Source organism: Streptomyces asiaticus (assembly GCF_018138715.1).
GTDB classification, from domain to species: Bacteria; Actinomycetota; Actinomycetes; order Streptomycetales; family Streptomycetaceae; genus Streptomyces; species Streptomyces asiaticus.
Genome location: NZ_JAGSHX010000006.1, coordinates 7,369,396 through 7,427,066 on the forward strand (window position 1 = coordinate 7,369,396; position 57,671 = coordinate 7,427,066).

The 57,671-nt window shown below is 66.6% G+C and carries 44 protein-coding genes, 6 pseudogenes and 1 CRISPR repeat array (2 of these 51 only partly in view); of the genes and pseudogenes, 30 read left to right on the forward strand and 20 right to left on the reverse strand.

Annotation, left to right across the window (positions count from 1 at the left end; all coding sequences use genetic code 11):
- The 3 genes from KHP12_RS39315 to KHP12_RS39325 form a co-directional block, all read left to right on the forward strand.
- A protein-coding gene (locus tag KHP12_RS39315) for a helix-turn-helix domain-containing protein (protein WP_167442614.1) crosses the window boundary here: on the forward strand, positions 1–431 show its final stretch. 1,030 nt of this gene lie to the left of the window's left edge; the window shows 431 of its 1,461 coding nt (coding positions 1,031–1,461); its start codon lies off the left edge, out of view; the stop codon is at positions 429–431.
- Positions 432–496: 65 nt separating this feature from the next.
- Entirely contained in the window at positions 497–1,495 is a 999-nt protein-coding gene (locus KHP12_RS39320; RefSeq protein WP_086883552.1) for an asparaginase, read from the forward strand.
- Between the two features lie 35 nt (positions 1,496–1,530).
- Positions 1,531–1,998: a PPC domain-containing DNA-binding protein gene (locus tag KHP12_RS39325; RefSeq protein WP_086883525.1), complete on the forward strand. Its 468-nt coding sequence runs from the start codon at positions 1,531–1,533 to the stop codon at positions 1,996–1,998.
- A gap of 353 nt (positions 1,999–2,351) precedes the next feature.
- Here the strand turns inward: KHP12_RS39325 and KHP12_RS39330 are convergent, their stop codons facing one another.
- Complete coding sequence (locus tag KHP12_RS39330) at positions 2,352–2,576, reverse strand: hypothetical protein (protein WP_143678175.1); 225 nt, start codon at positions 2,574–2,576, stop codon at positions 2,352–2,354.
- A 384-nt stretch (positions 2,577–2,960) separates the two neighbouring features.
- Between KHP12_RS39330 and KHP12_RS39335 the strand changes: the two genes are divergently transcribed.
- Positions 2,961–3,731 (forward strand): transposase family protein, encoded by a 771-nt coding sequence (locus KHP12_RS39335; protein WP_086883524.1) that lies wholly within the window; start codon positions 2,961–2,963, stop codon positions 3,729–3,731.
- Positions 3,732–4,008: 277 nt separating this feature from the next.
- Here KHP12_RS39335 and KHP12_RS53555 read toward each other — a convergent pair whose 3' ends face one another.
- From KHP12_RS53555 to KHP12_RS39355, 4 genes and pseudogenes are all read right to left on the reverse strand, one after another.
- A complete protein-coding gene (locus KHP12_RS53555; RefSeq protein WP_211834236.1) occupies positions 4,009–4,260 on the reverse strand; it encodes a hypothetical protein in 252 nt (83 codons plus the stop codon).
- The gene (locus tag KHP12_RS39345; RefSeq protein ID WP_167442590.1) at positions 4,245–7,646 is read right to left on the reverse strand and encodes an NB-ARC domain-containing protein; all 3,402 of its coding nucleotides are present in this window, start codon (positions 7,644–7,646) and stop codon (positions 4,245–4,247) included. Before KHP12_RS39345 ends, KHP12_RS53555 begins: the two co-directional genes overlap by 16 nt.
- 545 nt (positions 7,647–8,191) lie before the next feature.
- A pseudogene (locus tag KHP12_RS39350) lies at positions 8,192–9,074 on the reverse strand (IS5 family transposase).
- Between the two features lie 52 nt (positions 9,075–9,126).
- Positions 9,127–9,654 (reverse strand): DapH/DapD/GlmU-related protein, encoded by a 528-nt coding sequence (locus KHP12_RS39355; RefSeq protein ID WP_086883134.1) that lies wholly within the window; start codon positions 9,652–9,654, stop codon positions 9,127–9,129.
- A gap of 114 nt (positions 9,655–9,768) precedes the next feature.
- Between KHP12_RS39355 and KHP12_RS39360 the strand changes: the two genes are divergently transcribed.
- From KHP12_RS39360 to tyrS, 7 genes are all read left to right on the forward strand, one after another.
- Positions 9,769–10,698 carry a LysR family transcriptional regulator gene (locus tag KHP12_RS39360; RefSeq protein ID WP_086883133.1) on the forward strand — a complete coding sequence of 310 codons (930 nt, stop codon included), beginning with the start codon at positions 9,769–9,771 and terminating at the stop codon, positions 10,696–10,698.
- 700 nt (positions 10,699–11,398) lie between these two features.
- A complete protein-coding gene (locus KHP12_RS39365) occupies positions 11,399–11,998 on the forward strand; it encodes a DUF4254 domain-containing protein (RefSeq protein ID WP_086883132.1) in 600 nt (199 codons plus the stop codon).
- 43 nt (positions 11,999–12,041) lie between these two features.
- Positions 12,042–13,724, forward strand: coding sequence for a pyridoxal phosphate-dependent decarboxylase family protein (locus KHP12_RS39370; protein WP_086883131.1), 1,683 nt, complete (start codon positions 12,042–12,044; stop codon positions 13,722–13,724).
- Positions 13,721–14,782 carry a glycosyltransferase family 9 protein gene (locus KHP12_RS39375; protein WP_107471804.1) on the forward strand — a complete coding sequence of 354 codons (1,062 nt, stop codon included), beginning with the start codon at positions 13,721–13,723 and terminating at the stop codon, positions 14,780–14,782. Before KHP12_RS39370 ends, KHP12_RS39375 begins: the two co-directional genes overlap by 4 nt.
- Positions 14,779–15,732 carry a phosphotransferase family protein gene (locus tag KHP12_RS39380; protein WP_167442589.1) on the forward strand — a complete coding sequence of 318 codons (954 nt, stop codon included), beginning with the start codon at positions 14,779–14,781 and terminating at the stop codon, positions 15,730–15,732. The genes KHP12_RS39375 and KHP12_RS39380 overlap by 4 nt, the downstream gene beginning before the upstream one ends.
- A 4-nt stretch (positions 15,733–15,736) precedes the next feature.
- The gene (locus KHP12_RS39385; protein WP_167442588.1) at positions 15,737–16,879 is read left to right on the forward strand and encodes a glycosyltransferase; all 1,143 of its coding nucleotides are present in this window, start codon (positions 15,737–15,739) and stop codon (positions 16,877–16,879) included.
- 138 nt (positions 16,880–17,017) lie between these two features.
- Positions 17,018–18,286 carry a tyrosine--tRNA ligase gene (gene tyrS / locus KHP12_RS39390; RefSeq protein ID WP_086883128.1) on the forward strand — a complete coding sequence of 423 codons (1,269 nt, stop codon included), beginning with the start codon at positions 17,018–17,020 and terminating at the stop codon, positions 18,284–18,286.
- A gap of 90 nt (positions 18,287–18,376) precedes the next feature.
- Here the strand turns inward: tyrS and KHP12_RS39395 are convergent, their stop codons facing one another.
- The 7 genes from KHP12_RS39395 to KHP12_RS39425 form a co-directional block, all read right to left on the reverse strand.
- Positions 18,377–19,036, reverse strand: coding sequence for an HAD family hydrolase (locus KHP12_RS39395; RefSeq protein ID WP_086883136.1), 660 nt, complete (start codon positions 19,034–19,036; stop codon positions 18,377–18,379).
- 211 nt (positions 19,037–19,247) lie between these two features.
- Positions 19,248–19,655, reverse strand: coding sequence for a hypothetical protein (locus tag KHP12_RS39400; protein ID WP_143678129.1), 408 nt, complete (start codon positions 19,653–19,655; stop codon positions 19,248–19,250).
- A 541-nt stretch (positions 19,656–20,196) separates the two neighbouring features.
- Entirely contained in the window at positions 20,197–21,162 is a 966-nt protein-coding gene (locus KHP12_RS39405) for a hypothetical protein (protein WP_086883126.1), read from the reverse strand.
- A gap of 706 nt (positions 21,163–21,868) precedes the next feature.
- The gene (locus KHP12_RS39410; protein ID WP_086883125.1) at positions 21,869–22,573 is read right to left on the reverse strand and encodes a glycosyltransferase; all 705 of its coding nucleotides are present in this window, start codon (positions 22,571–22,573) and stop codon (positions 21,869–21,871) included.
- 672 nt (positions 22,574–23,245) lie between these two features.
- Entirely contained in the window at positions 23,246–24,775 is a 1,530-nt protein-coding gene (locus tag KHP12_RS39415) for an amino acid permease (protein ID WP_308016987.1), read from the reverse strand.
- Between the two features lie 43 nt (positions 24,776–24,818).
- Entirely contained in the window at positions 24,819–25,763 is a 945-nt protein-coding gene (locus tag KHP12_RS39420; protein ID WP_246643242.1) for a hypothetical protein, read from the reverse strand.
- Between the two features lie 474 nt (positions 25,764–26,237).
- Entirely contained in the window at positions 26,238–27,197 is a 960-nt protein-coding gene (locus tag KHP12_RS39425) for an SAM-dependent methyltransferase (protein WP_372455327.1), read from the reverse strand.
- Positions 27,198–27,613: 416 nt separating this feature from the next.
- Between KHP12_RS39425 and KHP12_RS39430 the strand changes: the two genes are divergently transcribed.
- On the forward strand, positions 27,614–28,795 hold the full coding sequence (locus tag KHP12_RS39430; protein WP_211834237.1) for a helix-turn-helix domain-containing protein: 1,182 nt from the start codon (positions 27,614–27,616) through the stop codon (positions 28,793–28,795).
- Between the two features lie 19 nt (positions 28,796–28,814).
- Here the strand turns inward: KHP12_RS39430 and KHP12_RS39435 are convergent, their stop codons facing one another.
- A complete protein-coding gene (locus tag KHP12_RS39435) occupies positions 28,815–29,552 on the reverse strand; it encodes an HAD family hydrolase (protein ID WP_211834238.1) in 738 nt (245 codons plus the stop codon).
- A gap of 595 nt (positions 29,553–30,147) precedes the next feature.
- On the opposite strand from KHP12_RS39435, the gene KHP12_RS39440 reads away from it, so the two are divergent.
- Positions 30,148–30,801 carry a hypothetical protein gene (locus KHP12_RS39440; protein ID WP_211834239.1) on the forward strand — a complete coding sequence of 218 codons (654 nt, stop codon included), beginning with the start codon at positions 30,148–30,150 and terminating at the stop codon, positions 30,799–30,801.
- Positions 30,802–30,810: 9 nt separating this feature from the next.
- Here KHP12_RS39440 and KHP12_RS39445 read toward each other — a convergent pair whose 3' ends face one another.
- Positions 30,811–31,194 (reverse strand): hypothetical protein, encoded by a 384-nt coding sequence (locus KHP12_RS39445; protein ID WP_211834240.1) that lies wholly within the window; start codon positions 31,192–31,194, stop codon positions 30,811–30,813.
- A 364-nt stretch (positions 31,195–31,558) separates the two neighbouring features.
- The gene (locus tag KHP12_RS39450; RefSeq protein WP_211834241.1) at positions 31,559–32,092 is read right to left on the reverse strand and encodes a DinB family protein; all 534 of its coding nucleotides are present in this window, start codon (positions 32,090–32,092) and stop codon (positions 31,559–31,561) included.
- Between the two features lie 60 nt (positions 32,093–32,152).
- On the opposite strand from KHP12_RS39450, the pseudogene KHP12_RS39455 reads away from it, so the two are divergent.
- A pseudogene (locus KHP12_RS39455) lies at positions 32,153–32,524 on the forward strand (helix-turn-helix domain-containing protein); the annotation flags it as partial.
- 5 nt (positions 32,525–32,529) lie between these two features.
- On the opposite strand, the gene KHP12_RS39460 reads toward KHP12_RS39455, so the two are convergent.
- A complete protein-coding gene (locus KHP12_RS39460; RefSeq protein ID WP_211834242.1) occupies positions 32,530–33,792 on the reverse strand; it encodes an IS110 family RNA-guided transposase in 1,263 nt (420 codons plus the stop codon).
- A gap of 403 nt (positions 33,793–34,195) precedes the next feature.
- On the opposite strand from KHP12_RS39460, the pseudogene KHP12_RS39465 reads away from it, so the two are divergent.
- A pseudogene (locus KHP12_RS39465) lies at positions 34,196–34,594 on the forward strand (transposase); the annotation flags it as partial.
- Positions 34,595–34,648: 54 nt separating this feature from the next.
- Positions 34,649–35,044 (forward strand): annotated as a pseudogene (locus KHP12_RS39470) (transposase family protein); the annotation flags it as partial.
- Positions 35,045–35,151: 107 nt separating this feature from the next.
- On the opposite strand, the gene KHP12_RS39475 reads toward KHP12_RS39470, so the two are convergent.
- Together KHP12_RS39475 and KHP12_RS39480 are read right to left on the reverse strand one after the other, a co-directional pair.
- Positions 35,152–36,093 (reverse strand): NADP-dependent oxidoreductase, encoded by a 942-nt coding sequence (locus KHP12_RS39475; RefSeq protein WP_246643245.1) that lies wholly within the window; start codon positions 36,091–36,093, stop codon positions 35,152–35,154.
- Between the two features lie 106 nt (positions 36,094–36,199).
- Complete coding sequence (locus tag KHP12_RS39480; protein WP_211834243.1) at positions 36,200–36,595, reverse strand: MerR family transcriptional regulator; 396 nt, start codon at positions 36,593–36,595, stop codon at positions 36,200–36,202.
- A gap of 155 nt (positions 36,596–36,750) precedes the next feature.
- Between KHP12_RS39480 and KHP12_RS39485 the strand changes: the two are divergent.
- From KHP12_RS39485 to KHP12_RS39545, 13 genes and pseudogenes are all read left to right on the forward strand, one after another.
- Positions 36,751–37,242 (forward strand): annotated as a pseudogene (locus KHP12_RS39485) (transposase); the annotation flags it as partial.
- 627 nt (positions 37,243–37,869) lie between these two features.
- A complete protein-coding gene (locus tag KHP12_RS39490) occupies positions 37,870–38,232 on the forward strand; it encodes a hypothetical protein (RefSeq protein WP_211834244.1) in 363 nt (120 codons plus the stop codon).
- A gap of 353 nt (positions 38,233–38,585) precedes the next feature.
- The gene (locus KHP12_RS39495) at positions 38,586–39,272 is read left to right on the forward strand and encodes a hypothetical protein (protein ID WP_246643246.1); all 687 of its coding nucleotides are present in this window, start codon (positions 38,586–38,588) and stop codon (positions 39,270–39,272) included.
- A 241-nt stretch (positions 39,273–39,513) separates the two neighbouring features.
- Positions 39,514–40,104: a hypothetical protein gene (locus KHP12_RS39500; RefSeq protein WP_211834245.1), complete on the forward strand. Its 591-nt coding sequence runs from the start codon at positions 39,514–39,516 to the stop codon at positions 40,102–40,104.
- Positions 40,101–40,955, forward strand: a complete 855-nt coding sequence (locus KHP12_RS39505; RefSeq protein ID WP_211834246.1) for a CpaE/TadZ family protein — start codon at positions 40,101–40,103, stop codon at positions 40,953–40,955. Before KHP12_RS39500 ends, KHP12_RS39505 begins: the two co-directional genes overlap by 4 nt.
- 118 nt (positions 40,956–41,073) lie before the next feature.
- The gene (locus tag KHP12_RS39510; protein ID WP_308016988.1) at positions 41,074–42,390 is read left to right on the forward strand and encodes a TadA family conjugal transfer-associated ATPase; all 1,317 of its coding nucleotides are present in this window, start codon (positions 41,074–41,076) and stop codon (positions 42,388–42,390) included.
- Positions 42,387–43,265 (forward strand): type II secretion system F family protein, encoded by an 879-nt coding sequence (locus tag KHP12_RS39515; RefSeq protein ID WP_211834248.1) that lies wholly within the window; start codon positions 42,387–42,389, stop codon positions 43,263–43,265. Before KHP12_RS39510 ends, KHP12_RS39515 begins: the two co-directional genes overlap by 4 nt.
- 206 nt (positions 43,266–43,471) lie before the next feature.
- Entirely contained in the window at positions 43,472–44,158 is a 687-nt protein-coding gene (locus tag KHP12_RS39520) for a type II secretion system F family protein (protein ID WP_246643247.1), read from the forward strand.
- Between the two features lie 26 nt (positions 44,159–44,184).
- On the forward strand, positions 44,185–44,379 hold the full coding sequence (locus tag KHP12_RS39525; protein WP_211834249.1) for a hypothetical protein: 195 nt from the start codon (positions 44,185–44,187) through the stop codon (positions 44,377–44,379).
- A gap of 87 nt (positions 44,380–44,466) precedes the next feature.
- Entirely contained in the window at positions 44,467–44,865 is a 399-nt protein-coding gene (locus KHP12_RS39530; RefSeq protein ID WP_211834250.1) for a TadE/TadG family type IV pilus assembly protein, read from the forward strand.
- A 47-nt stretch (positions 44,866–44,912) separates the two neighbouring features.
- Positions 44,913–45,374, forward strand: coding sequence for a TadE/TadG family type IV pilus assembly protein (locus tag KHP12_RS39535; RefSeq protein ID WP_211834251.1), 462 nt, complete (start codon positions 44,913–44,915; stop codon positions 45,372–45,374).
- 62 nt (positions 45,375–45,436) lie between these two features.
- Complete coding sequence (locus KHP12_RS39540) at positions 45,437–45,820, forward strand: hypothetical protein (protein ID WP_308289526.1); 384 nt, start codon at positions 45,437–45,439, stop codon at positions 45,818–45,820.
- A gap of 11 nt (positions 45,821–45,831) precedes the next feature.
- Positions 45,832–48,759: a hypothetical protein gene (locus KHP12_RS39545; RefSeq protein WP_211834253.1), complete on the forward strand. Its 2,928-nt coding sequence runs from the start codon at positions 45,832–45,834 to the stop codon at positions 48,757–48,759.
- Positions 48,760–49,319: 560 nt separating this feature from the next.
- A CRISPR array of direct repeats spans positions 49,320–50,262; the repeat unit is 29 nt; unit sequence CTGCTCCCCGCACCCGCGGGGATGGTCCC.
- 334 nt (positions 50,263–50,596) lie between these two features.
- On the opposite strand, the gene KHP12_RS39550 is transcribed toward KHP12_RS39545, so the two are convergent.
- Positions 50,597–50,944 (reverse strand): winged helix-turn-helix transcriptional regulator, encoded by a 348-nt coding sequence (locus tag KHP12_RS39550; RefSeq protein WP_162002054.1) that lies wholly within the window; start codon positions 50,942–50,944, stop codon positions 50,597–50,599.
- Positions 50,945–51,510: 566 nt separating this feature from the next.
- A complete protein-coding gene (locus tag KHP12_RS39555) occupies positions 51,511–51,888 on the reverse strand; it encodes a hypothetical protein (RefSeq protein ID WP_211834254.1) in 378 nt (125 codons plus the stop codon).
- 48 nt (positions 51,889–51,936) lie between these two features.
- On the opposite strand from KHP12_RS39555, the pseudogene KHP12_RS39560 reads away from it, so the two are divergent.
- Positions 51,937–57,671, forward strand: a pseudogene (locus KHP12_RS39560) (amino acid adenylation domain-containing protein) (its annotated part continues 9,739 nt past the right edge of the window); the annotation flags it as partial.

Consider the following 57,671-nt stretch of genomic DNA (forward strand, 5'->3'; position numbering starts at 1 on the left):
CCTACAACGTGACGACCTGGCTGACCGATGAACTCGACCTCCAGCAGACAGAGGGCTTCGCACTCGTACCCGGTCACAGGGCAGCTATCGCGACCTGGGTACGCGCGGACTCCCATCCGCAGACTGCGCTGACGGCGGGGGCCCATACATTACGCACGTTCGCGGACGTTATCGGTCATGCCCAGGCCCACGCGATCAACGCCGGGGCAAGCCCGGGGCAACGTCTGGCAGCGACCGCGGACTACCTCGGCCTGGACCGCGCATGGTTAGCACGCCGCTGCGCACAGCTCGCGGCGGAGGGCGTCACCGCTCTTGCCCGGCCCCGCAGCCGTCACCTCAGTCTTGACGCCTTGAACGTCGCCTGCACGTACGTGGCCACCGAGCTGCGGTCCGAAGCCGAGTCCGGTGCCCTCCACGAGGTGACCCGTTAGCCTGCACGGGACGATCTCTGCGCGTAAGGCCCACTCGGACCGAACCGACATGGCAGATGGGGACGATGGTGGACGCGGTAAAGACAGTGGCGGTCTACTCCTTGGGCGGGACCATCGCCATGACCACGGATCCGGCCACCGGCGGTGTCGTACCGGCCCTTTCCGCCTTCGACCTCCTTGCCGCCATCCCCGGCCTGAGGGATCACGGCATCGACCTGCACGTGCACGACTTCCGGCGGTTGCCCGGTGCCTCACTCACCTTCGACGATCTAACAGACCTTGGCGCGGCCATCGACAAGACCCTGTCCGGAGGCGACGTCGACGGGATCGTGATCACGCAAGGGACCGACACCATCGAGGAATCCGCGTTCTTCCTCGACATCCATCATGGTCACGAGCAGCCGGTCATCGTCACTGGCGCCATGCGCAATCCCATCATGGCCGGGCCCGATGGACCCGCCAACCTGTACGCGGCCGTCCTTGCTGCCGCCGACCCGCAGCTGCGCGGCGCTGGCGTGCTGGTCGTCCTGAACGACGAGATCCATACGGCACACCATGTCCGTAAGTCCCACACCACCAGTCCCGCCGCCTTCACGTCGCCCGGCGCAGGCCCCGTCGGCCGGGTCGCCGAAAACCGCGTACGGCTGGCTGCCACGCTGCCCCGCCGATCCGATCCCCTGGCACTGCCGAATCATGACGCGCGCGTAGGCCTGTACACGGTCAGCCTCGGCGACGACGGCACGCTCCTCAATGCGTGGGACGGCCGATGCGATGGGCTCGTCGTCGCCGCTTTCGGCGTTGGGCACGTCCCTCAGCGACTCGTTGAGAGCCTCGAACGGCTCGCCGCGCGAATCCCCGTGGTTCTCGCCTCGCGCATCGGCAACGGCCCCGTCCTGACCGGAACGTACGGCTTCCCTGGCTCGGAGAAGGACCTGATTAATCGGGGACTCATCCCCGCCGACCACCTCGGCCCCTACCAGGCACGCCTTCTGCTCCAGGCGCTGCTCGCCCAAGACGCGGACCGCGAGACGATCACCAAGAAGTTCACCGTCTTCGAGCGCTGACCCACATACGTCAGCCCGGCCCCGAGAGGACTCACATGCGCGCCCACGAACTAACCACCGGCCGGACGTTTGGTGTCACCTTCGACCACGGCGAGGACTTCTTCGAGGCGCTCTCCACGTTCTGCCGTGACCACGGGGTTCGGCAGGGCTACATTCCCTCGTTCATCGGCGCGTTTGCCGAAGCCGAAATTGTCGGCGCCTGCGAGAAGCTTGAAGACCCGGACGCTCCGGTCTGGGCCCAGACCCATGTCACCAACGTCGAGGCATTTGGCGCTGGGACGATCGCCCACGATCTGGAGACGGGAAGCATCCTGCCGCACATCCATGTTTCCGCTGGGCTGAAGGCGCAATCGGCCGACGGCCGCACCAGCCACCTCCTGAGCGCCAAGGTCCAGTTTCTCAGCGAGCTTCTCATCATCGAAGTCGTCTCCCCGAACATGACTCGGCCGCGGAACCACGCTCTGTACGACGTACCGCTGCTTACCTTCGGCGCGCCGGAGTAAGACCCTCGTGGGCGAACACGGGATGACGGTGCAGTTGCGGAGCCCACCACCCCCTAGATCTTGGACGGGGCCAGCCCGTTCCCATCGCGATGGTGATCTGCTTGCAGGTCATCGACGGCTGTCCGTGGTGGCAGGCATCGGCCAGCATCGACAGGATTTTGATAGTCGGCCGCCAGTGTCCCCGGGCGGCGGTCTCCACCGCGGGACGATCATTCCGGGCCTGGCTGGCTCCACGGCCGACGTCGCCGCGGTGTTCTCGACTGGCGACGCCACAGCAACCGGCACAGCCTGCCGCTCGGACTCGGCATCGTGCCGTCCGGCCAGGACCCGGCCCACCTAATGCTGGGCGATGACTAACTCCTGCCAAGTTCGTCTCGCGCCTTGTTCAATTCGTCCAGCAGACGGCCGACCTGCTCGCGCAGCACCTCCACCTGCTGCCGGGCAGCGTGTTCCTCGGCTTCCAGCAACCCCATCACCGACGGCATCAGCCGCCCCTCCACGATGGCGACGACACGACGCATCATCCCTGCCGCATCACCACGGAGTTCATACCTGACCTGCGGAAGCCAACCGATCACGCTCGAAGGAACAGTGGGTGAAGGAGCACATCTCGTCGATCGCTGCAAGCTTGGCGAGTGGGTTGCTAGCTCCTGCCTCTTGTGGGAGCTGCCGGGCCGCATCCCGCCCCCAGGTCGCGACCTGCTCCCCGCACCCGCGGGGATGGTCCCCCACGAAGACGAAGAAGTACGAGTCCGCCAGCCTGCTCCCCGCACCCGCTGTGACTGAGCACGCGAGTTGGCCAGTCTGAGCACCCCCTGGTCTATCCGTGCAGGGTGTCGGTTTCGATGCCGGTCAGGTCGGCCGGCATCCCACAGGCGCGACGGTGGTGTCGACGAGGTGATTCCGTACCGCCTTTCCCTAAAGGGTGTTGCAGAAGGCCGTGATCAGGGCATATCCGTTGTATGGCTGGGGTGTTGAGGGCCGAGCGGGTGTGGGTGGAGACGTTCGCCGGGTTGCGGGTCGATCAGTTCGGCCGGCTGCTGAAAGCCGTCCGGGAACGTGGTGGCGAGGGCTGCGGCTGGGGCCGTCCGTGGCGGCTGCCGCTGGCCGAGCGGGTGCTGCTGGTGGCCGTGTACTACCGCACGAACCTCACCATGCGGCAGCTCGCCCCGCTGTTCGGCGTCTCACCGGCGACGGTGTGCCGGGTGATCCAGCGGCTCGGTCCGCTGCTCGCGCTGGAGCCGGCCCGGGCCTCCGCCGAGGCCGCCGACCGGCTGTGGATCGTGGACGGCACCCTTGTCCCGGTCCGTGACCGGAAGATCGGCGCGTCCTCGCGTAACTACCGGTTCTCGGCGAACGTGCAGGTCATCATCGATGCGGAGACCCGCCTGGTGGTGGCCGCGGCCCGGCCGGTGCCGGGCACGACAGCGGATGCGAAGGCTTGGCGGGACTCCGGCCTGACCGAGCACTGTAAGGGCGTGACGGTCCTCGGAGACGGCGCCTACATCAACACCGGGCTGATCGTCCCGCACCGCAAACGCCCCGGACGGCCGCTACTGAGGGGCGAGGAAGAGGACAACGCGCAGCATCGCAAGGTCCGCGCCCGCATCGAGCACACCTTCTCTCGCATGAAGAACTACAAGGTCCTCCGCGACTGCCGGCAGCGCGGCGACGGCCTTCACCACGCCGTCCAGGCCGTCGCCCGCATGCACAACCTCGCCCTCGCCGCGTGATCACATACGCCCGAACACCACTCCGACCTGCGCGATCACGACCTTCTGCAACACTCTTTAGGCGTGCCGCGCAGGGCGAAGAAGCGTGGTCCCCACAGTTGTCTTCCGCGCACGGCAAGGTCGAGTACCGCTCGGACGGCGGTTCAGGCGCCGACGTGCCTGCCTTGGACAAGGAGGGCGCCGAGTGGTGCCGCGCGTAGCCGTGCGCCGACGGCTCGTAGACGGACGAGCGGCCGTGACGGGGTGAGGGAGTCCAGAGCGCCGCCGGGACAGACCATCACCTCGCCGCCGTGCTGCCGAGAGTGCGCAGGCGGCGGCCGAGTTCGAGGCCGAAGTACATCTGTTCCAGTTGGACCGTCCGTGGGGTGCGCTTCGGTCGGTAGTCCCACCAGGACAGCAGGTCCTCCAGCGCTCCCTGCGGCCGTAGTTGGTGCGCGGGTCGACTACCGTACGGTAGTCGGCGTACCAGCACCCCGATGCTGCTCGCCGCCCGCCCCGCCGACAGCGTGATTTTCAGCCGTCGTTCCACCCCGCGCTACGGGGATGGAACCCATAGAAGTACAAGCCGCGCTCACCTCCCACTGCCAGGCCGGTAGGGGTCCAGGTGCAGGCATTGAGGTGACTGTCGGTCCTCATTATGGTGACAACCTTCCCCGAGGTTCTGTTCCAGATCCGAATGGTCCCATCCTCGCTGGCTGTGGCGAGCCAGGCTCCATCGGGGGCGATAGCCAGGGCACTGACAATGCCGACGTGTTTCAGGACTTTGATAGTGGCCCAGTTGAATGTATCCCAGATCCGCAACTCTGATTCTGTGGAATAGAAGTATTTCCGATTAGCGGTGGCGAGCCACGTTCCGTCCGGTGCGATTGCCACTGCACTAGTTCGAAAGGTGCGCTCGAGGGATTTCACAGCCTTCCCGGTTGATCGGTCCCAGATTTGGACACCGGCATTAGTGGCGGCGACAACCCACGCCCCCTCCGGCTCGATCACTACCGAAGTTACCGATCCTGTGTGCCGCAGGATCTTGGCTCCGCTACGCTCCCAGATTCGTAAAGCAGGGCCTTTTCCGCCGCTGGCGCCCCAGGTTGTGTCTGGCGCGATCGCCACTGACATTACCCCTCCGGTGTGATCAGCTGGCCCGCTAAATGGAGCGCCAATGCCATGGTGTGTGTTCAGGTCCAAGAACCGTCGGGAGTTGTCAAGGTCCAATACGACGTTCGGGTGCCAAATTCGCAGAATGCCATCGTCACCCCCGGAGAGGATCTCTCTACTATTGGATGTGATGGCCAACGCTCTCACCGGTCCGGTGTGACCTGCGCAGGTGGTGGGCTCAGGCGTATCTGTCGGCCAGAGCCGAATATTTCGGTCATTATGTGCGGTGACCAGCCATCTGCCACGAGGTTCGATCGCTACGGCATTGACCCCACCGGCACTGTCGGTTGCGGTTGTGGGGCGGCCTGTGGTCAGGTCCCAGAGCCGGACCGTTTCTTCGTCGGCGGTAGCAAGCCACGTAAAGTCCGGAGAGATTGCCACGGCGGAAACCGGATCCTCGTGCCTGAAAGTGGCGTTGAGGTCGCCGGTAGATCGATCCCAGATTTGGACCGTGTGGTCGCCGCTGATTGTGGCGAGCCACGCTCCTTGTGGTGCGATTGCGAGAGTCTTTACCTGGTCAGGATGTCTGGAAAGTGTCTCGGTGGTGCCAGAGGGTCGGTCGCAGATGTGCACGATCCCGTCCTCGCTGGCCGCGGCGAGCCAGGTTCCGTCCGGCGCGATGGCCATTGCGCGAATCCAGCCCGTCTGCCCCGGGAGTTTGATTGTGGTGTGCGTGTTGGTGCCTTTGTCCCACAGTTGCACCGCTTTACCAAGACCTGCGGCGGCCAGCCAGGTTCCGTCGGGCGCGATTGCCATGGCAGTAACCGCAGTCGTGCCTTTGAGCGTGGTCGTGAGAGCACCGGTGGCTCGATCCCAGATCCGCACCTTCCGACTATTTCCGGCAGTGGCGAGCCAGGCTCCATCCGGAGCGATAGCCATCGTTCGAACTATACCCGCGCCGTTGAGGGTGGCTGAGAGAGCGCCCGTAGCGCGATCCCAGATCCGCACCTTTCCGCGAAACCCCCCAGCGGTGGCAAGCCAGGTTCCGTCCGGCGCAAGCGCTAGCGCCCTTACCAAACCCGGTTGGAGGGTGGCAGTCATGGCGCCGGAAGATCGATCCCAAATATGCAACGCATTTCTTATGCGGCTGATGGTGACAAGCCAAGTGCCGTCAGGAGCGACTTGAACGGAATTTACTGCGCCAACACCAGTGAGCGTCCGAAGGGGTGCAGGGTCTGGGATATCGGGGGGTGCCCAGCGATTAAGCAACGTTGGATAACTTGATTGGATCTGTCGGGCCTGAACCTGGTCCTGCCAGCCCACCAGGGGTTCGAGGCGGCTGTGCAGGATCGTGCTTAGTGCGTGTGCAGGCTCCGTCGGCCCCAGGAGGTGGGCAGCGCGAGCAAGGTCGTTGGCCCGTTCGTCAGTAATAGTGGCGCCAATCCTTCTCAAGTCCCTCCAGGGAGCGGCAGCCCCTCGGTGGTGCAACCGCGCTTCGACCCAGCGAAGGTCCATGGCAAGTGCTTTTGCCTCCGTCGCGCAGCCCGCTGCGAGCAAGTGGTCAATGAGATGATCGAGTAGATAGCCAATGGTCACCTCCCACCATGCGACCTGCGGCCGGGGCGCCGACGGCGTGAGTGCGGTGGCAGGAGCAAGATTGGCCTTGACAGAGTTCACGAGAGCGGCGTTAAGCACAGTCAAGCGATGGGAGCCGAGCTCACTTCGCAAGTACTGCCGGATGACGTCGTGCAGGCTGATCTGACTCCCTCCTGCGGCGCTCAGGGTCAGCAAAGACAGACCATTCAATGTGCGACACAAGTCCCGCGATTGTGTTGCGGTGAGCCCGCCAGTGACTGCCCATAGCTGAGATACAAGGGGTACGGGGATCGCCTCATGCTCGGCGAAGACCCCGAGTTCGACGAATCGTTCACTACCCCCGGCTGGGAGGAGCCTGGTCGCGGCCTCCAGAGTCGCCCGTACCGCCTTCTTGCGCTGCTTTGGGTCGTCGAGGTCCAGCACCGCTGACGGGTCGTCTACCCCGACAGGTCCCTGCTCCTGCAGCCGCTGAAGAGTGTCAGCTGCGGCAGAAGCAGGGTCTGCTCCGGCATCCACCTCTGCCATGATCAGCCGGTTAGTCATGCGCAACAGCAAGGGCCAGAGCCCGGTTGCCCTGAGGAGATCTTGCGTCACCGCCTCGGGCACGGGCGGCAACTCCCACGTGAGCACCCGCCGTGCTTGGAGTGGGGACATCTCGTCGACGTGGACCCGTTTGGCTCCCGACGGGAGGAGTGCGGGGATGCGCGTAGTGACCAGACGCACACAGCGCGCGCCTCCGACGAGGAAAGGCTCAAGCTGCTCCTGCTCCCAGACGTCGTCAAGGACTAGCAGGGTGCGGCGGCGCTGATTCAGCAGTCTCCCCAGGTGGGCCCCAGCAAGAGCCGGATCATCGAAAGTCGCAGTGTCTCCAGTTACAAACCGGGTGACTTCGCCGATCTTTGCCGCGATCGCCGCGCGGCCGCGCACCTCCCGACCTACGGTGATGATGTACACCCTGCCCCGGAAACGTCGCTGCACACCGCGGTTGGCACACACCAACTCGGCCAACGTTGTCTTTCCGAAGCCACCGGCGCCTTCCAACGCCGTGGTAATGCCCACTGCGCGGCGCCGCCGCGAGATCACGGCGAAGACGACCCGGTAGGCCTCCGCTCGATCGATCACCCAGCCGGGCACGATCGGAGGGGACGGCGGTGGAGGATCATCGGCTCCTGCCCTGGCGCGCTCTTCCAGTCGCCCCAGAACCAGGGACAGCAGCAGGCCCAGCACGCTCAGCAAACCAAGCGAAGGCCAGGGATGCTGGCGCAGCACGTCTAGTGCACCGGGCCAACGACTCCTTGATGACGCCTCATTAGCGGCTAGGCCGCCCAGGACAGCCACGATGCTCGCTGTAGCCGCCAGGGTGACGACTGCTCCCCTGTGTAGTCTCCCTGCCCTCACACGGATCCTCGTTGCACTGGCGAGCCAACGACTGCGTCGGGGAGCTCGTCCGTCTGCTCCATAGCACCCTCTGCTTATCACTCACAGTGAAGCGTTCGTGACCGCGACACCGCAGGCGAGGCCGCATGTAGCTCGTGTGACGCATTGGTGCTGAGACCGCTCGGTCCGCTCTGCACCCAACGGGACACCCTCGGGGAGAGGCTGAGCTGAGTACGGAGGTGGCCAGCTGGAGCGCTCAATGGCCAAGTGGAGCGCTCAGTCACACCCGCGGGGATGGTCCCGGAAGACGTGCTGACAACCTCGAAGTCGAACTCTGCTCCCCGCACCCGCGGGGATGGTCCCCAGCCGTTCGAAGCGGCGCTAAGGCGTGTCCGTTAAATGCGAATCCAGACCAGCACTGCGGCGAGGACTGCGGCCGAGCGGTAGACGATCGCGAGCTTGTCGAACCTCGTAGCCAGGCCCCGCCACTGCTTGAGCAGGGCGAAGGACAGCTCGACCACGTTGCGGTTCTTGTAGGCCACCGGATCGAACTTCGACGGACGTCCGCCTGCTGAACCGCGGCGGTGACGGTGCTCCTGCTGGTCACGCCGTTCAGGAATGACCGCGGTGATCCCGCGAGCCTTGAGAACCGCTCGGATCGCGCGGGAGGAATAGGCCTTGTCCCCGAGCAGCATGGTCGGGGTCGTGCGCGGGTGGCCTGCTCCGGTCCTGGGGACTCGCAGGTCGCCCAGCAGCAACGGCAGGGACTGGCCGTCGTGCGCCTGCCCGGGCGTCACGACGACGGCCAGCGGTCGGCCCTGACCATCCACGGCGTGGTGGATCTTCGTGGTCATCCCGCCGCGGGAACGGCCGATAGCGTGCCCGGCGGGCTCTTGGTGGGCGTCAAGGCCCTGCCCTCGGGCTGCGGCCCGGCGCTTCTCGGGGCGGCGGGTGTTGGTGGGCCCGGGTGATGGTGAAGTCCACCACCACCCGCCAGCCGATCAGCCCGCCGTCGTCCGCGCGGGCGAGCATGACGCCGAGCACGCGGTCCCAAGTCCCGTCGGCGGCCCAGCGGCGGTGGCGGGCCCACACGGTCTTCCAGGAGCCGAACCTGGCTGGTAGGTCTCGTCAAGGAATACCGGTGCGGTACCGAAAGACGATCGCCTCCACAATGCGGCGGTGATCGGCCCACGGCCTGCCACGGCGACCGGTACTGGAGGGCAGCAGAGGTTGGATGCGGTCCCACTGCCGGTCGGTAAGCCGGGCGTGACGGGGCATCAGGATCAGACCGCCGAGGTGCTGCGCGCCCGGGCCAGCAGCCCGGCCGGGCTCAGTCGATGTTCTTGATCACCCGGGCGGGCACTCCCGCGACCACGGTGCCGGCAGGGACATCACGAGTGACCACCGCACCGGCAGCGACCACCGCACCGGCACCGATGGTCACCCCCTGCGTGATCACGGCAGCCGTCCCGATCCAGACGTCGTCCTCGATGACGATCGGGGCGAAGGAGAGGTACTCGCGGCGCTCGGCCAGGGGCAGTGGATGGCCTCCGGTGATGAGGCTGACCTTCGGGGCGATCATGACGCCGTTCCCGATACGGATGCCTCCCTTGTCCATGAAGGTGCATCCCTGGTTGACGAAGACGTTCTCCCCGAACGTCGTGCTCAGCCCGTGCTCGGTAAAGAACGGCGGGTAGATCATCACCGATTCCGGCAGCGGGCCACCGAACACAACAGAGAGTAGTTCCGCGCGGCCTTCGCTGTCGCTGAACGGAAGCACGTTCAGTCGAGACGTCGCATCGGTCACTTCCACGATCCGCTCCGCGTGACGCGTGAACTCAGGCGTATGGACATACATGACCTGCTCTGTGCGGGTAGACATGCGCTGATCTCACCACCACGCAGAACAGTCGATCAAACAACCCTGCACCACACCAGACACAACCAATGGTTGTGAAAGTAGAGTGGACGCGTGGATGTTGAGGTGCTGCGGACGTTCGTGGCCGTCGCTGAGACCGGCCAGTTCCAGGCTGCGGCCGACGAGTTGGGGGTCAGCCAGCAGGCGGTCTCCAAGCGGATCGCGGCCCTGGAGCGGCACATCGAGGTCACGCTGCTGGTGCGGACCTCCCGAGGCTCTCGGCTGAGCCTGGACGGGCAGGTCTTCCTGCCGCACGCCAAGAAGGTCCTGGTGGCCATCGCGCAGGCTGAGCAGGCCGTGCGCCCCGGAAGCCGTCCCTTGCGCGTCGATGTCCTCAATCGGCGCATCTCCCCGGCCCAGGCCGTCTACCGGTTTTACCGCTCCCACCCCGAGGTGGACCTCGACGCGATCACTCTGAGCACGGAGAACGCCGCCCAGGCTGCCCAGGCGGTGCTCGAAGGGACCGTCGACGCGTCCTTCCGTGCCCTGCCGGCAGATCAGGTCCCGGCCGGGATCAGCGCCGAACGACTCCTGGACGCACCCCTAGAGCTTCTGGTCGGTCCCGGCCACCCGCTGGCTGACGCGTCCTGGGTCAGTCCTGCGGACCTGGCCGTCCACCGCATCTGGATCCCCGGGATCAGGCCGAGCACGGAGTGGGCGGCGTTCTATCAGGCGCTGTCCGAGGCCTTCGGCCTGAGCATCGACGCGCTCGGCCCCAAGTTCGGTGACGAGGCCCTGATGGACGCGCTGGCCGACTCGGCCTCGCTGGCCACCCTGGTGGGCAGCGGGGACCGGTACCTGTGGACACAGACCCACGACCTACGGCGTATCCCGTTGCATGACCCGACCCCGGTCTACCCGCACGTACTGCTGTTCCGCAGCGGAGACCAGCACCCCGTGCTGACCGCGCTACGCGAGCATCTGCGCACCGCAGGTCCGCGCGCCCCGCACGACGTGTGGGCACCGGGATGGGTAGACCGCTGATCAGACAACCGAATTAGCAGACACGGCCTAGTGGAGCTGCTCTGCTCCCCGCACCGGCGGGGATGGTCCCGGCCGGTGGCACTCGGGGCACTTCGGGCTCGACTGCTCCCCGCCCCGCGGGGATGGTCCCGGTCGCCCAACCGCTCTGTCCCGAACAGTCGAGTGGGGCAGTGGGTGCGAGGAGAATCTGTTGGCCAGCGTAACGCTGCGGGAGCGCGATGAATCCAGCCACTGGACAAGTGCCCTGTCGCCAAACACTGCGGATGGGGCCGTCGAAGTACCCGATTCGAGCTATGCAGAGGGGCGGGATGCCAGCTGCTGAAGGGAGGACTGGCCGGATGATTTTGGCTATCAACGTCGCAGTTCTGCTTGCGGTGATCAACGTTATGCGACTGTGTCGACGCACACTGGCTCGGAGCCAGGTCGCTGATGCGACAGATGGCATCAGCCGCTGGTGCAAGATGGCCCGTGGTCACCGGCTCTCCCTGAACTGTTAGCGTGCCACGAGATCAACTTAGGGGCAGGGGCGGACCTGGACGGATGTCAAGCGGCCACTTTGGCCGTTGAGTCAGGGGCATCATGGCCTAGCGATCGTGGAGTAACGCGCCCCTCTCGGACACCCTCCGGCCGTGCTCAAGGCTGTCTTCGATGACGGTCGACAGAGGCAGCCTCCCGAGATACCGAAGGGGGATCACCATTGATGACTGAGACACGTGCAGGACTGGGTAAGGACACGGATGAGTTGGAGGGCGACCCGCGCACTCCGATGACGGCGGTTGCATCTTGCCTCGACGTGGCAGGCGGGCAAGGTGGCTGGTGCGAGGACGCTCTCGCTGGGATTCCGCTTCCTGACTCGCCGGAGTTGTCGCCGGCTTTGGACCGGCTGCACGCAGTCAACAGTCGGCAGTGGGACGCCGAGGATCGGGTGCGACAAGCTGGCGACGGGGAGATTCCGGCCATCAAGCGGGAGATCGACGCTCTCAACGGCAATCGCCATGCACTCATCGAGCAGGTCGATCGAATCTTGGATGCGGCGTGGAGCGCGAATGAGGGCGTGCCTCCCCTCACGGAGTCGATCGGCTCAGCGCTTGACCGACTCTCAGTGCAGACGCTTCGGATCATGCACATCGAGCGACTCGTCGGGCGGGATGCTGGTACGGCAGAGCGAGTGGCGATTCTGCGTCACCAGTACGACGATCTAGTGTGGTCTATCGCGGTCGCTTGCGAAGATCTTGTGTCCGGCCGTCGACGCACGCCCCGGCCTGAGCGCATGAAGCTCTACGGGAAGTCAGCACGATGAGCGCGGTCACGTTGCTCCTCCGAAGCGCCAGGATCGATCTGCGATGACGATTGACTCCTTCGGGGACGGAGATGAGTTTGAGCGCTGGCGCAGCGGCCTGTTCCTACGTCCCGACGGGACCAATGCCGATGCGCTTGTCGGGCTCCTCCGCCGCGCCCTCGATGAGACGCTGAGCCATCAGGGCGAGGGGCCCGTGTATCCGCGCACCGACCAGGAGGGTAGGCGCTCCCCCATGGGTGACGGACGGCTGCCGGAAAGCCCTGTCACGGCGGAGACGGCGCTCAGCCAATTGCGCTGGTGGCTCGCTGGGTCGGTCAAAGTTCATCACCAGATGTTCGCCAAGAACATCGTTCCGCCACCGTCGTTCGTCAACCTCGCAGCGTTGTGCGCGGTGTCGTTGTTCATGCCTAACGGCGTCACTGGGGAGGACGCCGCGGAGACCCTTTCCGCTGAGTTGTCCTCCGCCCAGGCGTTGGCACGGTTGGCGGGGTACGAGCCGGAGCGGGCAGGCGGCCTGTTCACGTTCGGCGGCACTGCGACCAACCTGTATGCCATCAACGTCGGCATTTCCAAGGCACAGCCCGACCACGCCGAGCGTGGGATCGAGCCCGGGATGGCCGTCGTCGGGTCCTGGTCGGCGCACTACTCGCAGAAATCCGCGTGTGCGTGGCTGGGGATCGGCACTCGAAACTACATATCCGCTGCGTCGCTACCCGACCAGACCACGGACCTGGAGTCGATGGAAGCGGCCTGCCGCGACGTGCTGGCACGCGGTCACCGGCTTGCATGCATCATCGGTGCGGGCGGGACGACTTCCAACATGGCTGTCGACGACTTCGGTGAGATCGCTACGATGCGGGATCGGCTGGCCGCCGAATATGGGTTGGATTACACGCCCCATGTGCACGCAGATACAGTCATCGGGTGGGCATACCTCTGCTTCATCGATTATGACTTGCATAAGAATCCCCTCGGCTTCAGCCCCCAGGTGGTGGCCAAGCTGTCACGTCTTGTGGAGCGTCTGAGAACGGTGCGGCACGCCGACTCGTTCGGAACGGACTTCCACAAGACCGGTTTCGCGCCCTATACGTCGAGCATGATCGTCATGCGAGATGGTCGGGACTTCTCGCGGCTGCGCCGCGACGGCGGAGCCATGACCCCGTTGTTCCATGACAAGGATGCCTACAACCCCGGAACCTTCACGTTGGAGACGTCCAGGTCGGCAGCGAACATGGTGGCGACCTGGGTTGGCTTGCAGACTCTCGGCAAGCAGGGGATGCGGCAACTGCTCGGCCACGCGCTTGAAACGGCAGAAGCGCTCCGGCGCCACATCAATGCCTTGGCAGGTCGCGACGCGACAGCTATCAACAGACATTCGTACGGCCCGGACGTGTTCGTGCGCTGTTATCCGCCGGACGACCCCGCCGCTACCGAGGAGGAGTTCGACGACACCAGCTCCGTCCGCCGGGTAAACCAGTACATCTCTGACCTATTCGCGTGGCTATCGACTCAACGGGTGCCGGACGCTGAACAAATCGCAGTGAGCAAGACCTCCGCTGCCTTCTATACACCGGCTGGCGAGCCGGTCGTCGCTCTCCGGGTGTACTCCCTCAATCCGTACTTCTCCGATGCTCACGCCAGAGAGCTGGTCGTACGCCTGCTGAGGGGCAAGCGACAGTTCGATGCTACGTACATGCGTGCAGATGCGTGCGAGGAGGCTCAATGAAGCGACCGTCGCTGTGTGGCCGAGAAGAGCTGCCGACGCGCTTCGCAGCCGCCGACCTTCCTGTCCGTGACTGTGTCGAGTTGGTCGCTGGCCTGGCCTCCTATGCCCGGACGCATGGACTGGCCCGAGTCGAGGTGAGCGGGCCGTCTGCAATGCGTGAGCTCATCGAGGAGTTCGGCTTTGGCGAGGTGCGGTTTGTCGAATTCCACCGGCAGCCCGCGGTGGACATTGAGGCGGCCCCTCGGACTTGGCGTTGCGGCCAACGAGGGCTGCGCTGCCTGAGTGACCAGCTCGTCGACGCGGCAAAGGTCGCGTCGCGGGTGGACACACCGCCGTCAACACTCGCTGGGGGAACTGTGATGCGGTTTGCCCGGCATAACCGCCTCGGCGACGCACTGGGCATCGTGACCGGCCTTGAGCACTACTGCCGCGACAACGCCGTGGCATCAGTTGCCGTATCCGGTTCGCCCGTCCTTGCCGAAGTAGTGGAGGTGTTCGCGTGCGAGCGGGTGAGCTATGCCCCTTCGCCCAGCGAGTCGATCAACGGCGACGCGATCTTCGCCCGATCGTCATGGAGCATCCCCTGGCTTGACCGGTTCAACCACGCCGTCACCGACACCTTTGGAGGGCGAGCCCGCCACCGAGTGCCGCCGCTGCCTCTCCGCCAGGCACCGACGCCCCGTGGCCAAGAGAATGTGGTGTATTGCCAGCTCGATGCGCGTTCCGGCACTGCGCCATCGCGACACTCGGCTCGGCGGCTCCTGAACCAGGTATCGGCGCACGGTGAAGTGCGGGTCCTCGGCGGCCCCGACACCCAGACCTACCTCGGCGAGGACCTGATCTACGTCCGGGCCGACCTTCCCGAAATGGTTGCCCGCCTGCTGTCATGCCGTCTCTTCGTGGGGTGCGACAGCGGCCTGGGCCATCTCGCGGGTTGCCTCGGTGTGCCTGGTCTGATCGTCAGCACCGACGACTTCGAGACGACCTGGTCATTCTTTCGAGGCTATGCCAGCCTCAATGTCATCCCGCTCGAGGCAGCAGAGGTGCTCCTGCCGTGAAGCCGCCGACAGAGCAGGCAGTCTTGCGGGCGGCCAGTCGATGCCTGAACCAAGAGGCCGTGACCGCGAACCGAATCCCGATGGGCCGCAGTCACTTCGTGTTCACGGTGCAGCTGGTGTCCGGTGAGCGCGTGATTGCGCGGATCACGCGTCACGACCGTGCTGAGTGCTTCGCCGGCTTCGCGTATTGGCGGCGCCAGCTGGCACGGGTGGGAGTGCCCGTTCCCCGCGTGCTGCACATGGACCTGAGCGGGACAGCGCTGCCCTGGCCGATCATGTTCCTTGAGCAAGCCCCAGGAACCGATCTCTGCAACGTCTACGTGGGCCTTACGGATGCCGAGAAGCGAAGCATTGCCGACGACCTGCTCGATATCCAACACCGCACGCGCGGTCTCCCGCCCGGTCCCGGGTACGGCGGTATCGCCAGTTACGGTGACCTTCGGTGCCACCCGCGCTGGTCGGACGTGCTGTGGGAGTACTTCACCGGAGCCGTCGATCAGCTTGCGCCCCTGCAACAGGAGGTCCCGGCCATTGGACAAATTCGCAGAACCATCCACGAGCTACATCCCGAATTCGATGGCATCGCCCCGTTGCCCTACTTGATCGACGCCACCCACCAGAACGTGTTGGTGGAAGACGGGAGAGTCACGGCGATCGTCGACCTGGACGAGGTCGGATTCGGTGACTCTCTGTACCCGCTCGGTGTCGCTCGTGCTGGACTTCTGGCTCGTGGACCGGAGGCCGACTGTATTGAGCAGGTTGCAGTGCCGCTGTGCGTCGCTCCGAATCGGCGTCGTGTATTCGACCTGTATTCAGCGATTGCATGCCTCAAAATGCTCGCCCCCAGTCCCCTCAGCGTCGCTGGCCCGCCCTCTGCCGGCAGCCAGATCGCCGTCCGGCTTCGGAGCTTGCTCGATGCCTTTGCCGCTGCCGCGGCCCACAAGGAGTAACGTCATGGCCGGTATCGTCTTTGTGAGTATCGACGACTTCACCCGCGAGGGCTTTACCAATGGTCTGTTCTTGCAGGTGCGCGAACTACTAAAGCGCGTCATAACCCGAGGGCACCCGGCCAGCCTCGCCTGTATCGCGCAGAGCAGGAACCCCGGAGTCGGACGCAGAACTCGAACCATCCAGGGTTGCACTGTCCACGAAACCTTCATCGGTGCTCCGGAGGTAGCCAGTGCGTACCGGCGGGCTCTTCAAGATATTTTGAACGACTTGGACCCCGACGTGATCCTGCTCAACTCGTGTGCGGTTCGGCTCAATGAAGCGCATCACGCGGTGCTGGACGAGAGCCTTGCGAGCGGTCGGCAGGTAGCCGTGCTCGTGACCGACCAGCTCTACCCCACAAGCAGGAACCACCCTGAAGATGAGGTGCGGAGCTACTACAGCCTGATGCGGCAGACCAGCGTGCACGCGGTCAGCGAGACCATCGCCGACGCCTTCCATGGCGAAACCGGTGTGCCAGCGCAGGTTCTCCCTAATCTCCTACCCGAGCGACGAGTCGTCCCGGCATCTTCGGGGGCAGAAAGTCGATCCCTGACATTGATCAATCACCACCCGATCAAGGGCCGACGTGTCTGGGACGCGCTCATTCGGCAGCGCCCCAGCGATGCCTACCTGGCCGTGGAAACCTGGCCCGATGTCCCGGCGTATGTGCCGCCCTCACCGAGGGTCGAAGTGGCCGCATTCACCCCGGATCCCACCACGATCTACAACCGCACCAGAATTCTGCTGGTGCCTTCGCTGGGCCCGGAAGGTCTCGCACGAGTCACGCTTGAAGCAATGGAGTCAGGAGTGCCTGTCATAGCTCACCGGATAGGCAGCCTGCCCGAACTCGGGAACGCCGCGATGTTTATCGCCCCGCCACCGATCGCCGGCTACGAGCTCGATGGCAATGTGCTGTATCCCATGGTTTCCCAGAATGACGTCGAGCGGGCCGCGCAAGATCTCGGGCAGGCGATCGACGCTCTTGATCATGATCCGGCACTTCGGGCCCGATTCGTGACCAACGGCAGAGCACTCGTGCGTGACTACCGTGATCACAGCGAGGCTGTTTCCGGCCGGCTGCTCGACGCATGGTTCGGGACTGTGTGACTCAGGACACTCAGATGTGGGGTGATCTTGGCTTTTCCGCCGTATGCGATGCCGCTGACCAGCACAAACGCGGAAGCTCCCGCCGGACGACTAGACTGGCCGCCGCACTGTAGGCGCGACTCAAGGAGACACGGGACCGTGACGGCCATCGTCGACGAGCTCACGTGGCGCGGGCTGATCGCCCATGCCACTGACGAGGACGCATTGCGCAAGGCTCTCGCGGACGGCCCTGTCACGTTCTATTGCGGCTTCGACCCGACCGCGGCCAGCCTGCACGTCGGCCACCTGGTGCAGGTGCTCACCCTCCGCCGACTCCAGCAGGCCGGGCACCGACCGCTGGCGCTCGTGGGCGGCGCGACCGGCCACATCGGCGATCCTCGGCCGACCGCCGAGCGCACCCTGAACGACCCGGAGACGATCGCCGAGTGGGTGACCCGGCTGCGGGCGCAGATCGAGCCGTACCTCTCCTTCGAGGGCGACAACGCGGCGACCATGGTCAACAACCTGGACTGGACCGGGGGCATGACCGTGATCGAGTTCCTGCGGGATATCGGCAAGCACTTCCGGGTGAACAAGATGCTCACCAAGGACTCGGTCGCCCAGCGCCTGGCCTCCGACCAGGGCATCAGCTTTACGGAGTTCAGCTACCAGTTGCTTCAGGGGATGGACTTCCTGGAGCTGTACCGGCGGTATGGCTGCACCCTCCAGACGGGGGGAAGCGACCAGTGGGGCAACCTCACAGCCGGTCTGGACCTGATTCACCGCCTGGAGCCGCACGCCGAGGTGCACGCGCTGGCCACGCCACTGATGACGAAGGCGGACGGCACCAAGTTCGGCAAGACCGAGACGGGCACGCTTTGGCTCGACCCGGAGATGACCACGCCGTACGCGTTCTACCAGTTCTGGCTGAACACGGACGACCGGGATATCTCGCGCTACATGCGCATCCTCTCCTTCAAGTCCCGCGAGGAGCTGGAGGAGCTGGAGAAGGTGACTGAGGAGCGGCCGCAAGCCCGTACCGCGCAGCGCGCCCTTGCCGAGGAGCTGACCACGTTGGTGCACGGTGCCGACGAGTGCGCCGCTGTGATCGCAGCGTCAAAGGCGCTGTTCGGGCAGGGCGAGCTGACCGAACTCGACGAGGCAACGCTGGCCGCCGCGATCTCCGAGCTCCCGAACGCCAAGGTGAGCGAGCTCGGCCAGGTCACCGACATGTTCGCTGAGGTCGGCCTGGCGCCGAGCAAGTCGGCCGCCCGCCGCACCGTGAAGGAGGGCGGCGCCTACGTGAACAACGTCAAGGTGACTGCCGAGGATGCCGTGGTCACGGCCAACGAGCTCCTTCGCGGACGCTGGCTGGTACTGCGCAGGGGCAAGAAGAATCTGGCGGCCATCGAGGTCACCGGAGCCTGAAGCAGACCGGGAGACGGCAGCTCAGCCGTGAGCCGGGGGAGTGCCTCCGGCTCACAGAGCCAAGCGGCGGGAGCAAGGCGCTGCTGACGTTCAGTGGATAGTGGTGGCCAGCAGCTTGGGCAGGTCGCGCATCTCGTCGAACAGCGTGGTGCCTGGTCCTTCCAGCCGCGAGGCCGGCGTGAGGCCGCCGCAGTAGCCGAAAGTCCGCATACCGGCGGCACGGGCTGCCTGAACTCCGTACGCACTGTCCTCGATCACCACGCACCGCCCGGGTTCTACACCCATGGATCGCGCAGCGTGCAGGAAGAGGTCGGGGGCAGGCTTGCCTCGGGCGACATCGGCTGCGCTGAAGATGCGCCCCTCGAAGTGGTCTCTCAGACCGGCGATCTCCAGGTTTCTCCTGAGGCTCGCGTGACCAGTGTTCGATGCAACGCAAACGGCCACCGCAAGGCTGTTCAGGGCTTCTGCGACGCCATCGACAGCGGTCAAGTCAGCTTCGAGGGCCTCCTGGTAGAGATGCTCGTATTGCCGCAGCCAGTTCTTCTCCAGGCGGCGTCCAAGCCGTTCCTCCACGGCAGCCGTGTAGACCTCGGTGGAGGAGCCGACGAACTTCTCGATGATCTCCTCCTCGGTGAACGCGCACCCCAGGTCAGCCGTGATCATCGCGTCTACTTTGACGCATATCCGCTCGCTGTCCACCAGTACGCCATCACAATCGAAGATCGCCAGATCGACAGGACTCCGCGTCATGGTCGGCAGTGTAGACCTGCGGTAACCAACCCCCGTGCCGCGTATGGTCGTCGTCGGGTTCGCCACTTCTTCAATGTCTGCCATTGGTAGCGCTCGACCGACTGGCTGGCAGCGGGCGGTATCGCGCACGTGGTCCTCGCGTCCGGCAAAGCCGCCGTGATGGTCACCGCACGCCAGAGTAGCTTCGTCGCTGGCTGGGGCGGGGGGTACTTCATTGCGCTGGGCTGGGGACGGTGGAGGCGTGGCTGCCGAAGGCGAGGGTGGCCAGCGTCAAGGTGCGCAATTGGCTGGAGGTGGCGGTCCAGGCTGTCCACTGGTGCGCGAAGGGTTCTTCCGCGACGGGAAGACTGGCGTCGGGGGCCGCGCGGTGGGCGAGTGTGCGCAAGGTGAGGTCGTGGCGGGGATAGAGAGCGAAATCACCCAGGTAGTCGGCTGCTGCTACGGCGGCGGTCCAACTGTCGACTTTGTGAATGCCGCTCAGTGCGGTGACCAGAGCGTGGCCCCGGAGTCGTCTCCAAGCGGTGGCATGGAGCAGGTAAGCATGGGCGGCCGATCGTAGGCTTGCCTGGAGGGTGGCGATTTTGGCCCTGTGGAAGGCGTGGTCGGGCAGGCCGAGCATCCTCTTCGGGGTAGGGGCGAGGTGGAGGGCTCCGTATGGGCTCTCGAAGACAGGCCCATAGAGGGTGCACCAACGGTGGTAGAGCCTGCGACTGGTGCCGGGAGGGAGCTGTCGCTGTCGCAGTATCGCGACGCACAGGGCATCCCATAGCGAGGGGTTCGAGATGCGCACGATTGTTCCTAATGGGGCCAGCGCATCGGCGAGCTGGTGTGGCACGGCCGGGGGAAGCTGGTTGTGATGGGTGTACGTGAGGTCGGGGAGGCTTCCGTCGCCGGCCATGGGCATGAAGTCAAGGGCTTGCCCGTCCCAGGAGGCTAGCCAGGTGCCGCCCTGTTCGTTGGACAGCAGCCGGTAGCAGCGGGACTCGGTGTCGGTCCAGCCAGGGTGGTCGGTGCACAAGCTCGCGTGAGCCAAGGCGTTCCCATCTGATGGTGATGGCGGGATACAGAGATGTGTGGAGCGGGGGCTCGTGTGCCGAGGGGCCCGAGCTGAGATGGGGCGTGGCAAACCCCCGGACGGTGTGGGTGCTTGAGAGGGCCGGTCAGGCCGCGAGTGCCAGCTGCCAGGTGCGATTGAGGATCTGGATGAACTCCTCGGTCTTCACCGTCGCCACCAGGACGTCGTGGTCGGACCAGTCCACGTCGATGACCTTGACGTCTGTGATCGCTGGGAGGAGGGGTTTGCTGGCGTAGATGCGGTCGACGCGCTGTCGGCCTCCCTGCCAGTCCACGCCGCAGGTGGGGGCCAGGGCCTGGTGCCGGGCGGCGCCGTTGGTGCGAACGGCATGCCGGGCGACGTCTTCCAGGCCCGCGGTCCGCAGGATCCGATCCGGATCACTGTCCGCGATACGGCGTCCGTGGGCATCCAGCATGCTGCGGTGGGCTATGTGCTGCTCGTCATCGATCTCGTTCCAGTCCGGCAGCTGGACGTGATCCAGACCTGGTTCGGGGTAGGAGTTCCAGTCTCCGCCGCCGATCATGTACACCGGTGTCTTCCGGCGGTCGCGATCGTAGGCGCGTGAGGCGCCTGGGACTGTGGCGGCTTTGTCGTTGAGCGTGGTCCACCGCTCCGCTTCCAGGCGGCGTCTGGTCGGGGAGCTGTAGCTGGCGTGTACGGAGGAGGCGATGAACGGCACCGCGCAGTCGTCGATTTTCAGCGAGAGAGTGGTGGGCGGTTGGTTCCATACCGCTTTGTCGCGCCATTCGCCGACGCAGCGGAACCGCGACTGGTCAACGAATATGCCGGTGAGCTGCTTGGTCTTCCCCTTCTTGGGGCCGATCCAGCCGCGCAGGCCAAGGGCGTCTTCGTCCTCGTAGAGGAGCTTGCGGTTGTTGGCGAGGGCTTTGTCGCATTCCTGCCGCAGCAGGATGCCGGGGCCGATGTCCGTGATGGTGGCGTGCATGGCCCGGCGGCGACCGGGGTCTCCCACGCCGTTGCCCTCGAAGTTGGAGCTGACGATGAGGAAGGTGTCGTTGCCACTGTCCTCGGCGGATGTCGTTACGGGCATGACCAGTGGTTCTCCTGAAGAGGATGACGGGGGCGGGTCAGATGAGTCCCTTGCGTAGCGCGAAGGCCACGGCGTGGGGGATCGGTTGCGCAGGTGGTGCCGGGCGATGAAGGCATGCAGCACGTTCTTGATCGCGGTTCTGAAAAGCTCAGCTTGAGCGCGATCTCCGGGGTGTCGTAGCCCTCGGCGACCAGCCGCAGGACATCGATTTCTCTCTCGGCCACTCGCCCGATCCCCAGACTCTGCTCACTTCCGTGGAGTTGGCCGAGCACGTGGAGCAGGCGTGTTTGGAGGTCCGGCGGGAGGTGGCCGTCTCCTGTGGCCACGGTCTGGATGATGCGGACGAGCCGATCGCTGTCGACGCTCGCGGCGCCACATGATCCCGGCGGTCCCGCATTCGGCGGCCAGCGCCAGTTGATGGTCCAGCAGACGGGAGACCAACAGGACGAGCCGCGATGAGCCGCCGTGCTGGGCGGTGCGGAGCAGCTGGTACCCGGCCGGATCGGAGATGTCCGCTGCCACCACGGTCACGGCTGGATCGTCGGCACCGTCGTCCAGGCGTATCTCCGGCCGCGGGCGCAGCAGACTGATCACCCCGGCTTCGGAGAGGGGGTCATCGGCGCGCACCTGGACAGTGATGCGGTCGGTCATCCTTGGGGATCCATTGACATAGCGGGACGGGTGGATTGGGGCGGTTCGGTGTTGCTCAGGGCAGGGCGGAGCAGAAGAGCTGTGCGACGCGGGCAGGCCGGAGGTCCTGGGCGCGGCGGTAGGCGGCCTGGCAGGCCGCGTGGTAGGCAGCAGGGTCGGCGAGCAGTCCGTCGGTGAGGAACAGCAACGCGTTCGGCCCGTGCATGACGTCGGCGAGCAGCCGGCGGGGACCGTGCTGGAGGGGCTGGAGAAGGTCGGACAGGATGCCGGTGTTGTAGGCGATGACCGGTGTGCCTTGGCTGAGGGCTTCCAGAGCGGTCATGCTGCTGGTGGGGCGGCGGCACGGGATGATCACTGCGGCAGCGTCGGCCAGCCAGTTGGCTACTTCTGCCCAGCCGGGCACAGGTTCCAAGGTGATGTTCGGTGCCCGGTCGGCGAGTATCTGGCACTGCTGCTGCAAGGTCCGCCCACCGCGTGGGTCGTCGGGCCCGGGCGGAGCGAGGGCGACCTCCACATGCCGATGCCATGCTCTGACAGCTGCGATCAGCTCGAGGACACCCACATCCTGGCCGGCCGGGGCCAGCACCCGCACCGGGGCTTCAGCCTTCCGTGCAACCGGGGCTGGGACGCCGGGATTGTGGAGTGGGGCGTTGGGGACGACGCGCCATCTACGGGTGGGCCAGGCCGCGGTGGCGGCCTGTCGCAGGACGGCGTCGCAGGAGGTGATGACGGTGTCCGCATACGCCAGAGCCGGTGGCATGTCCTGCTCCTGCGGGAGCGCAGGCACCACAAGCACACGCTGGACGCCGTAAGGAAGATCAATTGGCACGCGACCCAGACCCCACAAAGCACCTACGGACACGACGGTGTCGACTCGGCGTCGGACGATCAGGTCGCTCAGGGACCGCTGGACTTTTGTCTCAGTGGTGATGACGGCCTCACGCAGTGCCTGTGAAGTGCAGGGCAGGGCGAGGGGCAGGTCGAACTGCTCGACGGGGACGCCGGGCAGTCCGGTGCCGTCATGCTGTTCGGTGGCCGTGGCGATGGCCACCTGGTGCCCGGCCGCCGCCAGTGCGGTGGCGAGTGAAGAGATGGATCGATCTGTTCCAGTTACTGCGTCTATGCGCCAGGATGCACGGACGAGGAGGATGGAGCGTCGCTGCGTGTGGTGCTGTGTGGTCATGGCAGGGCCCTTTGGGGAGTCCAGGACTGAGTGAGAGGCAGTTGGTAAGGCGGCGATACCGAGTGCGCCAGATCATGGGTGGAGGGCCGATGCAGCCACAGTGGGCAGTGCCGCCGGGCGTCAGTGCCTCGGCAGTGTCAGCGTCACTGGGTCTTCCTCACCGACATCTCTTACGGTGGAGGCTCTCGCCCCGTCTCCGTATGCCGGATGCCCGCGAGCAGCTGCGGGCCGCCACTTTCTGCCTCTGGTCTATGGGCGAGGGACTTCCTCTCCGCGGGTACGTTCGCGATGCGGGCTGAAATTGCGTGGGTGGGCAGGGTTGAGGAACCACGTGCGGGCCGAGACGAGCCACCAGGTGCCGCAGAAGGCCATGACGATGCCGACTGCGATCGGCGCGTAGTTGAAGGTATCCGCGGTAACCGGTGAGCTCTGCGGCAGCATGAACAGCACCGTGATCACCAGGACCCAGGCGACGGCGATCGTGCCGACGATGGTTGACCAGGAGCCAAGGTGCCAGGGCCCCCGCTCGAACCGGCTCCCCTGCCGCAGCCGGAGGAAGGTGGGGATGACGTAGGCGAGGTAGAGGCCGATGGTGGCGATGGAGGTGACCGCGGCGTAGGCGGTGCTGTTCCACAGGTAGGGCAGGCCGAGGACGAAGGCGCCGCCGGTGGCGAGCCAGACGGCATTGGTGGGAGTCCGGCTGGCCGGGTTGAGTCTGTGCCACGTCGTGGAGAAGGGCAGGGCTCCGTCGCGGGAGAAGGCGTAGATCATCCGGGAGTTCGCGGTGACGGATGCCATGCCGCAGAAGAGCTGGGCGACGATGACGATGAGCAGCATCCACTTGCCGGCCGCCGAGCCGAGGGCGTCCATGAGGATCTGCGCCGGGGGCACTCCCGTGTCCGATTCGAGGGCACCGGTGTAGGACTGGATGGCGTAGGTGAAACCGAAGAGGAGGACCAATCCGGCCGCGAGGGAGACGAGGATCGAGCGGACGATGCCCTTGGGCCCGGCGATGGAGGCGTCGATGGTCTCCTCGGTCATGTGGGCAGAGGCGTCGTAGCCGGTGAAGGTGTACTGCGCCATCAGCAGCCCGATGAGCACCACGTAGCCGCTGGAGGTGAAGCCGGTGTTGTTGACGAACTCGCCGAAGACGAACCGGGTCGACTGGTGGTGGTCAGGGATGAGCACCAGGGCACCGCAGATAACAGCGACGCCGAGGATGTGCCACCAGATGGAGGCTTCGTTGAGGAGGGCGACAATGCGCACACCGAAGGTGTTCAGGACGCCGTGGAGGGCCAGGATGGCGCCGAACAGCGTGATGGTGTGACCCGGCGTGGCGTCGTATCCGAATTGGAGATCGAGTAAGGCATTGAGGAAGTTGGCGGCACCGAAGTCGATGCCGGCAGTGACCGCGATCTGGCCGAGGGTGTTGAACCAGCCGGTGAACCACGCCCACGCTGCCGCGGAGCGCTTGGGGGCCATGCGGTGCGCCCAGAAGTACAGGCCTGCGCTGGTGGGGTAGGAGGAGCAGACCTCGGCCATCGACAGGCCGACGAAGAGCGTCATCAGGCCGACGAACAGCCAGCCCCACATGATCACTGCGGGTCCACCGGTGTTCATGCCGTAGCCGTAGAGCGTCATGCAGCCGGACAGGATGGAGATGATCGTGAAGCTGACGCCGAAGTTGGCGCGGCCGGACATCGAGCGGGACAGCGTCTGCTGGTAGCCGAGCTGCTTGAGGCGTTCCTCGTCGGAGACACGGGAGACATCAAGAGGCACAGGTATTCCGCCCTTCTTACGTCGGTCGGGTGGTTGTGGGTGCTCAGCGGTGTCGGCGCCGCGGTGGGCTGTAGGCCCAGGCACGGTGCCGCAGGAACAGTTCGCGGGCCTGACCGCAGTAGGACCAGGGAACGTCCGTGGCGTACGGGCCGATGGCGTCGAACACCTCCAGGGCCTCAATGTGGCGGTTCGCGAACGACAGGGCGTGGGCGAGGTAGTTGGCGTCATCGGCGAAACACGCATGGGGGCTCGGCGCGCGATAGCGCCACCAGCGCTCCAGCACGCGATTGATATGCGGACAGTCGATCCAGGGATGGATCGTCAGGCCGTAGGACCTCTGGTCCTGCTCCTGGCGGGCCCGGTGTGTTTCCGCCAGGACGACGAGTGGCAAGACCGCCAGGGGCAACCCATTGGGGGCAGCGGATGCCTGCTCCTCGGCCCACCAGGCCGCCTCTCCCGGCCCGCCGTGATAGCGAGGGAACAGGTAGGTGACCACCTCATGATGGGCTTCGCGGTTCCAGGGGTCACGCTGCTTGATCTCCTCCCACACATGGCTGAGTGCCTTCCGGTCGGGAGCGTGGGTGCGCAGCAGCGCGAGCATGACCACCAGCGGTGCCACATCCTGCGGCCACACCTTGAGAGCGGCGCGGCAGGTGGACCAGGCATCCTCCATCAGTGCCCGGCCGGCACTGCGTCCGGCGATCATCGCGCGCAGGGCCTGCACGTTCGCGAGGAGAGCGAGGGCGTGATGGGAGCGCGGCTCGGCCTTCGCCCAGGTGTCGGCGAACCTGAGCCGCACCCCCACCTCGGCGAGGACCTGGAGACGGAAGATCCGGCGGTCCCAGTCCGCGCCCGTCGCGGCCAGCAGATCCCGGGCGCCTTCCCAACGCCCCATCGCCGCGTCGTCCACCACGGACCGCAACGCTGCGTCGTCACGAGCCGGATGCTGGTTGAGGGCCGCGCTCTGCGCCTGTCCACGCCGCGCCATCACTCGGCCCGCCAGACCATCCGCGGTTCGCCGTGCCAGAAGCTAAAGGACACGTACAGGACCTCGCCCTCGGGGCAGGTCAGTGAGAGCTGACGTATCCGTACCAGCTTCCTGGCCTCGGCAACCATCGCCCGTCGCGTGGGCACCTTCACAGCGAATCCTCCCGCTTATGAGCGTGAGTTATGGTCGCTAGGCGATAGTGCAAAAAAACCGCAGACGCGGCGGCCACAATGAAGGCCGAGTACCAGAAGAGGGAGAGGAAGGCCATCAGAACCTCGAACGCAACGGATAGGGAGAGGGTTGAGAAGGCCGTCGGGACGCTGCGGGGCTTCGGGACGGGGGAGCCGAAGACCCTAATTCGCAGATCGCCCCGACGGCCGGTCCAGATACTTGTGCAGTGGCGTCATGCTGAGCAAGCGAGGTGCGGTGGATGTCAGGTGTTAAGTGAGTCCTCGGACGGTCAGAAGGAAGGTTTCACAGATGATTCCGCCGGTCTGGAAGTTGTTCCCGCCTAGGGTTGCTCATTTGAGGTAGGTCCCGTGGCCCGTTCGTGGTGACCTTTTGACCGATTCCGCCGTACAGCCATACGCGCTTGAGTTCCTCGTCGTCGACCGCGTCGTCGGGATTCCAAAGTGGAACCTGCACTAGCCCAGGCTCGATCAGAGTGAACCCCGAGAACAGGGCCTCGATTTCTTGATGCGAACGCATCGTGACGCCAGCGGTAGCCTGGTACTCGTCATACACGGCCGCACCGAGAGCAGCCTTGTCACCCTGAAGGTCATCCGTGGCATGCGACAGGGCCAGGAAACTTCCGAGGGGCAATCCATTTCTGAGGGTGGCGATAATGTTGGCGACGTCCTCCTCGTCCGCGACGAAATGCACGATCGCAGACAGCACGAGCGCGATGGGTTGCCCCCAGTCAAAGATGTCCTGTGACCGCGCCATGCGGATGATTCCTTGCGGGTCCCGCAGATCACCCAAAGCATAGTCGACCTGATTAGGGTTGTTGCCCACAAGTAGCGCTTGCGCGTAGGTGAGTACGATCGGATCGTTGTCGATGTAGAGGACCCGAGCATCACTGGCTACTGATTGTGCTACCTGGTGGAGATTGGGTTCGGTGGGGAGACCGGTTCCCAGATCGAGAAACTGGCGGACCCCCATCTCTGCCAGATGACACACCGCCCGTCTCATCCACGCGCGGTTGGCTCGCGCGCAATCGACGGCCTCCGGTACTCGCCGGACTACTTCCTCCGCTGCAATTCGGTCGACGTGGTAATGGTTCTTCCCGCCGAGAAAGTAGTCGTACATCCGTGCCGGGTGCGGCCTATCGGTGCGCACCTCCGTAGCGGCCCAGCCGACCTCGCCCCAAACCCGGCTCCCCAAATGGCCTGCCACTGCGGACGGCTGGTCAGGATCCTGCGCGTTCGAACCCACAACGGACGGTACTCTCCTGGTTCGGGGTTCGTCAGGACAGCTAGTCATGAGAAGTGGCTCCATGTTGTTCAGCGGCATGGGATGCACTGTGAAGTCGGCGGGCCGGACCAGCCGAGGTACCCGGCTGTAACCGGCGCAGCGCTCAGCCGTAAGGAGGAGCAACCGGTCGCCGGTCACGAGGCCCAACTCAACGATGAGGCTCAAGTCGCCCATTGCGTATGAGCGTTTATGACAGAGTCGGCTAAGGTCAGTAGCAGCCACGCAAGGACGAGGCAGGGATGGACATGCGCGGGGCCAGCTCCCGGAGCTGCTCGGGGTGCGGCACAGACCTCAGCCGCTACAACCCATCTGGGCTGTGCGCCAGTTGTAGGCGGTCGTCGCCCAAGCTGTCTGCGAACTTCTGGGCCAGTGATGCCATGCGCGAAGCCCTGGGCCGGTGGGACGTTGGTGCTCTGGTCCTCGCCTATCGGAGACATACGGGCGTTTCACAATCTGCTGTCGCTGCCCTTGTCAGCATCGACCAGGCAGAGGTAAGCCGTCTGGAGCGGGGCCGTAAGACAGTCCGTGACCGGCGGCAGGTGATGACCTGGACACGGGCTCTGGGTGTACCTGACGCCATGGTCCCGGATCTCCCGATTGGCGAGGCGATCAAGGGACCGGAATCGGTAATCGCGTCCCTGGCGGGGCCACATGCATATGCGATTAATGCGCCGGCCCCTTCATCCAATCTAGAGGATCTAGACCTTCTTGTCATAAAACTACAGCAGCGGGACCACCAATTTGGAGGGGACGCACTCATTGTGGAGGCTGAGCGCCGACTGCATGAAATTGTGGCGATGCTTTCAGCTGGAGATACAGCGCATGAGAAACCTCTCCAAAATGCTGTGGCTCAACTGGCGCAGATGGCGGGCTGGTTAGCATTGGATGCTGGCCGTCCAGCTGAATCCCGTAAGAATCTCACCACGGCTCTGTACGCTGCCCACATAAGCGAGAACCCCGGTCTCGCCAGCAGCGTTCTCGGGTACATGAGTCTGACAGCTCTCTACCATGGGAGTCCTGTCGAGGCGCTCGCCTTGGCTCGAACTGCCCATGATTCGAGTCCTGTTACGGGACGAACGGGTGCAATGCTCGCCACTCGCATGGCTCGTGCTCTCGCTGAGAACGGCCAAAAGGCCGAGACGCGAGCAATGCTCCATGCTGCGGAACGCGCTTTCGAGCGCACAGGGACGCAGTCTGATTCACCTGTGTGGCTGGCCTATTTCGATGAAGGGGAACTACTGGCGCAACAAGGAACCTGTTTGATGAAGACCGGTGCTCTCGAAGAAGCGCGTGCTTGCTTGGGCAGTGCCGTTGAGTACCTACGCGCGAGCGAGACACAGAATCTTCGCGACCAGGTGCACTACCTGGTCCGACTGGCAGATATCGGGTTAATGGCTGGGGACCTCGACGAATCCTGTGCCCAGGCATCAAGGGCTCTCATTCTAAATAAGCAGATTTCATCGACTCGAATGTCGAAGAACATCACCGATTTCATGGCCAGGCTGCGGCCACACAGATCCGCGCGGCCCGTTCAACAGTTGTTTGACCAGGTCCCATAGCCAGGGTTAACTCGCTAAGCTATGTCAGCGTCCCGCTGGCTTCACCGGTGTTGGCACCCAGGACTGCATCAAGTACCGCTCGGGTGTCTGCAAGGTCAGGAAGTACTGTGTCTGCTCCTCCGTGGTGAAGTTCATCAGCCGACACCGACCCGGTCGCTACAGCGACGACCCGCGCATCTCCCGCCTTGGCGGTCGCGATGTCCATCAAAGTGTCGCCCACTATCACAGTCTCGGCAGCGGAAAAGTGCCGACCGTAGTGCAGCTGGGCGCGTTTCCAGGCGCAAGGCAGCAGTGCGACCCGCTCCTGAGCGTCATCCCCGTAGGCTCCAGCGTCTAGGTCGAGATGCTCAGCCAGCCCGAAGACGCTCAGCTTAAGCTCAGCGAGAATTCGCATGTTCCCGGTGAGTACTGACTGCCGAACGCCGGGCACCTGGCTCAAGGCGTCGAGCACCTCTGGAACCCCTGGCAGAACGTGACCGCGGGCGGCTAGTAGGTCTGCTCGTGCTTTGAGCTCCTCAGCGACAGCCGTGATGAAGGTGGTGAGGTTGCCCTGGTCTGGATCGATGTCGTGCAGACGGAGAGTCTCCGAGGCGATGAGCAGATCCGTTTTACCTGTCATGTCGGCCATACGTGACATGGGGCGCCCCGTCACTCGGGCGAAGGCGCTGCTGTAGGCGTCACGGCTCACTCCGCCGCCATCGAGCAAGGTGTGATCGATATCCCAGAGGATCAGGCGTGTGCACTCGTCGAACTGCATACCGCCACCCATGCGTTGTTGGCCACCAGGTCAAGTGAAGGCTACCCATGCCGTCCAGCACGCATGGAGACGCCCGCATCGACGAGGTCCGAGCTCAGAGCCTTCCCTGCCGCCACGCCGACCCTGTAGCCGTCAAGGCTGTCGAATCGGCCCTTGCCCGGGACCCGCCGCCTCCCCTCCAGGGCCGGCGCTTGGGACGGCTGAGACGTCAACTGCTGGAGCGGTCTGCTTGGAAGGGCAGGCGCTCAAGGCGTTGTGCCGTGTAGGAGGCCGTATAACCAGCGAAGAGGTGATACAGGAGGGAAGAGAACTCTTCTCGCACCGCGCCGTGCACTGCGCTCGATAGGCTGTGGTCACCTGGCCTCCTCTCATCCGAAGTAAGCGGCCACATGGGGCACGGCTTGCAGGCTCGCTGAGACGATGTGGGATGCACGAGGCGCGCATGGCTGTGGAGGGACATGTGACAGCGGGAACGGGTACATCAATGCCGCAACAGGGTGGAAATTCGCAGGGCGAAAATCGCTCCTCATCGAGTCAGCTGGTCCAGCCCTCGGCACCCCCGCCGCTTCGAGACCGTACACATTGGGCAACCATCGTGATCCTGCCGCTAGTCGGCTTGCTGGCTGGCTTGGTGATCCAGGATGGATGGGGCTGGGTACGGGACAAAGTTGCGGGCCCAGCCGAAGTGAAGCCGTACACGGGTGGTCCTGAGGGATGCATTCCCATCTACAGCGATCAATCCCTGGCGGATGTGAAGAAAGACCCTGACGGTGCGCTAAAGGGTGGGGTGGCGATCAGCAACAGCCGCCGTGACCCCGCAGAGCTGCCCATCACTCTGCAATCCGCGGCAAATCAAGCCATCGTCGTTACCGGCGTGAAGATCCAGGTGCTGTCGAACAAGAAGTTGCCCCGACGAGGCCTGATCATCGATCCGGATGGATGCGGTGGGCTGCTGTTTCCACGGACCTTCGCCGTAGATCTCACTCGCGCACCGATAACGGCTACTCCAGTTCCTCCGGACACCGGGAAAAACCCAGTTGACTTCCCTTTCAAGGTCTCCGCGAATGATCCAGAACAGCTGACTCTGCGGCTCGACCCCGGAAACCGGGATATTCGCTTCACTGTTGAGGTCAACTGGGTTACCGATGGGGAACCGGGAAAGAAGATCCTCGATAATGGCGGCAACGGCTACCGGGTCATGGGCCGCAGCAACCTTCCGTCGTATCAGCGTGGAAAGCTCTACCAGTGATCCGCTCCGTCAGAGCACGTACATGACGCTGTTGAGGCTGACCCATGGCGGGGTGGCGCCGGACTGGGCGACGAGCGCGACCCTGCCGTTGCTGCGGAAGTCGACTTTCAGGGATAGGACGTTGCTGTTGGCGGCCGAGCACGCCACGAGCACGGTGCGTAGCGTTCCGGGCCGGGCGACCGTGGGCAGAGCGGCGGTGAGGAATTCGCCGTCCGAACGGGGGCGCAGCCTCGGTAGGGTGACGTTCATGCCGCCGCGCCACTGGACGAACCGTGCGCCGATGAGGTCGATGATGCGGTACGCGATGTTGCCATTGCTGTTGCCGTTGTGCTCGTAGCCGCCCGCGAGGCTGACTTTGGTCCACTGGACGAGTTCGGCGGTATACCGACCCATTCGGCGCCGCTGAAGCGCTGAAGGCCAGTGCCGTTGTCGCGGTACTGCGCACGGTAGGCGCCTTGTATGGCCCTGGATCCGGTACGGGAGACCATGAATAAGGTTGCCCTGGTGACGGATGCCCAGACAGAGACGGCTCCATTCGCCGCCATGGCGTCAGTCTTGGAAGGCGTCGTCAGGGTCGGGATGCTGCTTTATGACTTTCGCGAGCTTAGCAGCGATGGAGAATCGTCCCCCGAGTTGGAGGAGCGATTCTTGGAACTTTGGAGAATATCCGAGAAAAGCAGCTCGAAGATCAATGAATTCCGAGATGCGGCAGCTCGGCTAAAGGCTGTCCCGCAATGCATCGGCGGTCCCTGGCGTCTCACTCACCGGTCTCTCCGTCGATGAGCTCGCGCGCGACGTCGAGGTGGCCGACGTGGCGCGCGTATTCCTGGAGCAGATGGAAGAGGATTCGCCCAAGCGAGGGCGCTTGGGCGGGTGTCTTGAAGCGGCCTCCCAGCCGTGCCTTGTCGTTCAGGGCGGCAGCCGCCGTAAGAGAGTCCGCGGCGGTCACCTCCGCTTGGTAGGCGGCCATGACCTCCGCGGCGGAGGTGTCGGCGGCGACCGTCCACTCCTCGGCGTCTCCGCCGGGCGGATAGGGAAGGACATCCTCGGCGGCGAAACCCCATCGCAGCCATCGGCGCTCGACCCAGCTGAGATGCTGGACCAAGCCGAGGGGAGACCAGCCCAGCGGTTCGACAGGCGTGCGGAGCTGGTCGTCGGACAGCCCGGCAAGCTTGCGTATCAGGGCCTTGCGGTACCACTCCAGGTAGCCGAGGAGCAGTTCATGGGCATCGGAGACATCGACGGCCGGGCCATCGAGGAGCGCGGGAACCTGTTCCGGGGGCTGTTGCATCCCGCGAACGTAGCGCGGCACGCGGTCGGCCGACCTCCAGACCCCTGGCATGATCTTGTTGTGGCTGGTGTGATCACAGTGTCGGAGTCGTCCTGGATAGCCACCTTTACTGGGCTGAGCCCGTACTGCTTCGGCAAGTTGGTGACCTTGGCGCGCCGCGAGATCGCGGACGAGAGGCGGCGCGGGCGGCCGTGGAGCCTGTCACTGGAGGACCGGGTGTTGCTGGTCGTGGCCTACTGGCGCACGAACTTGACGATGCGACAGCTTGCTCCGCTCTTCGGCATCTCCAAGTCAGTGGCCGACCGAATCATCGACCATCTCGGCCCCAAGCTCGCGTTCCGGCCGCGCAAACGGTTCGCGAAAGACGCCGTGCTCATAGCGGACGGCACCCTGGCGCCCACGCGTGACCGCACGATCGCCGAGCAGTCGAAGACATCTCATGTCGCTGGTGGGTCAAGTAGGTGCTCGGCGGCGAGGTCCATAGGCGGTGTGAAGGCACGATCGGGGTCGAATAGCGTGCGGCGCTGCAGGCAGTGGTAGAGGCAGCCGAGCAGTTTGTTGAACAGGTTCCTGAGAGCTGCGGTGTGGCGTTCTCCGCCAGCACGCCGTCGGTCGTAGTGGGCGCGTGGAGCCTGCGTGCGGAGGGCCGCGAAGGCCCACATGTGGCCGGCTGAGGCCAGCCGTTGGTTCTTGACGGTGCGGGCCACGACGACGTGGCTGCGGCCGGAGGCCCGCGTAATGGGTGCCGCGCCAGCGTATGCCTTCATGGACCGGGCGTCCGCGAAGCGTTCGCGGTCGTCTCCGATCTCTGCGAGGACGCGTGCTCCGGAGAGCACGGACAGTCCCGGGAAGCTGGTGATGATGTCGGCATCTGGGTGCGCGAGGAATGCTTCCTCCGTTGCCGCCGCGAGCTGGGCGACGCTGGTGCAAGCGGCGTCGACCTGCCGGATGAGGGCTGTTGCCTGGTGTCCCAGAGCCTGTTCGACCTGCGGCAGCTGTCGGAGGTAGTCCGCGCCGAAGATCTCCCGAAGTCGTTCGACCTCGGCTTCGATTCCGCGGCGCGGACGCTCGCCGCGCTTGAGCAGCGCGCGCAGCTGGCTGCGGGTGAGTTTGGCGGCGTCGGCAGGCGTGGGTGCGGCGGTCAGGATCACGCGGGCGCGTGGCGAGTCGAGTCCGGGTTTTCCGGGGCCGTGGAAGGCCGTGAGGGCGGCCGGGTAGTACTCGCGCAGGTGTGAGCGGAGCCGGTTGATCGTCTGCTGCCGATCCCAGATGGCGTCCTGGTGAGCGCGGGCCAGGACGGCAACGGCCTGCCCGGCTTCGCTATCGTCAGGCAGGGGGCGGTGAGCGTGCCGGTCGGTCCGCAGGATGTTGGCCAGGACCCGGGCGTCAGCTGCATCGGACTTGGCTCGGGACACGCTGGCGCGATCGCGGTATCGGGCGGCGGCCAATGGGTTGATTGCGTAAATCTTGCGGCCGGTGGCCCGGAGGCAGGCGACGAGCAGCCCCCGTGGGGTCTCGATGGCGACTGGGATTGGGTCCTCGGCACTGTCGCCGTGTCGGGTCAGCAGTTCCATCAGCGCGTGGAATCCTGCGCTGTCATCGCTGATCCGCCGCTTGGCCAGCTGGGCACCGTCCCCATCCACCAGAGCTATGTCGTGGTGTCCTTCCGCCCAGTCGATGCCGCAGAAGATCGCGCTCAATGTCTCTACCTCCGTGCCAACATGGGGTTTTACGTCCAGGCGGAGCACGCGGCGCTCTAATAGAAGTGCTCAAGGCACGCCATCTCATGAGCCGTTCGTGTCTCCAGCGACCGGCAGGAACCTCGGTCTGCTGAAGAGCTCTCGGGCTCGTGAACTGCTGAGAGGTCGGCCCCTGCCGGCGGGCTGGCGACATGAAACCCGTGATGACCACGCTCCTGTCGGGCGGGACCGGTCTTTGACAAGAGATCGAGGTCCCGGAACTACCGAAGGTCTCCGCCCGACAGGACGAGGGGCGAGGTGAAGCTGGTCTGACCATGGGGATCCAGTCCCGGAACGGGGGCAGGCTTCACCTCGTTGCGGCGGCCTTGCACTCACGTGCTCGGGCTCACCGATCACCTATTAGAACTACCGGTACTCCACCGCTCACCAGGTCGTCATCGACGCCGACACCCGGCTGGTCGTCGTGGTCGGTCGACCGCTGCCTGGCAACCGCCACGATTCCCGAGGCTGGGAGGGATCCGGAGCCAAGGCTGCGGTTGGCGCCACCATGACCATCGCGGACGGCGGCTACCAGGGCACCGGCCTGGTCATCCCACACCGCCGGGCCGCCGGCGAGAGCGAACTACCCGCGTGGAAGAAGCAGCACAACCGCTCCCACAAGCGAGTCCGCGCCCGCGTCGAGCGCACCTTCGCCCGCATGAAGAGCTGGAAGATCCTCCGCGACTGCCGTCTCAAGGGCGACGGCGTCCACCACGCCATGCTCGGCATCGCCCGCCTGCACAACCTTGCCCTAGATGAATGAGTCCGATGTTTGTGCTGGCCGCGACCATGGCGAAGGGCGCCCGTTGGCTTGGTTGTGACTCCTTGCCTGGACGCCCTTCTGGCGGCACTGTACGTGTTCATCGACGACCATGTGGCCCCGCGTCGCCGGATCGGGCGACCCCCGAAACTCACGGACGCCGAACTGCTGTGCCTGGCGGTCGCCCAGGTCCTGCTCGGCTTCCCCTCCGCCCGTCACTGGATCCGCTTCGCCCACGCCCGGCTCGGGCACCTGTTTCGCTACCTGCCCCAGCAGTCGGCCTACAACAAACGTCTCAACGCCGCCGGACCGCTGATCAGCCATGTGATCGATGCCCTGGCACGGCAGGTCCCGACCTGGAACGACAGCCTCCGGCTGATCGACTCCACTCCGCTGCCCTGCGCGGCCTCCCGCGAGACCGTCAAACGCTCCGAACTGGCCGGACACGCCGGATTGTCGGCGTACGCCTGAGCGTGCTCAACCCCGTACAGGTGAACGTGCTCAGTTGATGATGCGCTGACCACGGGTTCTCGTCAGTCCGCAATGGACGGTCGACAGCGTCAGACGGCCGGGCACTTCTCATGCCACCTTGATGACAACCTTGCCCGAGGTGTGACCGTTCTCGACGGTGCGAGGGCGGCCGGGGCGTCGGAGAGCGGATGGACCGCGGTGATTACGGGTGCGAGGAGTCCGTCGAGGGCCAGCCGGGCCGACCGCTCCAGGTTCTCGCGGTCGACGCGACGCTCGACGAAACGCCCACCGAGATCGGGCACAGACATATCACCCACAGCGATGACGTTGCGGGGATCCTGGGCCAGCGGAGCGACCGTCCGCAGCGAGGTGCCTCCGGCCAGGTCGACGATCCCGTCGAAGCCGTCCGGAACCAGCTCGCGTGCCGCGGCGGCGACGTCCTCGGCGGTGTAGTCGATGAACCGCACCCCGATGGCCTCGGCGTGCTCGCGTTTGGCGGTACTCCCGGTGCCGATCACACGCAGCTCGCGCTCGATAGCCAGCCGGGCGACGGCGAGGCCCACCCCGCCCCCGACTCCGTTGACCAGGACCGTGGCACCGGCCGGGAGGCCGAGCTGGTCGAGCACGTCCACCGCGGTCGTCCCGGCCACTGGCAGCGTTGCCGCCACGGTCGCGGACAGACCCTCCGGGATGCGCGCGGTGTTCGGCGCGGACAGCACCGTCGTCTCGGCGTAGGTGCCGCCACCGGTGAGTGCGAAGCCGAAGACCGCGTCACCCACCTCAAGCCCGTTGACGTCCTCGCCCCGGGCGAGAACGGTTCCGGCTGCCTCCATGCCCAGCACGCGGGGAAACGGACGCCCGCCGTCGAGCCCGTCGACCAGACCTGAGCGCAGAAGGTGGTCGAGGGGATTCACGCCGACGACGTCGACCTGGATCAGCACCTCACCGCGACCGGGGACGGGATCGGGACGATCGAAGAACTCCTGCACCTCGGGCCCGCCATACCTGCCGAAACCCCACGCCTGCCCCATCTTTTGCCGCCTCTCGTATGACCGACCCGGTGATTCCGGGCGCTGTCGCCATCCTCACCTCTGACATTGATGTGAGGGGCAACCGGCTGAGACGCAGATCACAGCATCAGGCCGACTGCGCCACCGGTTCCGGGGCCGTGGACAGCTCCGCCCGGTGCCGGCTGTTGGCCCTGATCAGCACGTCGAGTGCATCCCGGGTCTCGATCAGGCGCGCGATGTCGGCGTCGATCCGGTCGCGCTCGCGCATCATCGCCATGAACGTCTCCTCGGCGACGCCCAGGTCACCCGGGACGTCCACACACGGCAGCACAGTCGCGATCACCCGGCTGGACATACCCGCGTCGAACAGCTGTCGAATGAGCGACACGCGCTGGACCGCAGCATCGGAATAGTGACGCTGCCCCGCGTCGGAGCGTGAGCTGGTCAGCAGGCCCTGCTCTTCGTAGTACCGCAGTGAGCGCGGACTCACGCCCGTGCGCTTGGACAACTCGCCTATCCGCATCCCTGAGAGCCTACGCCCGCGTGCTCCAGGTTCAGACCGCCGTCGAGTCATGGACGCTCGCGGACACCCCCACGGCCGCAGGGTTGTCGTCCCGGTCCCACGACTGAGCACGTTCGTCTGTACACGCCTGAGCACTTTTCTCAGTACGCCGACACGGATACGGATACTGCCGCAGCCACTCCCGCTTCTTCTGGGGATTCCGGCTCTACCTGCTGACCACCGCCGAGGGCATGCCGGTGTCCTGGTGCCTGGCGAACCCGAAACTGGGCGAGCGGGAGGTGATGACCGCCCTGCTGGAACGCGACCATCACCTCGTCCGCGCAGGGCAGGTGATCCTCGCCGACAAGGGCTTCGCCGGGCGGGAATTCGAGGCGCTCCTCACCGAGCGCCTGGGCGTCCACCTGGTGCGGCCCGATCGCAAGGACGAGCCGGTCCGGCACGGCCGCCTGGCCCGCGTGCGTCAGTGGATCGAGGCCGTCTTCGACACGCTCAAAGGCCAGCTCAGCCTGGAGCAACACGGCGGCCGCACCCCGGCAGGAGTCTTCGCCCGCACCGGACAAAGACTCCTCGCCCTCGCCGCTGGCATCTGGCACAACTGGACCACCGACGCCAAGATCAAACGATCCCTGATCGCCTACGACCACTGAAGAACATCGGACTCATTCATCTAGCCGGATAGCGCGAGCCGGTCCCGCCAGGAACGGCCGCGCCGTCACCTACTCGTAGATCATTTACGGGACAACCTTTATCTGCGGTGCAACGGATGCTTGCCGAGTTGAGCGTCAACCCGGTCTTGACGACCTGCCGCCGCATGAGCGCAGCCCAGCATAGGAAGATCCTGATCTTTCTCTGAGCTGCTCTCCCTTTTGGTCGACGCGCTCACTAATTCAACTAAAATGCCTGAATCGTCATCCGGACTTTGAAGTTAGGCCCCGAGAAGGCTCGGCTGCACCTTGCAGTTGGAACGAGTAGGCGCGATAGACGTGGATCTGTTCGGTCGTGGCGAGAACCGTACTTGAGGCGGTGTGTCTATGCGGAGTGAAGGACCACGGAGGTCGTGCAGGCATCGGATCATTTGGACGGTCCTTGGCGCTTCCGTAATGGTTGTCGTAGCGGCGTGCAATTCAAATGGACCAAATGGCCGTGGAGGCGCCACTGGTACGGGTGCGGGTGATGCATCGAGTTCAAGGGCGCCGGTCTCGCCGTCCTCCCTGTCTGTGGTGGGGGCGGCGCGTCAGCAAGCAGTAGCAGCATACGTAGGCATGTGGCGGGACATGGCGGAGGCGGGAGAGACGTCGGACTGGCGATCCCCGAAGCTGTCGAGGTATGCCACCGGAGACGCACTGTCGACGATCTCGCGAGGTATGTACGCCGACCACATCAACGGATTCGTTTACAAGGGAAGGCCGAAAAACCACCCGAAGGTGACATCGGTGGATCCCTCGAGGGATCCGAATACGGTGCTGATCTCCGACTGCGGGGACTCTACGCACTGGCTGAAGTACCGGGTCGATAATGGCAAGCTCGCCGACAATGAGCCTGGCGGGCACCGGTCGATTACGGCCGAGGTCAAGCAGCAGTCGGATGATAGGTGGAAGGTGACGCGCTTTGCCGTTGAGGGGATCGGCTCGTGTTAAAGCGAGGAGCGGTCGTGGTGGGGCTGTCGCTGGCGGTAATGATGGCGGGCGCGGTCCCCGCTTGGTCGGATGATTCGTGGGGTTCTGTGGACTGCACGCAGAACCCGCATCCTGGATGCGACTTGGGCGCGGGAAGGGGCCCGCAGAAGGAGAGCCCGGATCGTGGAGAAGGCAGCGAATCGCCTGAACGGGGAGGCGGAGGCGATAGCGGCGATAGCCGTCGCCGAGAGGAGCCGGAGAGCTCCAATCCGGACCTCAATCGGACTGATTGCTCCTATCGACGCAGTGACTACAAGCCGCCCTCGAACGCTCAAACCGTCACCTACCAGGGCCCTTTCGCTGACGATATCCCAATGGCTCAGCCAGCGGAGTTCCACGCCCAGGCCCAGCTCCCGGTGGTTGGGTCGGTTGCCGGACCGAAGCCCGGTGAAGACGGAGCCTGGTACGTGTACAAGTGCGATGCGGGCGGTACACGGGATGCGCTCTACCGGCCTCCGGTGTGGATTCCCGACGCGCCACAGGATGACGGCGGCCCTCGGGTATCTCCGGCCGCGTTGGCGGAGCAGGCCCGCGGGCAGCTCCGGCTGCCCTCGCCGGAGATCAAAGCGAGCCCGGCGGAGCAGCAACTGGTGACCTTGCCGACGTGGCTGTGGCTGGAGCGCGGCGCGTGGCGGAGGGAATCGGCGACGGCGTCGGTACCGGGGGTGTCGGTGACCGCGGTGGCGCGGCCGACATCGGTGGTCTGGTCGATGGGCGATGGCGGTTCGAAAGTCTGCCATGGCCCTGGTACGCCCTACCGTCCCAGCGAGGCGTCCAAGCCGCGGCCGAATCCGAAGAGGCCGTCGCCAGACTGCGGTTACACCTACCGTTCGTCTTCGGCTGGGCAGCCTGATGACGCGTATCGGGTTTCAGCGACGGTGAACTGGTCGGTGACCTGGTCCGGAGCCGGGCAATCGGGCGCCTTCCCGGGGCTGACAACGACTTCGGCTGCTGCTTTCCGCGTTGCGGAAAGCCAGGCAGTCAACACCGACCACGAATGAGCCTGCTCTTCCTCCTGCCGATGGAGGGAGGCCGACAACACCCACATCTGTTCTGTGATCACCGGGCTGCGGGGCCGGGCCCGGTGCCGATTAGGCCTGTGCCAGGAGGCGGTTGTTGATGAGTACGCGAACGTATCTTCCTCCCCAAGTCCCGTTCCCAGAGGGGAACGACTCTGGACGGCGGCGCCCTGGGGCGAACGATGAACCGTCCCGGCTGGTCGGTGGTCGGTGGCGACGTCGGGTGTCGTATCTGCCGCTGGGAGCGCTTTTGGTACTGGGCTGTTCGGCGGGCGGCGTAGTGGTGGCCTTGAACCTGGGGCACCGGCAGGCGGTGCTGGCGTTGGCGCACCCGGTCACGGTGGGGCAGACGCTGATGGAGCGAGACCTGCGGGAAGTGAGCTTAGCTCGTGGCAGTGGGCTGGCAGCGATCTCCGCCGGGTCGACCGACCGGATCGTCGGGCGTCCGGCGGCTTACACCATGCCCAAGGGGACGTTGCTGACGGAGTCGGTGCTGGGCGAGCCGCAGATCCCACCGCGGGGGAAGGCTGTGGTTGCCGTGGGATTGAAGGAGGGACGATTTCCTGCGGGGTTGGAGTGCGGGAGCCGGGTCGCCGTGGTGAAGGTGCCCGAGCCCGAGGGAGGCACTGCGGAGCCTGAGCTTCCGGACCCGTCGTCCCCCGTGTGGTACGCCACGGTGGTCGCGGTATGGGGCAAGGAGCGTGGGGAGACGGCGGTGGTGTCCTTGCAACTGGGCGAGGACGAGGCGCGCGAGGTGGCGGCTTTCCCCACCGACAGCATCAGCGTCCTGCTGGTGCGCAAGGAAGTGCTGTGACCCTCGTGGCCCTGTGCAGTCTGAAGGGTTCACCGGGGGTGACGACCACGTGCGTGGCGCTGGGGGCCCGATGGCCGACCGGGGAGCGGCCCGTGGTGGTGGAGTGCGATCCGGCCGGAGGCGATCTGCTGGCCCGATTCCGCCTCGAGCTGTCACCGGGGCTGGTGAGTCTGGCCGTCGCGGCCCGCCGCTCTGCGCACCCGGGCCTGGTGTGGCAGCACACCCAATGGCTCCCCGGCGGGCTCTCGGTGGTGGCTGGACCCGCGGGCGCCGCACAGGCACGAGCGGCGCTGGGGGAGATCAGCGATGCCCAGGCGTCGGTACTGCGCCAGTCGGCCGACAGGCCCGACACCGCGGTGATCGCCGACTGCGGACGCCTTGACCCCGATTCCCCGGCCATGGCCCTCGTACAGGCGGCGGACGTGATGCTGCTCCTGGCTCGGGCGCATGACGACGCACTGGCCCATGTCGCGGTGAGACTGGAGGAGGCAACTTGCTGGTCGCGGCGGCCCTGTTTGGTGCTCGTCGGCGATGGCTGCTCGACGGCGGAGGTCTCCAGGGCGCTGGGGATCGAGGTCCTGGCTCGTATCCCGGAGGATGCGAAGGGCGCCGCGGCGTGCTGCGGGCTGCCTGGCCGGCGTGCAACGCCGACGCGTTCTGTTCTGGGGCAGGCGATCGTCGACATTGCCGCGCTGGTGTCCTCCCATGCCCGTTCCGAGCCGACCGTCTGGGGCGGACGTCGCCTGCCCCGGTTCGCGGCCATAGCGCGATTCAGCCCGTCCACGCGGCGGGTGAGAGCTCCGGTGCCTTCGCCCAAGGAGGTGCGCTCCGATGACGCAACCGGGCGGTGAGCAGGCTGCCTGGCCTCCCCGAGCAGGGCACGGGCAGCAGGACCGGGGGAGAGAACGGCACCGGGAACCGGGGGTGAGACTGCCTGGGCCGGCCGATCTGGTCGGCGTCGGAGTGCCTGTGGATTCTCCTGTGGAAAAACTGCGGCGCAAGCTGCGCCGGGAGCTGGCTGCGCGCCTGTCCGAGCGCATCCGGGCTGACGAGGAAGCGGGCCGTCGGGAGGTTCCGGCGAGCGAGCGTCGCAGGCAGGCGGAGGCGATCCTGGCCGCGGCCGCCGAGGAGCACACGCGCATCCAACTGAGCCGCGGTGGCAGCGTCGTACCGCCGGAGACCGAACAGCAGATCCTGACGCAAGTACTGGATGAAGTCTTCGGCCTGGCCGGCCTGGAGCCGCTGCTGCGCAACCCGGAGATCGAGAACATCAACGTCACCGGGGACCGGGTCTTCGTCCGCTACGCCGACGGCCGCCGCGAGCAGCTGCCTGCCGTGACGGGGTCGGACACCGAGCTGATCGAGCTCATTCGCGATCTGGCCGCACGCTCCGGAGTGGAGGAACGGCGCTTCGACCGGGGGACGCCGGGGGTCAGTTTCCATCTGCCCGGCGGGGAGCGCGCCTTCGCCGTGATGGCGGTCACCGCTCGCCCGTCCCTGTCGATCCGACGACACCGCCTTGAGAAGATCACGCTCGCCGAGCTGCGTGAGCTGGGGACGGTCGACCAGGCCTTGTCATCGTTCCTCCGTGCCATGGTCCGCGCGCGGAAGAACGTGCTGATCACCGGCGGCACGGTAATGGGGAAGACCACCATGCTGCGCGCCCTGGCCAGCGAAATCCCTCCGTGGGAGCGGCTGATCACGATCGAGGACACCTTTGAACTCGGACTGGACGCCGACAGCGAGCGGCATCCGGATGTGGTGGCGATGCAGGCGCGCGAGGCCAACGTCGAGGGCCAAGGAGCCGTCACCCAGGCGGAACTGGTGCGATGGGCGCTGCGGATGTCCCCGGACCGCGTCATCGTCGGCGAGGTCCGCGGACCTGAAGTCATCCCGATGTGCAACGCCATGAGCCAGGGAAACGACGGCTCCATGGGCACCCTCCACGCTTCCACCAGCCGCGGGGCCTTCACCAAACTGGCCGCCTACGCCGTCCAGGGCCCGGAGAAGCTCCCGCTGGAAGCCACGAACCTCCTCCTCGCCTCCGCCCTGCACTTCGTGGTCCACCTGAATACAGGACGAGGCGGAGGCCGGGTGGTCGCCTCGATCCGGGAGGTGGTCGACGCCGACGACAAGCAGGTGGTATCCAACGAAGTCTTCCGGCCCGGCCCGGACGGCCGAGCGGTGCCGGGAGCGCCGCTGCGCGCCGAGACGGAAGAAGACCTTGCCGCCGCCGGGTTCGACGCAGGGCTGCTCAAGCGCCCGGAATGGGTGTGGCGGTCATGAACGGCTACGCAGCCCTGCTCGGCCTGTGCGGACTCGGGGTGGCCACCGGCCTGGTCGTGCTGGTCAGTGCCTGGCACGGCAATCTTCCCACCGGTGCCCGAACGTGGCGCCGACGCCCGCGGCGCGCGGTGACGCGGTGGTGGGTGGTCGCGGCCTGCGTGGCCGGGGTGCTGGTCGGGAGTGTCACCGGCTGGGTGGTCGGGGCGCTGCTGGCGGCGATGGCCACCTGGAGCGTGCCGCGCATCCTGGAGGCGACCAGGGCCGATCAGCAGCAGACCGCCCGGATTGAGGGCATAGCCGGGTGGACCGAGATGCTCCGCGACACCCTCGCCGCCGCGGCCGGTCTGGAGCAGACCATCATGGCCACCGCACACACCGCGCCCAAGGCCATCCGACCCCACGTGCTGGGTCTGTCGGCCCGGCTGGCCGGTGGCGAACGCCTGACCGTGGGGCTGCGGCGGTTGCAGGCCGACCTGGACGATTCGACCGCCGATTTGGTGATCGCCGCCCTCATGCTGGCCTCAGAGCACCAGGCGCGTCAGCTCACGCCCCTGCTGGGCGAGCTGGCTGCCACTGCCCGCGCGCAGGTTCAGATGCGCCAGCGGGTCGACGCCAGCCGCACCCGGATGCGCACCACCGTCCGCGTGGTGATGGCCACCACTTTGGTCTTCGCCGGAGGACTGACCCTGCTCAACCCGGAATTCCTGAGCCCGTACGACTCCGCCACCGGACAGCTGATCCTTCTGCTGATCGGGGTGATCTTCACCGTCGGGTTCGCCTGGCTGCGCCGGATGGCCCGGATCGAAGAGCCTGAACGATTCCTCACACCAGAACCACTGGGCGACGCCGCCGAGTACCAGGGGGTGAGCCGGTGATTGTGCTCATCGCGCTGTCCGCCGGTGTGGGCGCGGGGCTATGGGCGCTTTGGATGTGGCTCATCCCGCCCCGCCCGCCCCTGGACGCACTCCTCACCCGCCTGCGCGCCGAACCCGCCCCGCCGCCAATTGTCGTCCGTACGGGGGCCGGAGGGTGGGCACAGTACCTGGGTCGGCCCTTCGTTGGGGTTATACGGCACCTGGGATTGCCCGAGAGCTCCCTCCACAAGGACTTGGCGATCACCGAGCGTTCGGTCGAGGTCCACCTGGCCGAAAAGGCCGCGCTGGCCCTGACCGGCCTGCTGCTCCCCGTGGCGGTCGAGCTCCTACTGACCCTCGGCGGCCGTCCCCTCCCATGGGCCATGCCCCTGGCCGGGTCGCTGGCATTGGCGGTGGGTGGCTTTCTCCTGCCGGACGCCATGGTGCGCTCCGAAGCCGCCAAGCGCAGGGCTGCCTTCCGTCACGCGCTCGGCGCCTTCCTGGACCTCGTCCATCTCCTGCTCGCCGGAGGCGCCGGAGTCGAGGGGGCGCTGGCGGACGCGGCGAAGGTCGGGCATGGCTGGGCCTTCCAACAACTGGGCCGTGCGCTGGATATCGCCCGGCTTACCCGCACCTCCCCCTGGAAGACCCTGGGACAGCTCGGTGACGAACTGGAGATCAATGAGCTCTCCGAGCTCGCCGCCGCACTCTCCCTGGCCGGCACTGAAGGCGCCAAAGTCCGCGCCTCGCTCGCCGCCAAGGCCACCGCGCTGCGCCACCAAGGAGGCAGCGAGGCCGAGGCCGAGGCCAACGCGGCAACCGAACGGATGACCCTGCCAGCGGCGCTCATGGCGGTCGGCTTCATCGTCTTCGTCTTCTACCCCGCCCTGACCCACGTCACCACGTCGCTGTAAACCCCACGCTGAGAAGGAGTCCCGCTGTGCCCGCACTGCCGAACGCGATCACGACACGCGCCGCCGCCCTGCTACGCAGGCTGGCCCACGATGACCGCGGATACACTTCGGAGGCCGTGATCTGGATCGCGATCCTCTCCACGCTCGCCGTGTCCGTCGGCGCGCTGATCGGCCCGGACATCATCGACGCGGCCCGCAACATACACATAGGGCGGAAGTAGGCCCCCCACATGGCAACCATCACGGACCACCGCCGGCCCCATTCCGCTGACCTCGGACCAAGCCGCCGTCTCTCGAGCAGACGGCGGTTGTTGGAGCGGGCTCGGGATGACCGTGGAGCGGTCACCACCGAGATCGTGCTCGTCCTGCCGCTGCTGTTCACCCTGGTGCTGGTGATCGCGCAGGTCACCGTGTGGGCGCACGCCACCCACATGGCGCAGGCCACCGCCTCACACGCCCTGTCCGCCACCCGCGTGGAAGACGGCACCGTCCAGTCCGGCAGATCCGACGCCCAGCGGGTCCTGGACCAGCTCGGCCACGGGCCATTGCGCGGCGCGCACATCAGCGTGACCCGCGACGTGGAGCGTGCCTCGGTGCGCGTGGAGGGTACCGCCACCAGTGTCGTGCCGTTCCTGCATCTGCCGGTCCACGCGGAAGCGGCCGGCCCGGTGGAGAAGTTCCACCTTGCCGACCAGGCCGCGCCATGAGCCACCCCACTGCATGTGCCTCCTCGTCACACCACGGGAGCGGGCTGATGCGTGCTCTCCGTGGTGACCAGGGATCAGCGACAGCCGAGCTCGTCCTTCTCATCCCGGTCCTGCTCCTGGCGGTGTGGTTCCTCGTCTACTGCTCGCGACTGCCCGATGCACGATTGCGCCTTGAGGACGCCGCGCACCAAGCCACCCGCGCCGCAAGCCAGGCGCGCAGTCCGTCCACCGCCGCCCGCCAGGCCCGCTCCACAGCCACCGCAGCACTGGACCAGGCGGGGATTGCCTGCCAGTCCCTCACTGTGGACACCCGCGGCAGCCTGCAACCCGGCTCGACGGTGACCGTCACCGTCTCCTGCACGGTCGGCCTGTATGACCTCGCGCTGCTCCAACTCCCCGGCACCACGGTGCTCCAAGCCCGTTTCGCCGCGCCGGTTGATGTCTACCGCGGCAGAGCTCCCGGCGCCGCCACGGCGACTTCCATCGACTCCCCGCAGGAGAGCCCGTGAGTGGAGAGGGCGGTTCCGTCTCTCTTGGACGTGGCCTGACCGATGACCATGGGCAGATCACTGTGTTCGTCGTCGTCATCACGGCGCTGGTCGTGCTGTTCGCCGGCCTGGCCGTCGACGGCGGCCTGGCTCTCGCCACGAAGATCCGCGCCCTCGGCGAGGCACAGGAAGCCGCCCGCGCCGGCGCCCAGGCGATCGACCTGGATGCCTACCGGGCTGACGGCACGGTACGCCTCCAACCTGATCAGGCCCGTGCTTTGGCCTACCGATACCTCGCCACCACCGGCGACACGGGCACGGTGACGGCCACGGAGCGGACAGTGACAGTCGCCGTCACCGTGCAACAGCCGACGCAACTGCTCCAAGCCGCGGGCCTCGACACGCTGACCGTGACCGGGTCGGGCACCGCTCGCCCCCGCCACGGTGTTAGCGCACCCGAACGGTAAGAGACGCGGATATGGTCCAACGGGTTCACCACCGGCAACTGCGCCAGTTCTATCGAGCGGCCCGTGCACTGCTGGCCGCCCTCCTTCTCCTGACCTTGGCGGTCGGCATCCCTTGGGGACTGGTGCGCTTCGTCGGCTGGCCGCTGCCAGACCACCTGACGACCTGGACCGAGATCCAGGATCTCCTACTCGCCCCGTTGAGCACCTCCTTCCTGCTCAACACCCTGGCCTGCCTGCTGTGGCCCACATGGGCGGTCTTCGTCCTCGACGTCGTCCGCACCACCCTCGACATGGTGCGCACAACCGCGTGGCCCGAGATCCGTCCGGCAGGTCTGGTACATGCCCTGGCCACCGCGCTCGTAGGAACCGTCGTCCTGGCCCTGGCCACAAGCCGATCCGCCCCTCAGAGCGTTCCTGCCCAGGCCACCACCGTGGTCGACCGCATCACGACCCCCACCGGCCTGCCAGTCCTCACACAAGCGGTATCGAGCCAGGCGGCAGAGACACAGTCGGCAGTGCCGGGGAGGGCCGTGGTACGCCCGCCACACGATGGCGTCTATGACAGCCTGTGGCGCATCGCGGAGCGGGAACTGGGTGATGGGCGCCTGTGGTCGAACATCTATGCCCTCAACGAGGGTCGTCCGCAGCCGGACGGCCATGCCCTGACCACGCCAGGTCTGATTCGGCCCGGCTGGATCCTCCATCTCCCCGACACACGCCGGCACTCTCTCCCCGGTCACGATGACCACCCCACCCCCGGCAGCCCGGAACCTCCTCCCACCCCTCGCGCCACCGTGCCGAAGTCACCGAGCACCCAGCCCGCTCCGTCCACACCGCACACTTCCTCACACGCCCCCGACGACCCCGCGCACCACACCGGTCCGGGCACGGGCATCTCCTTGCCCACGGGGGCGTTCGTGAGCCTGGGCCTGGCCGCCTTGATCACCGCCGCCTGGTTGTCGGTTCGGTGGCGCCGCCGCATGCGCTACCGCCCCGGCAGCGGCGAGCGCGAGGATCTCACCGTCGCACCCGTCGTTCGCGCACTACGCCTCGCCAACGACCAGGCCCACCTCTCCTCCGGCACAGATGCCGAGACCCCCGACGTCACGGCGGGGGCGCTCGCTGACCAAACCAATGGAACGGCCCTGCTCGGACGTTCTGCCCTGGCGGCGCTGCCGAGGCCAGAACGGCTCATCGCTGTGAAAGACGGCCGAGCGCTCGGCCTGGACCTGGCCCGTACTCAAGGCCTCGGCTTGGTCGGCCCCGGTGCACTCGATGCCCTCCGCGCTCTAGTTGTCACGCTGCTCGCGGAAGGAGGCGATCTTCAGTCGGCCCCGGACATTCTCATCCCCTTCCACGACGTCCACCTCCTGGTCGGCGAGCACGGCAACAGCCCGCTGCGACTCAGCCGACTGCATATCGTCGACAACCTGGACGCGGCTCTCGACACATTGGAATCCGAACTTCTCACCCGCGCCCGCCAAGACGCCGACACAGCGACGAACACTCCGAACGCGAAGGAACTCGTCCTGGTCGCCACACCCGCCCCACATGCCCAGAGACGAATGCAAGCCATCCTCGACAACGGCTCAAGCCTCGGCCTGTCTGGCCTGCTCATCGGGCAGTGGCGCCCCGGAGCAACCGCTCACGTACGGACGGACGGCACGGTCGCCGCCACCAGCGCATCTCTGGCCAACTTCCTCGCAGACGCCCGGCTGTTCACCCTCCCACCTCCCGACAGCCAAGCCCTCCTGAGCCTGCTGAGCGAAGCCGACCCTTCACCCCGCGAAGCCCCTGCCATAGCCGCACCGTCTACCCGCGACTCTTCCCGCGACGGGACAAGCAGTGCCTCGTCGGAGGAGCACAGCCCGTCGAGTCTGGAGCCAACTGACCGCCGTACTTCATCGTCGGAAAGCAATCCTCAAAGCATCGACAGCGCCGAACCCTTCGATACCCCGGCACCGCCAGCGTCAGTGTTTGCGCCCAGCGACGCGTTCTCGACACCCGACACACATACTCGACAGCCCGCACTACCAGAGAGCGCTGCGGGCACGAGCGATCCTTCTGGTGCCAGACCGCCACAGGCGAACTTGCGAAGCCCTGCTGAGAGGCAACCACACCGCCCTCGGCCTGCCCCTGGCATCACACCGGCCGACAGCGCACTGAGGATCAACCTCCTCGGCAATCTCCAAGTGGTCCACCACCGCGGCGATGAGCACCAAGACATCACCAGCGCCCTTGCACCCCGCCAGCGCGAAATCCTGGCCTTCCTCGCCCTGCACCCCAACGGAGCACGCCGCGAGACACTCACTGCGGCCCTGTGGCCGAACGCCCCCGCCGACCGCCCCTACAACGCCCTCCACGCCACACTGAGCCAACTACGCCGCGCGCTCCGCACCGCGACCCACCAGGCACTGGCCGAGGTGATCCTCCGCCAGGACGGTCCCTACGCCCTGGACCGTGACCGAGTCAGCGTCGACCTGTGGGAGCTGCATGACGTTCTCGACGCCACCGGCCCGGGCCACGCCAACGAGCACCGCCTGGCCGCGGTGGAACGCCTCGGCAATCTCTACCGAGGCGACCTCGCCGAAGACCTGACCGCTGAGTGGGCCGAGGCCCCTCGCGAAGCCCTGCGCCGCGACGTACTCGACGCCTTCGGCGCCTTGGCTCACACCATCGACGACACCGACCCGGAGCAGGCCCTCATCCTCCTGGAACATGCCCGCACACTCGACCGCTACAACGAGACCTTGTACCAGGACATCGCCCGCCTTCAGGCCCACCTCGGCCAGCGTGATGCTGTCGTACGCACACTTGCTCTACTCACAAGCACACTGGCTCAGCTGGGAGAAAGGCCCAGTCAAGAAACAGTGTCACTGTGCGAGTTACTCCTCCGGTGTGCTCCTCCTTCCGACTATCTCCGCGGTAGGGCCAACTGAGGTCCACCGAGTACACCCTGGTGACAGGCAGCTTCTGCCCGGCGTCCTGACCATGGGAGCACCGGAGATCGTCCTGCTGGCACGGGTGGAGCTGTCGACAAGCAGCGTCGCTAGGGGCTGTGCTCGTGGACGGTTCAAACCCTTTACTACTCCAAGGATTTGGCCCTCTTGGTGCGGCTGATGTTGCCGGGGTCTGTAGCTCTGTTCACACGCCTGAGCGTCGTAGTGCGAGGGGTGTGGAATGTGCTTGTCTCGGCGTCGTGGCTGAGGTTCGTGAGGTAGTTGTTGGGCAGGGTTCGGTTGGTTTCTGTGTGACGTGGGCGCGCACCTGGCGGGTGCTGTGGACTCTTGAGGACTGACTGTGCCAATAACGGTCGTAGGAAGGCTGTGTTGATCGGGAAGGGGTTGGTGGCCATGGTGGCCGAGGTGTGGGCTTTGGGGAAGGGCGGGTCGACCACGCAACCATGGTCCGGATCTCAGAAGAGATGGACGCTTATGTTCGGGATGCCGGAAATCGAGAAAGTGCTCTGCACACTACCTGCTGGCAGATAGAAGGCAGCCTGCTCCCCGCACCTGCGGGGATGGTCCCACCCCGCCGAGCGAGGCGGCCGCCAGCACGTACTGCTCCCCGCACCCGCGGGGATGGTCCCATGCCCCGGTATGAAGAGGTCGCCAACGACCTCTGCTCCCCGCACCCGCGGGGATGGTCCCAGCGAGCCGAGCGGCGACCTCATCGTGCCCTCCTGCTCCCCGCACCCGCGGGGATGGTCCCCAGGCATGGGAAGTCGCCTCCATCCAGGACGGCTGCTCCCCGCACCCGCGGGGATGGTCCCAGCAGTACACCCAAAAGGTGCGATGACCAGGGCTGCTCCCCGCACCCGCGGGGATGGTCCCGCGTCCCACAGGTCCGTGGTCCGGCCGCCGTGCTGCTCCCCGCACCCGCGGGGATGGTCCCCACCCCGACGTCGACCCCCGCGACATCCCGTACTGCTCCCCGCACCCGCGGGGATGGTCCCCCCTGCTCCATGCGGCGCTGCACCTCGCCCAGCTGCTCCCCGCACCCGCGGGGATGGTCCCACCCTCATCGCCAAACTGTGGGACGACAACAACTGCTCCCCGCACCCGCGGGGATGGTCCCTGCTGAAGGCAGACGTGTACGCGCCGGATCCGCTGCTCCCCGCACCCGCGGGGATGGTCCCACTCGGCGAGTGGTCACGGTGTCCGACGCGTTCTGCTCCCCGCACCCGCGGGGATGGTCCCGGCACCAAGCCGAGGAGGTAGCCGGTGCCGGCCTGCTCCCCGCACCCGCGGGGATGGTCCCGCGGGGCCGATCGCGTTCCGCCACAGCCCGGTCTGCTCCCCGCACCCGCGGGGATGGTCCCTCGCCGGCCAGTTCCTTCAGGCCGCGGCTGATCTGCTCCCCGCACCCGCGGGGATGGTCCCTGAGCGGCCGACCTCGCCCACCAGGCCACCTCTGCTCCCCGCACCCGCGGGGATGGCCCCGCCATGCTGGTATGGATCGAGGAAGCGGCCGACTGCTCCCCGCGCGCGGGGATGGTCTACACCTCACAGCAGATCGGTGGCGCCATCCGTACGCCTTGCTGACGCGATGGTGGCGAGCGTCACCACCCCCGTCAGTATCGTCGCTAGCTTCCGCGAGGTCTGATCCGAGTCCGAGCTCTTCACCCTGCCCGAGATCAGCGCCGTGATCTCGCACTGGTACGTCGTAATGATATGAGGCCGCGTTCTCCAGTCTGCTGTCCACCTTCGCACGCAGTGCCGGGTCGGTCGTCAGGTGCAGCCGGACGGTCCGAGATTCGATTCGACAGGTTCTTGACTACTGCTCCTTGTGCCCCGCTTGCTGGGCACGACTCACAAGGTCCGCGTGATGTTTGGGCCACTCCGCCAGCGGCGTGAGAGCTGTCAGCAGCTCGTCGGCAGCTGACGTCAATTGGTAGCGGGCACGGTAGGGAAATGTGGGCTCGCGGTGGCGTTCAATGAGTTCCTCCCGCTCCAGGCGCCTCAGGGTTCGGTTCAATACACTTTCTTGAAGGTAGAGGTGTCGAGTTTCCGACCAGCCGTCTTCATGAGTCTTTTCTCGGATTGTGTCCAGTAATCGGGTGTATTGTTTGGGTCCTTCTGCCAGTGCGACCAGGACGTCGGGTATCCATTCTCCGTTGATCATGTGGAGAGCGTGACGCAGGTTCAAGGTGAAGACGCGGTCTCTGGGTGCCTCATCGGCGCCTGAGGTGTCCTCTGCGCTATTCGTTGCCGGGAGTCTGTGATGCTTGCTGCCGGACATTTGTGCCTTCCACGCTAATGGTTGCTGTTGGTGTGTCCTGGGCGACTGCCTCTCCATGCCCACCAAATGGAAGGCGAGGCGGAGGAACCTGGGACTGGTCAGGAACGGTTCATCAGGACATGGTGGGACAGCCCAGTACGGGCCCGGAGGGGCAGTGTGGGAAGGGCTGGGCACGACGAGGAACCAGCCCTTGCCGAGTGCCCGACTGCCTGGCGCGCTCCAATGGGCGGCTGTGGAACGCCGGACGAGGAAGTATAGGTGCGGTTCTCTGCCTTCCAGGTCTGCGATAACCAGGCCCGGTGTACATCGAATCTGGTGGCGTAGGACGTCAAGCACCTGGTATCCAATTTCGGCCGACGTGCGAATCGCGTCCCACCACAAGCCTGTCGCAATGGCCTCACGTCTTCCTGCCCGCGGAATCCACGTGGGCAGCCACTGGCGGATGCCGTTCATTGTTCTGTGTGTACGAGTTGGTCGAGTACGGCGGTGAGGTCGGCGTGAAGCCGGTGAGCCGACTCGGACGACAACACCAGTGAACGCGGGGCGTAGGGGGTTGCCTTTAGGTAGCGGGTGAGCGGAATGCACACCTCACCGTCGGCCAGTTGGTGCACCTCCTCGACCCTGGGATTACGCTCGCGGTGGGACGCCGCGGCTTGCGAGCCGGCAATGCAGATCTGATTGCCTCCGCTGCGCTTGGCATCGCGCAATGCCACGTCGCACTCCAGCAGCAGCTCGGACAGGTCGCCGGGGATAAGGTCGGTGCAGGCTGCCACACCCATGGACACGGTCCATCCGGTAATGGTCACGGCCGACTCGCAGCTGGTCATGGCAGGTACCGACAGGCTGCTTATGTGGACTTGGATGCTCCGGGCGACCGCACCGGGGACCTTGTGCGCTGGACCGGTGCGGGGTTGTTGGAGTATGTGGGCCGGGCCGATGACCAGGTCAAGGTGCGGGGGTATCGGATCGAGCCGGGTGAGGTGCAGTCCGCGCTGGCCGCGCATCCGCAGGTCGCCCAAGCCGCCGTCCTCGTCCGCGAGGACCGGCTGGTGGGCTATGTGGTGGCGCACAAGGGGGATGGGGCGGTCGATGGGCACCTGCTGCGCCAGTCCGTCGCCGAGGTGCTGCCGGAGTACATGGTCCCCTCCGCGGTGGTCGTCCTGGATGCCCTGCCGCTGACCGCGCACGGCAAGCTGGACCGGAAGGCGCTGCCCGCTCCGGAGTATGTCGTTGAGTCGGCGGCCCGCACGGGGGCCGGGTTGATGCTGCGGGCCCCGCAGGACCCGCGGCAGGAGATTCTGTGTGGTCTGTATGCCGACATCCTCGGTGTTCCGGAGGTCGGGCCGGAGGATGACTTCTTCGAGCTCGGCGGGCACTCCCTCCTCGCCATCCGGCTGGTCAGCAGGGTCCGCAGCGCGCTCGGTTGCGAGCTGACCATCCGGCAGGCGTTCGAGGCCCGCTCGGTGGCCAAGATGCTCAAGCTGCTGGACGGCGCGGACGGGGCACGCGAGGGGATCAGGGCACTGCCGCGTACCGCCAGGATCCCCGTCTCCTTCGCCCAGCAGCGCCTGTGGTTCCTGAACCGGTTGGAGGGGCCCAGCCCGACGTACAACATGCCCGTGTCGTTGCGGTTGACGGGTGAGTTGGACCCGGCGGCGCTGCGGGCGGCGCTCGCGGATGTGGTGGGGCGGCACGAGTCGTTGCGTACGGTCTTCGGTGAGGACGCCGAAGGGGCGTACCAGCGGGTGCTGCCGGTCGCCGAGGCGGTGCCGGTGCTGGAGGTGGTGCAGACCGGTGCGGACGGGCTGGACGCCGCGCTGACGGAAGCAGCACGGTACGGCTTCGACCTGTCCGCTGAACCGCCGTTCCGCGCCACCTTGTTCGAGGTCGCCGAGCAGGAGCACGTACTGCTGCTCCTCGTCCACCACATCACCGGCGACGGCTGGTCCATGCCGCTGCTCGCCCGGGACCTGACCGCTGCTTACGTAGCGCGCACGGAGGGCGCCGCCCCGGCGTGGCAGCCGCTGCCCGTGCAGTACGCGGACTACACGCTCTGGCAGCGCGACGTGCTCGGCGCGGAGGACGACCCGGACAGCTCCGCGGCCGGTCAACTGGCGTATTGGCTGGACCGGTTGGCTGGACTCCCGGAGGAGCTGGAGCTGCCTGCCGACCGTCCGCGCCCGGCGGTCTCCTCGCACCGCGGCGGCCGGGTCGCCTTCGACATCCCTGCGGACGTCTACCGCCGGGTCCGGGAAGTGGCCCGTGCCCATCAGGCGAGCCCGTTCATGGTGGTGCAGGCCGCCCTAGCGGCCCTGCTGTTCCGGCTCGGCGCGGGCGACGACATCCCGCTGGGCACGCCCATCGCAGGCCGCACGGACGACGCACTCGACGACCTCGTCGGGTTCTTCGTGAACACACTGGTGCTGCGCACCGACACCTCGGGCGACCCCAGCTTCGCAGAGCTCATCGGGCGGGTGCGGGACACCGCGCTGGCAGCGTACGCGCACCAGGACGTGCCCTTCGAGCGGCTGGTCGAAATCCTCAACCCCGAGCGGTCGATGGCCCGGCACCCGTTGTTCCAGACGATGATGACCTGGAACGCCGCGGACCAGTACCAGACCTTCGACGCCTCCGCCCGCCTCGACGGGCTGACGGTCACACCGCTCCCCGTCGGCACCGGCATCGCCAAGTTCGACCTGCTCTTCGCGTTCGTCGAGCGGTCCGCCGCGGACGGCGGCGCGCACGGCGCCACGGACAGCCGCCCGGACGCACTGCAGGGCATCCTGGAGTACAGCACCGACCTCTTCGACTGTGCCACCGCGGCCACGCTGGCCGAGCGTTTCGTACGCATCCTGCGGTCGATGGCGGACGCGCCCGCGCGCCGCATCGGCCAGGCCGAACTGCTGACTCCGGACGAGCGCGAGCAACTGCTCACCGCCTGGAACGACACCGCGGGACCCGTCCCCACCGCCACCCTGCCGGAGCTCTTCGAAGCACAGGTCGCGGGTACTCCCGCCGCTCCGGCCGCACTCGACGACACCGGCACTCTGAGCTACGCCGAGCTCAACGCGCGGGCCAACCGTCTCGCCCGGCTGATGATCAGGCAGGGTGTGGGCCCCGAGGAGTTCGTGGGCGTACGCCTGCCGCGCTCGGCCGACCTCCTCGTCGTCCTCGTGGCCGTCCTCAAGACGGGCGCGGCGTATCTGCCCATGGATCCCGAGTACCCGGCCGACCGGCTCACGTACCTGGTCGAGGACGCGGCTCCCATCCTCGTCGTCGACGAGTCCTGGCTCGCCGGCGCCGATACATCCGGCCTCGGCGAGAGCAACCTCACGGACGACGAGCGGCTCGCCCCCCTCGCGCCCCAGCGCCCGGCCTACGTGATCTACACCTCGGGTTCCACCGGCCGCCCCAAGGGCGTGGTGATGCCTGCCGGTGCGGTCGTCAATCTCCTGGCCTGGCACGGGCGCGCCGTTCCGGGGGCCGCGGGTGGGCGCACGGCACAGTTCACAGCCGTCGGTTTCGACGTGTCCGTGCAGGAAATGCTGTCCGCCCTGCTCTCCGGCAACGCGCTCGTCACCTGCCCGGAGGGCGTACGTCGCAGCCCCGATCAGCTGGCGGCCTGGCTCCAGGAGCACGGGGTGTGCGAACTCTACGCACCGAACCTGGTCATCGACGCGCTCGCCGAGGCGGCCCGGCAGCAGGACCTGTCCCTGCCGGACCTGGCGCACCTTGCCCAGGCCGGTGAGGCGCTGCGGCTCGGCGACGCCGTGAGGGCCCTGTACGGCGACGGATCGGGCCGTCGGCTGCACAACCACTACGGACCCACCGAGACGCATGTCGTCACCGCGTACACACTGCCGCAGGACGTCGGCTCCTGGCCCGCACATGCCCCCATCGGCCGGCCCGTGTCCAATGTACGGGCCTATGTGCTGGACGCCGGGCTGCGACCGGTGCCGGCCGGGGCGGCGGGCGAGCTGTACATCGCGGGCGCGGCCCTGGCCCGTGGCTATCTGAACCGTCCGGGCCTGACCGCCGAACGGTTCGTGGCCTGCCCGTTCGGGACGCCCGGCGAGCGCATGTACCGCACCGGCGACCGGGTCCGCTGGAACGGCGACGGGCAGCTGGAGTACCTCGGCCGAGCCGACGACCAGGTCAAGCTGCGCGGCTTCCGCATCGAACCCGGTGAGATCGAGGCGGTGCTGGCCGCGCACGAGGCGGTCGCCCGCGCGGCCGTGGTGGTGCGCGAGGACCGCCCTGGTGACAAGCGCCTGGTCGCGTACGTGGTCGGTGATGCGGACACCCGTACACTGCGCGCGCACGTGGCGCGGGCGCTGCCGGAGTACATGGTGCCGTCGGCGTTCGTCACTCTCGACGCCCTGCCGCTCACCTCGAACGGGAAGCTGGACCGGCGCGCCCTGCCCGCCCCCGCCCGCACCACGCAGGGCGGCAGGGGGCCGCGGTCGCCGCGCGAGGAGATCCTGTGCGGCCTGTTCGCCGATGTACTGGGCGTGGATCAGGTCGGCATCGACGACGGCTTCTTCGAGCTGGGCGGTCACTCGCTGCTCGCGACCCGACTGGTCAACCGGGTCCGTACGGCACTGAACGTGGAACTGTCGGTGCGTCAGCTTTTCGAGTCGCCCACGGTGGCCGGGCTCGGCGCCGGCCTGGACGCCGCCGGGCCCGGCACACGGGCCCCGGTCGTCCGCGCGGCCTGCCGCCCGGACCGCGTCCCGTTGTCGTTCGCCCAGGGCCGGCTCTGGTTCCTCGACCGGTTCGAAGGCCCCAGCGCCACTTACAACATCCCCACCGCGCTCCGGCTCACCGGCAGCCTGGACCGCGCCGCACTGCGGGCCGCGCTCGCCGATGTGGTGGCCCGGCACGAGGCACTGCGGACCGTCTTCGGCGAGGACACGGGCGGTGCTGCGGGCTCCGAAGGCCCCTACCAGCGCGTGCTGCCGGCGGACGAGGCCCGGCCCGTACTGGACGAGGTACGCACCGACGCCACCCGGCTCGACGACGAGCTGCGGTCCGCGGCCCGGCACTGCTTCCGCCTGGAGACCGACATCCCCTTCCGCGCGACGCTCTTCGAGCTGGCGGAAGACGACCATGTGCTGCTCCTCCTGGTGCACCACATCGCGGGCGACGGCTGGTCGATGGGGCCGCTGTCGCGCGATCTGACCACCGCCTACGCGGCCCGGTGCGCCGGGTGGGCTCCCGCGTGGTCCCCCCTGCCCGTCCAGTACGCCGACGTCGCCCTGTGGCAGCGCGAGGTACTGGGGACCGGGGACGACCCCGGCAGCATTCTGGCCGGGCAGATGGACTTCTGGCGCACGGCGCTGGCCGGCCTGCCGGCGGAGCTGGACCTGCCCAGGGACCGGACGCGGCCGGCCACGCCCTCCTACCGGGGCGATGCGGTGGAGTTCGAGGTGCCGGCCGGGCTGCACGAGCGACTGACGACACGCGCGCGGGAGAGCGGCGCGAGTCCGTTCATGGTGGTGCAGGCAGCGTTGTCCGTACTGCTGTCGCGGCTCGGGGCGGGGAACGACATCCCGCTGGGCACGCCGATCGCGGGCCGTACGGACGACGCGGTGGAGGACCTGGTCGGGTTCTTCGTGAACACACTGGTGCTGCGCGCGGACCTGTCGGGCGACCCCAGCTTCCGCGAGCTGCTCGCGCGGGTGCGGGAGTTCGACCTGGCGGCGTACGCGCACCAGGACGTGCCCTTCGAGCGGCTGGTCGAGGCCCTCGACCCCGAACGGTCGACGTCCCGGCACCCGTTGTTCCAGACCATGCTCACCTGGAACGAAGGCACGCTCCAAGGCCCCGCCGCGGGCCCGGCGCAACGGCTGCCGGAGCTGCCGGGGCTGTCGGTCTCCGGATACCCGGCCGGTACCGGCGTCGCCAAGTTCGACCTGTCCTTCGCCTTCGAAGAGCGCACTGCATCCGGACAGCGGACCGACGGCCCGCAGGAAGGCGCCGCAGGTCTGCACGGCGCCCTCGGGTTCAGCACCGACCTCTTCGACCGTGCGACGGCCACGCTGCTCGCCGACCGCTTCATCCGCGTGCTGGAAGCGCTGCTCGCCGACCCGGACATGCGGGTGGGCGCCGTGGATCCGCTGTCGGCAGCCGAGCGCGAGCTGATGCTGGAGCGGTGGAACGACACCGCACGCGAGCTGCCGGCGGCGGCGCTGCCGCAGCTGTTCGAGGCGCAGGCCGCCCGATCGCCGCACGCCACGGCGGTGGTGTGCGGGGAGACGGTGCTGTTCTACGCCGAGCTGAATGCGCGGGCGAACCGGCTGGCCCGGCTGCTCGTCGAGCGGGGCGCCGGTCCCGAGGCACGGGTGGCCGTGGTGCTGCCGCGCTCCGCGGACCTGGTCGTCGTTCTGCTGGCGGTGCTGAAGTCGGGAGCGGCGTACGTGCCGGTGGATCCGGAGTTCCCGGCGGAGCGCATCGCGTACATGATCGAGGACGCCGGTCCGGCGCTGGTGGTCGACGAGGAATGGATGGCCGGGGCGGATGCCGGCGCATTCGATGACGCGGACCTGGGGGCGGTGGACCTGTCGGCGCCCGCGTACGTGATCTACACGTCCGGGTCGACGGGGCGGCC

What these genes read in the sequence shown, in the direction of transcription:
- KHP12_RS39435 (WP_211834238.1), bottom strand. Translation starts at nt 29,552, where the DNA reads ATGCAGTTCGACGAGTGCACACGCCTGATCCTCTGGGATATCGATCAC.
- KHP12_RS39515 (WP_211834248.1), top strand. Translation starts at nt 42,387, where the DNA reads ATGAACGGCTACGCAGCCCTGCTCGGCCTGTGCGGACTCGGGGTGGCC.
- KHP12_RS39475 (WP_246643245.1), bottom strand. Translation starts at nt 36,093, where the DNA reads ATGGGGCAGGCGTGGGGTTTCGGCAGGTATGGCGGGCCCGAGGTGCAG.
- KHP12_RS39375 (WP_107471804.1), top strand. Translation starts at nt 13,721, where the DNA reads ATGAAGCGACCGTCGCTGTGTGGCCGAGAAGAGCTGCCGACGCGCTTC.
- KHP12_RS39335 (WP_086883524.1), top strand. Translation starts at nt 2,961, where the DNA reads ATGGCTGGGGTGTTGAGGGCCGAGCGGGTGTGGGTGGAGACGTTCGCC.
- KHP12_RS39325 (WP_086883525.1), top strand. Translation starts at nt 1,531, where the DNA reads ATGCGCGCCCACGAACTAACCACCGGCCGGACGTTTGGTGTCACCTTC.
- KHP12_RS39405 (WP_086883126.1), bottom strand. Translation starts at nt 21,162, where the DNA reads ATGCCCGTAACGACATCCGCCGAGGACAGTGGCAACGACACCTTCCTC.
- KHP12_RS39535 (WP_211834251.1), top strand. Translation starts at nt 44,913, where the DNA reads ATGCGTGCTCTCCGTGGTGACCAGGGATCAGCGACAGCCGAGCTCGTC.
- KHP12_RS39445 (WP_211834240.1), bottom strand. Translation starts at nt 31,194, where the DNA reads ATGGGTCGGTATACCGCCGAACTCGTCCAGTGGACCAAAGTCAGCCTC.
- KHP12_RS39495 (WP_246643246.1), top strand. Translation starts at nt 38,586, where the DNA reads ATGGCTCAGCCAGCGGAGTTCCACGCCCAGGCCCAGCTCCCGGTGGTT.
- KHP12_RS39410 (WP_086883125.1), bottom strand. Translation starts at nt 22,573, where the DNA reads ATGCCACCGGCTCTGGCGTATGCGGACACCGTCATCACCTCCTGCGAC.
- KHP12_RS39450 (WP_211834241.1), bottom strand. Translation starts at nt 32,092, where the DNA reads ATGCAACAGCCCCCGGAACAGGTTCCCGCGCTCCTCGATGGCCCGGCC.
- KHP12_RS39550 (WP_162002054.1), bottom strand. Translation starts at nt 50,944, where the DNA reads ATGATCAACGGAGAATGGATACCCGACGTCCTGGTCGCACTGGCAGAA.
- KHP12_RS39430 (WP_211834237.1), top strand. Translation starts at nt 27,614, where the DNA reads ATGCGCGAAGCCCTGGGCCGGTGGGACGTTGGTGCTCTGGTCCTCGCC.
- KHP12_RS39555 (WP_211834254.1), bottom strand. Translation starts at nt 51,888, where the DNA reads ATGACCAGCTGCGAGTCGGCCGTGACCATTACCGGATGGACCGTGTCC.
- KHP12_RS39400 (WP_143678129.1), bottom strand. Translation starts at nt 19,655, where the DNA reads ATGCTCGGCCTGCCCGACCACGCCTTCCACAGGGCCAAAATCGCCACC.
- KHP12_RS39320 (WP_086883552.1), top strand. Translation starts at nt 497, where the DNA reads ATGGTGGACGCGGTAAAGACAGTGGCGGTCTACTCCTTGGGCGGGACC.
- KHP12_RS39385 (WP_167442588.1), top strand. Translation starts at nt 15,737, where the DNA reads ATGGCCGGTATCGTCTTTGTGAGTATCGACGACTTCACCCGCGAGGGC.
- KHP12_RS39365 (WP_086883132.1), top strand. Translation starts at nt 11,399, where the DNA reads ATGACTGAGACACGTGCAGGACTGGGTAAGGACACGGATGAGTTGGAG.
- KHP12_RS39490 (WP_211834244.1), top strand. Translation starts at nt 37,870, where the DNA reads ATGGCGGAGGCGGGAGAGACGTCGGACTGGCGATCCCCGAAGCTGTCG.
- KHP12_RS39545 (WP_211834253.1), top strand. Translation starts at nt 45,832, where the DNA reads ATGGTCCAACGGGTTCACCACCGGCAACTGCGCCAGTTCTATCGAGCG.
- KHP12_RS39355 (WP_086883134.1), bottom strand. Translation starts at nt 9,654, where the DNA reads ATGTATGTCCATACGCCTGAGTTCACGCGTCACGCGGAGCGGATCGTG.
- KHP12_RS39395 (WP_086883136.1), bottom strand. Translation starts at nt 19,036, where the DNA reads ATGACGCGGAGTCCTGTCGATCTGGCGATCTTCGATTGTGATGGCGTA.
- KHP12_RS39480 (WP_211834243.1), bottom strand. Translation starts at nt 36,595, where the DNA reads ATGCGGATAGGCGAGTTGTCCAAGCGCACGGGCGTGAGTCCGCGCTCA.
- KHP12_RS39370 (WP_086883131.1), top strand. Translation starts at nt 12,042, where the DNA reads ATGACGATTGACTCCTTCGGGGACGGAGATGAGTTTGAGCGCTGGCGC.
- KHP12_RS39420 (WP_246643242.1), bottom strand. Translation starts at nt 25,763, where the DNA reads ATGGCGCGGCGTGGACAGGCGCAGAGCGCGGCCCTCAACCAGCATCCG.